Genomic DNA, 52541 nt, shown 5'->3' on the forward strand with positions numbered 1-52541 from the left:
CCGCCGCCGCAGCAGAAATTGTTGGAGCGGTTGGGGCTCATGTCGACGAAATTATCCGCGCCGATGCAGGCCTTGACGACCTCCCGCAGGTCCTCGGCCAGCGGATCGCCGAAGCTCTTGCGCACCTGCTGGCAGGGGTCCTGAACGGTGAACTTGATTTTCAGGTCCTGGTTCCAGTCGGCGCTCACCTTGAGCTTCCCTTCCCGCAGCCAGCGCGCGTAGTAGCGGACCATGGGCGCGATCTCGAGATCGGTTTGAATCCCGTGGTGCTTGGCCCCGTGCCAGACCGAGTAGGTGGAGTGGCCGCATTCGGTGTTGAGATAGACCTTGCAGCCCAACTGCTCGGCGCGCCGGATGGTGGTGGTGGTGATCTGCTTCCAGCTTTCGTCGTCGGCCAGGAACATGCAGTAGTTCTCCCCGCCCCAGCCGGTGCAGCTGTAGGTCCAGTCGGCGCCGACGATGTGCAGGATCTTCCACAGCGGCACCATTTCATCGGGTTCAGTGACCGGCTCGCGCGAGTTCTGGGAAAGAAAAAAATGGGCGCCCTGCTTGTCGATGGGCGCCTGGAGATTCTCCCAGCCGGGCTGGTTTTCGCGCACTTCCTCCAAGACGTCCTCCACCACGAAGCGAAAATCCTCTTCGGGTGTTCCCATGGCGCTGCAGCTGTTGTTGCGCAGGGCCATGTCACAGGAGCCGAGTATGCCCTTGGGCCGCGTTTCGCGCGGCCACAGCTTGCGGGCTTCGTAGACCAGGCCCGGAATGTTGATCTCCATGGGGCAGACATAGGTGCAGCGGGTGCACAGGCTGCACATCCAGACCCAGGGGTGCCCGGTGATAGCCTCGTCCAGGCCGAGGGCCGCCAGCCGCAGGAATTTGCGGGGGTCCATCCCCTCCAGGCCGGTGGCCGGGCAGCCTGCCGAGCAGGCCCCACAGGTGAGGCACAGGTTGAGGTTGCAGCCCGCGGGCAGCAGACCTCGCACCTGGTCCATAACCATCCCGTGCTTCTTTTTGCCCAGTTGTATCGCTTCCGTCATCGCTGCTCCTTTCGGTGGCCGCAGGGGCGGCCGTTGCCGTCAGCCTCGACTAGGCAAAGCCGCAGGAAAAGCCTCATGGTGGGGCACGAAAATGAACGGGCAAACCGATCGGGCGGGCTGAATTCGAATTGGGTCATTCAAGACGGGGGGGCATCCGCCGGCCAGCCGGTTTTACCCTGTGCCTGCCATCCCGGGCGGCACTCATGGTGCTTGCTCAGGTAAAACCGGAAAACCGTTTCATTCGAAAACCCCTGGAAGAGAGAGACAACGAGGCGATGATCATGACGCCAGTATTTAGAAGGATTGGAAATTCAAGTCAATTTGAAAATATCAATATAAAAAATCTAATCAATAGAAAATTTCTATCGTTTTGCCTTTGCAGCGGATGGCGGGACCCGGCGGGCCGGTTTTTCAAGCCGTCTGCCGCAAAATCCGATAGGGAAGTACTGGACCGGTTGCCCCTGGTCCCCGTGGCCTTCCGGCCCCCGCCTGAATGCCACCGGATTTTTGGCGGCCTGCGGCCCCTTTGCAGAGATGGCCTCAGGTCATCCCTCCGGCGGCCGTCTCCCTGTATCATGGAGGAGGGGTGCCATGCGCTTTCACCTACCGTCCATCCTGGCGCTGCTCTTACTGGCGGCCGCTCCCGTGCAGGGCGGTGACAGACTCATCCGGGTCGGCGTCTACGACAGCGTTCCCCTGGCCTACACCGATCAAAACGGGGTTGCCGGGGGGTTCTATGTCGATCTGCTGGCCCACATCGCCCGTCAGGAGGGCTGGCGGATCGTCTATGTTCCGGGAACATGGCCGGAGTGCCTCGACAACCTGCGCAACGGCCGCATCGATCTGCTGGGGGTGATCGCCCACTCCGCGGAGCGCGCCCGGGCTTTCGACTACAACTACGAGAGCGTGTTCACCGATTGGGGGCAGGTCTACGCCAACAAGCGGGTCAGGGTCGAATCCCTGCTGGATTTGAGCGGCAAGAAAATAGCGGTCCTGATGGATGACATCTATTTCCTCAACCTCAGGAAAATCCTCGACCAGTTCGAACTCAAAAGCCGCTTTATCGAAGCCTTCGAAAACGAAGACGTCCTGAAACTGGTGGAAATCGGCAAATGCGATGTCGGCCTGGTGAACCAGTCCTACGGTTTTCACCACGAGAGCCGCTACAGGATCGTCAAAACCCCCATTATCCTCAGCCCCCAGAAGCTCTTCTGGGCCGCCCCCAAAAACCAGGAAAAAGAGCTGCTTTTCCGCCTGGACCACCACCTCAAGCGGCTCAAGGCCAACGAAAAATCGGTCTATTTCCGGAGCCTCGGGAAATGGTTCGGCATCGGGACCAAGCCCGTCGTGCCCGCCTGGGCCCGCTGGGTGCTGCCGGCCCTGGCGGCTCTGGTGCTGCTGGCCGCTGCGATTCTTTGGATTTTCAGACGCCAGCTTCAGGCGCGCACCCGGGAGCTGGTGGAGAACAACCGGCGTCTGTCTTCGGAGATCCAGCAGCGCCGCCGGGTTGAGGAAGAGCGGGAGGCCCTGGCCCAGAAGCTTCAGCTGGCGCAGAAAATGGAGGCCATCGGGACCCTCGCCGGCGGGGTGGCCCACGACCTCAACAACATTCTCTCCGGGATCGTCAGCTACCCGGAGCTGCTGCTGCTGGACCTGCCCGAGAATGATCCGCTGCAGGCGCCGCTGCGGACCATCAAAACCTCCGGCGAGAAGGCCGTGCGCATCGTCCAGGACCTTTTGACGCTGGCCAGGCGGGGCGTTGTGGCCACCGAGGTGGTCGATTTGAACCAGGTAATCGAGGCCTACCTGATCAGCCCCGAGTTCCAGAAGCTGCTGGCCTATCACCCCCGGGTGCGGCTGGAAAAAAACCTGTCCCATGACCTGCCGAACATTCAGGGGTCCCCGGTTCACCTCTCACAGACGGTCATGAATCTCGTCTCCAACGCCGCCGAGGCCATGCCCCACGGCGGCGGGATCCGGGTGGCGACCGAAAACCGCCGTCTGGACCGGCCGGTCCAGGGCTACGATGAAATCGCCGCCGGCGATTACGTCGTTTTGACGGTCGCCGATGACGGCATCGGCATCTCCAGCGAGGACCAGGAGCGCATCTTCGAGCCCTTCTACTCCAAAAAGGTCATGGGGCGCAGCGGCACGGGGCTGGGGATGGCGGTGGTCTGGGGGACCGTCAAGGACCACCATGGCTATGTGGACATCCGCAGCAGCGAAGGGCGGGGCACCTCGATTTCGCTCTACTTCCCGACCACCCGCCGGGTCCTCTGCGCGGTGGCCGGGTCCGTCGCCCTGGAGGCGTTGCGGGGCGCGGGACAGAGGGTGCTGGTGGTGGACGACCTGGAGGACCAGCGCATCATCGCCACCCGGATGCTGACCAAACTGGGCTACCGTGCGGCCAGCGTCGGCGGCGGGGAGGAGGCCCTGGCTTACATTCGCGAGCGTCCTGTCGACCTACTGGTGCTGGACATGATCATGGGCCCCCGCATGGATGGGCTGGAAACCTACCGCCAGATTCAAAAAATCGCCCCCGGCCAGAAGGCCCTGATCGCCAGCGGTTTTTCGGAAACCGAGCGCGTCCGGGCGGCCCAAGCGCTGGGGGCCGGGCAGTACATTCGCAAACCCTACACCTTCGAAACCATCGGCCTGGCGGTCAAAAACGCCTTGGCCGGCTAGCGGCCACCCCTTCCCCGGCCGGCAAGCGCCCTCTACCAACAGCCTGAAAACAAATGTAAAAAATTGGTTTGAGACGGTTTGACAGCGCCGGCGGGGGTGCTTAATAAATTCTTGTTTGAAAACCATGGCAACCCCAAAATCAACCCCCAACCGGGAGGTCACCATGTCAAACCCACTGCAGGCCGGCGCCCGGGCGCCCCAGTTCACGCTCAACAATAAAGACGGCAAGGCCGTCAGCCTGTCGGATTATGACGGCAAATGGCGGGTGGTCTACTTCTACCCCAAGGACAACACCTCGGGTTGCACCCAGGAAGCCGTCGACTTCAGCGCGCTTCTGCCGGAATTCGAGAAGGAGGGCGCGGTGGTTTTCGGGGTGAGCCCGGATTCGGAGAAATCCCACGCCCGCTTCGCCGAAAAGCACGGCCTTAAGGTGGAGCTCTTGAGCGACCCGGAGCACACCGTCATGGAGCGCTACGGCGTCTGGCAGCTCAAGAAGATGTACGGCAAGGAGTACAAGGGAGTGGTGCGGTCGACCTTTCTGATCAACCCGCAGGGTGTGGTCGAGAAGAGCTGGGAGAAGGTCAAGGTCAAAAACCACGCCAGCGAGGTTCAGGCGGCCCTCTGCGAGCTCAAAAGGTGATTCTTCACGACCCCAATCGCCGACTGAGCCTGAGGGACTTCGGCATCACGATTCCCATCGCCGACGATCGCGCCGAAAAAACCCTGGCGCTCCTCAGGGCCCACCCCTGGTTGGGGCCGCGGGCCGTGCGCTGGTACCGCACCCCGGCGGCCGAGCGGATCACCCGCGCGGACCTGTGCCGGGCGCACAGCCCGGCGTATGTGGAGCGGCTCTTCGGCGACGGCCTGGAGGGGGAGATCGTGCGCACATACGAGCTGGTGGATGCCCGGGGGCGCCGCCACCGCTACCATCCCGAACTCGCTCGGCAGCCGCTGCGCGGGATCCTGGAGCGGACCCTCGGGATCGTGAGCGGCACCTGGCAGTGCTGCCGGCTGGCTCTGGCCGAAAGTTTTTGCTTTTACTTCGGCGGTGGCATGCACCACGCCCAATGGGATTTCGGAAACGGCTTCTGCCTGCTGAACGACATCGTCGTCGCCATCCGCAAACTGCAGGCCGAGGGCCTGGTGCGGACCGCCTGGGTGGTGGACGTGGACGCCCACAAGGGCGATGGCACCGCCGCCCTGACCAGCGGCGACCCGAGCATCGTGACCCTCAGCGTCCACATGGCCCGCGGCTGGCCCCTGGACGGGTCCCCCCAAAACCCCGATGGCACGCCCAACCCGTCGTTTATCCCCAGCGACATCGACATCCCCATCGAATCCGGCGAGGAGGACCACTACGTGGCGCGCCTGGCCGCGGGGTTGGAAGAGATGGCCGCACGGCTGCCGGCGCCGGAGATCGCCGTGGTGGTCGGCGGCGCCGACCCCTACGAGAAGGACGGGCTGCCCTCCACCGCCGGCCTGAACCTCACCCTGGCAGAGCTCGGCGCCCGCGACCGCCTGGTCTACGATTTTCTCAAGTCCCGCCGAATCCCCCAGGCGCACCTCATGGCCGGCGGCTACGGCCCCCACGCGTGGGAGGTTTACGCCCAGTTTTTGCCCTGGGCCCTGCTGGACCACCTTGGCGCCGGGGCCCCCTGACGGGCGGCCGCGATCGGCATTCACCGCCGCCCGACGGCGCTCATGCCCCGAAACAGCTCGGGCCCTCAACCGTGCTTGGGGTTGAAGGCCCGAGGAGTTTCAACCGGCCGCTTGTTTGTCCACCGGCCTGGTCTCAAAACGGGATGTCGTCATCGGTGGTGTCGGGGTAGGGCGGCCCGGGATAGTCGCCGCCGCCGCCCCCGCTGGCGCCGCCGCTTCCACTGCCGCCCCCGCCGGCCATCGGGCGGCCGGCCTCCTGCTGGTTGCGGTCGCCGAGGAACTGCACGTCGCCGGCGACGATCTCGGTGGTGTAGCGGGTCACGCCGTCCTTTTCCCAGCTGCGGGTCTGGAGGCGGCCCTCGATGTAGACCTGGCGCCCCTTGGCAAGGTATTTACCACATATTTCCCCCAGGCTGCCGAAGGCCACGATGCGATGCCATTCGGTGCGCTCTTTTTTCTCACCCGTGTTCTTGTCCTTCCACTCATCGGAGGTGGCGATGCTGAAGTTGGCGATGGCGCGTCCGTCGGTGGTGTAGCGAACCTCGGGGTCGCGGCCCAGCCGTCCGACCAGAATGACCTTGTTGATGCCTGCCATGTGCGGCCCTCCCTGTGCCCAAAGGGTTTCATTCCATGCGTGCACGCGGGCGCAGCGGCCCGCTCTCAGCTCTTGTTATCGAAAAGCCTGCGGGATGTCAAACCCGGCCGGGACCGCCTTCGGCCGCCGAATTCGATTTACAACCGCCGCCCAACCCTGTTAGAGGAACCTCATCTGCACGGCCTTTGGCCGCCGTCCGTTGCAAGGCCGTGCGGCCGGACAAAGCCACCCAGAATTGAACTCTTACCGGTGCCGAAAGCGCCCATGAAGGCCAAATCCTCTCTCCCCATCGTCAACCCGGGCTACCTGTATGTCATGCTGGCCGCAATTTTATGGGCCACCTCCGGCACGGCCGCCAAAATGCTCTTTTCCCATGGGGTTTCGCCCTTTCAGCTGGTCCAGCTGCGTCTGGGGATCGCCAGCGCCTTTCTCTTCGTCTGGCTGGCGCTGCGGCGGCCCGCCCTGCTGCGGATCGCCCGGCGCGATCTGCTCTATTTCGCCCTGCTGGGCGGCGGCGCTCTGGCCGCCGCCCAGTTCACCTACCTTTTCGCCATCAGCCGGATCAACGTCGCCACCGCCATCCTGCTGCAGTACCTCTCACCGACCTTCATTGCCCTCTACGCCGCCGTCTTCACCCGCGAGTACCCCGACCGCACCACCCTGACCGCCATTTTGGGCGCGGTGGCCGGCTGCTACCTGGTGGTCGGGGCCTACGATCTGGACGTGCTCTCCCTCAACACCGTGGGCATTTTAAGCGGTCTGATGTCGGCGGCGACGTTCGCCTGGTACGCGATCCAGGGGGAGTTTGGCATGCGCCGCTATCCGCCGCTGACCGTGCTTTTCTACGCTCTGCTGTTCGCCTTCCTGACCTGGAACCTGCTGCAGCCGCCCCTGGGCGCCTTTTTCGGCCCCTATGGGCCGGCGGACTGGGGCTGGATCCTCTACATCGGGGTGATGGGCACGCTGCTGCCCTTCGGCTTCTTTCTCCAGGGGGTCACCCGCATCCGCGCCACCCGCGCCAGCATCACGGCGACCCTGGAGCCCATTGCGGCAGCGGTCATTTCCTATTTCCTGCTCGGAGAGGCCCTCTCCCCGCTGCAGCTCCTGGGCGGTGCGCTGGTGATTGCCTCGGTGGTGCTGCTGCAGGTCCGGCATGAGCTGGGGCCGGCGGCCCCCGGCCATCCGGTGGGCGGGCCGGTGGGGGCGGATGAGGGATGAAACCCGCTGCTGGTCAGGCCCTGCAAAGACGGACCAAACGCCACGTCGCCGGTCCGGCCCACACCTTTTTCGTGGTGGCCGCACCGGGGCTTGAAGTCCTCTGCCGGCGGGAGCTTGGGGCCCTTTTTAACGACGGCCGCAGTCTCACGCCGGTTCACGGCGGGTTGGTCTTCCAGGGGCGCCTGATGGACCTCTACCGAGCCAACCTGCAGCTGCGCACCGCATCCCGCGTGCTGATGCGCCTGGCGGAGTTCAAGGCCGGCGGCTTCGGGGCATTGGAAAAGCGGCTGGCCGAGATCCCCTGGGAGCTTTACCTGCCGGCCGGGGAGCTGCCGGCCGTGCACGTGACCGCGCGGCATTCCCGCCTCTACCACAGCCAGGCGGTGGCCGGGCGTGTCCGCGGGGCTGTCGCCGAGCGGTTTGCGGCCTTGGCTGTCACTTCCGCCGCCTCGGGCGACCTCGCCGCCCCCCAGCAGCTGTTTGTCCGCCTGCTGGACGATCGCCTGACCCTCTCCCTGGACAGCAGCGGGGAGAACCTCTACAAGCGGGGGATCAAGACCCACGGCGGCCGGGCGCCGCTCAGAGAAACCCTGGCGGCCGCGATTTTGCTGATCGCCGGCTTCAGCGGCGCGGAGCCGCTGCTGGACCCGATGTGCGGTAGCGGGACTTTCTGCCTGGAGGCCGCCCTGATGGCGGCTGGTATTGCGCCCGGGCGCCGGCGGGAATTCGCCTTCATGCGCTGGCCGGCCTTTGCGCCCGCCCGCTGGCGCCACCTGCTGCGGGAGGTCGATGCCGCCACGGCCGTCCCCCAGGACCGCCGGATTTTCGCCCTGGACAAGTCCCCCCGGAGTGTCGCGCGCCTTGCATACACCCTGGAAACCGCGGGGCTGGCGGACTGGGTCAGGGTGGCACAGGGCGATTTTTTCGATCTGGACCCGCACTCCCTGGCCGCTGCCCCTGGGCTGGTGGTGATCAACCCGCCCTACGGCCGTCGCCTGGGAACGCCGGCGGCCAGCGCGGATCTCTTTCAGCGGATCCTGGATCGGCTGCAGGCGCTTTACCGGGGCTGGCGCTGTGCCGTGATCGCGCCGGAGCGGAAGCTGGTCGAGGCCCTGCCGTTTGCGGCGCGCCTGCATCCCCTGCCCCACGGGGGGCTGCATCTGACGCTGCTGGTCGGCCGGATCGGCCGAGGGCCATCGCGTTCCGCCGGCAAACGGCTTGATTTTTGATTCTGCCCGTATCATGATGAAAATTGATCGGGAACCGGTCGCCGCGGATCCGGCGCCTCTTCAGCGCCCCTGCCTGCCCGAACCGCAGCGGTCCACCCCCGCTAACCCCAACCGCCGCCAGGGAGGGCCCCCCGAAATGTTCCAACTCGTATTGCTGCGACACGGCGAGAGCCTCTGGAACCGCGAAAACCGCTTCACCGGATGGACCGACGTGGACCTGACCGCCGAAGGGATCGCCGAGGCCCGGAAAGCCGCCGAACTTCTCTCGGCCGAGGGCTTCACGTTTGATGTGGCCTACACCTCGGTGCTCAAACGGGCCATCCGGACCCTGTGGATCGTGATGGACGCCATGGACCTGATGTGGATTCCGGTGATCCGCAACTGGCGCCTGAACGAGCGCCACTACGGGGCGCTGCAAGGTCTCAACAAGGCCGAGACCGCCGCCCGCCACGGCGAGGAGCAGGTGCACGTCTGGCGCCGCAGCTACGACATCCCCCCGCCGCCGCTGGACCCCCGGGACGAGCGCCACCCCGGCCGGGACCCCCGCTACCGCGACCTGGCCGCCGGGGAGATCCCCTGCACGGAGTCCCTCAAGGACACCGTCGGGCGCTTCATGCCCTATTTCCACCAGGAGATCGCGCCGGCCGTCCGCCAGGGCCGCCGGGTGCTGATCGCCGCCCACGGCAACTCCCTGCGGGCACTGGTCAAACACCTGGACGCGCTTTCCGATCAGGCCGTCACCACCCTCAACATCCCCACCGGGGTGCCCCTGGTTTACCAACTGGACGATTCCCTCAAGACCATCGGCAGCCGTTATCTGGGCGACCAGGCGGCTGTTCAAGCCGCCATCCAGGCGGTGGCCGAGCAGGCCAAAAAACAAACCTGAGCGCGCTGTCTGCACGGCGCAAGGAGGTTGTCATGCTGGCCAAAGTACTCATCAAACGGCGGTTTAAAAAAGGGACCGACAAGGAAGTCCTGGCGTTATTAAACGAGTTCCGGGCGGGGGCCATGAACCAGCCGGGCTACATCACCGGCGAGACCCTGGTGAGCAGCCGCGACCCCCAGACCCTGCTGGTGATCGGCACCTGGCAGGATATGAACTCCTGGCACCGCTGGAAGGAGAACCGGGCCCGGCGGACCTTCGAGGCCATGATGGAAATCTACCAGGAGGGGCCGACCCAGTACGAGGAATACTTTCTGGGGGTTCCCGGCGATCAGGGGGACGATGCGTGAAGAGACCCCGCCCGCCGCTGATCGGGGCGCCGCGGCCGTGATCGTCGATACCCACGCCCATCTCTGCGACCCGGTTTTCGACGGTGACCGCGAGTCCGTTCTGGCCCGCGCCCGCGCGGCCGGGGTCGTCGCGGTGGTGGCCGTATCCGAAACCCTGACCGACGCCCGGCGGACCCTGGAGCTGGCCGCGCGCTTCCCGGAGATCAAGCCGGCTGTGGGGCTTTACCCGGCCCATCTGGACCTGGAAGCGGCGGCGGCCATAATGGCCCTGATCCGCCGGGAGCACCACCGTCTGGCGGGAATCGGGGAGGTCGGGCTGGACTACCGGCTGGTGGCGGACGCGGACGACCGGGCGCGCCAGCGTGAGATCTTCGCCATGTTCATCGCCCTCGGCCGCGAGCTGGACCTGCCGCTCAACGTGCACTCCCGCTCCGCCGGGCGCCAGACGGTGGACCTGCTGCTGGCCAGCGGGGCTGCCAGAGTCCAGCTGCACGCATTTGACGGCAAGGCCGGCGCGGCCCTGCCGGCGATTGCGGCCGGCTATTTTTTCTCGATCCCGCCCTCGGTAGTGCGCTCGCGCCAGAAGCAGAAGCTGGTCCGACGTCTGCCCCTGGACTGCCTGCTGGTGGAAACCGACAGCCCGGTCCTGGGGCCTGACCCGAGCCTGCGCAACGAACCGGCCAATGCCGCAGCCGTGATCGCCGCTCTGGCGGAGCTCAAGCAGGTGCCCGCGGCCGAGCTGCGCGCCGCCCTTTACGCCAATACCCGCCGGCTCTACGGGCCGCGGGTCGCCCCGTGAGCCGGCCGGTCGCTTGGAGCGAGACCCCATGACCCTTGCCCAGATCACCCAGGAGTTGATAAGAGACCTCCAAGGCCTGCGCTTCGGGCCGCCGGTGAGCCATGTCTATAACCCGCTGATCTACGCCGGCGAGGCCTACGCCCACTACCTGACCCTCTACGGGCAAGCCCCCAAGGAGGTCCTGCTCTTGGGCATGAATCCCGGCCCCTGGGGGATGGCCCAGACCGGCGTGCCCTTCGGTGAGGTTCGCCTGGTGCGGGACTGGCTGAAGATCGCGGCCCCCGTCGGGGCACCGGCCGCAACCCATCCCAAGAGGCCGGTGACGGGCTTTGCCTGCACCCGCAGCGAAGTCAGCGGCGCCCGTCTCTGGGGCTGGGTGCGGGAGACCTTCCAGACGCCGGAGCGGTTCTTTGCGCGCTTTTTCGTGGCCAACTACTGCCCCCTGATCTTCATCGAGGCCGGCGGCCGCAACCGCACGCCCGACGCGCTGCCCGCGGCCGAGCGCCTCCCGCTGCTGGCCGCCTGCGACCGCGCCCTGCGCCGCACTGTGGCCGTGTTAAAGCCGCGCTATGTGGTGGGGGTCGGAAAATTCGCCGCAACCCGCGCCCTCCAGGTGCTGGCGGGTCTTCCGGTGGTCATCGGGCGCCTGACCCACCCCAGCCCGGCCAACCCGGCCGCCAACCGCGGTTGGGGTGCGCTGGCCGCCCGCGAGCTGGCCGACCTGGGGATTTCCCTGGAAACCCCGTGAGACCCCTGAAGGAGGGCTGCTGCCGCGCGCCGTGGTGCCGGTGGCGGTCTCCATCAGGTCTTCGGGCCGGCAGATCGGACGTGATCCACATGACAGCTCAAGCCACCCAAGAACCCGCGCCTGTCACCGGCCGGCATCTGAAACTGCGCATCCTAGCGATCAGCCTGTCCTTCGGCATCGGGGCGCTGCTGCTGGTCATCAAGTTCTACGCCTACCGTCTGACCCACTCCTCGGCGGTGCTCTCCGATGCCCTGGAATCGATCATCAACGTCGTCGCCAGCGCCTTTGCCCTGGTAAGCGTGATCCTGGCCGCCAAGCCCGCCGATGAGAGCCACCCATACGGCCACGGCAAGATCGCGTTTTTCTCGGCCGGTTTCGAGGGGGCCCTGATCATCGTCGCCGCCCTGGGGATTTTCAAGGTGGGCATCACGGGGCTGCTGGCGCCGCGGCCCCTGCCCGCGCTCCAGGCGGGGCTGCTTTTGCTGCTAGCGGCCAGCGGCGTCAACCTGTTGCTGGGGCTGGGGCTTGTCAAGGTCGGGCGCCAAACCGATTCCCTGGTGCTGGTGGCCGACGGCCAGCACCTGATCACCGATGTATACACCTCGGCCGGGGTGTTGGCGGGGCTCTGGCTGGTCCACCTGACCGGCTGGTACTGGCTGGACGGGGCCATCGCCTGCCTGCTTGGCCTGAACATCCTGGTGATCGGTGCGAAGCTGGTTCGGCAGGCCTTTTCCGGGCTTATGGACGCTGCCAACCCCCAGCTCCTGGAGCGCATCGCGGCCCTGATCGAGCGGCACCGCAAAGCGCTCTGGATCGACGTCCACCAGCTGCGCGCTTGGAAATCCGGGGATTACGTGCACATCGATTTCCACGTGATCCTGCCCCGAGACCTCTCCCTGGAAAAGGCCCACCGCGAGGCCGAGGCCCTGGAAGCCCTGCTGATGGCCGAGTTCGGCCCCCAGGCCAGCGTGCTGGTCCACATGGACCCCTGCCGGGAGCCCGAATGCCCGGTCTGCCGGAAGACCCGCTGCGAGCTGCGCACGGCCGCGGCCGGACCGCCGGTGCCGTGGGACCCGGGCGATATGACCGCCAGCGGGCGGCCGGCCGAACGGCGCGCCGGCTCACCGGGTCGCGGCCGCGGGGATTGACTTTTGCCGTTGGCGCCGTTAGAGGTGGGGGCTCAGCAGGCGGCACTGGGAAGCGCCGCCCGGAATTACCCCACCACCACAGGAGCCATCCCCGTGAAGCGTTCCATGTCGATCTACATCGCGGCCGTATTGATCGCGAACTACACCGCCACCTGGTTTATCCCCCTGCCGCTCTTTGGTCTGGTTTCGGTGGGGACCCTGGTATTTGGCATCACCTTCACCCAGCGCGACCGGGTCCACCGACATGGGCGCAAAGCGGTCTACACCATGATCCTTGCGGCCGCAGCCGGCATGGTGCTCGAGTCCCTTCTCCTGGGCGTCCCGTGGCGGATCATCAGCGCCAGTTTCATCGCCATCGTGCTCAGTGAAACCGCCGACACCGAGGTGTATCAGAAGCTCCTGGCGCGCCCCTGGCTGCAGCGGGTGACCGGCTCCAACCTGGTCAGCATCCCCCTGGACAGCGTGCTGTTCAATCTCATCGCCTTTGCCGGGGTGTTTGCCCCGGGCATGCTGACGGCCATTGTCTTCGGCGAGATCGTCGCCAAGTTCGCCACCGGCGGCCTGGTGGCCCTCTACAAGGTCCCTGTCGAGGGGCGGTGGCAGGCGGCGGCCGGCCCGCTGGCGAAATAAACCGACCCCGCGCGCAAGCCGACGGCGGCCTGCGCACAGCCATTTGAGGGCCGGCCCTGCCATGGGGTCAGAAGGGCAGGATGCCGGTGTAGTTGCCGGGGGTGATGCGCCGCAGCTCGGCTTTGACGGCCTCCGGCACCGCCAGGGTGGCGATGAAATCGGCGATGGCGCGGCGGTCGATGGTCGCGTGGGTCCGGGTGAGGGCCTTCAAGGCCTCGTAGGGCTCGGGGTAGCCTTCGCGGCGCAGGATGGTCTGGATGGCCTCCGCCACCACCGCCCAGTTGCGCTCCAGGTCGGCCGCGATGGCCGCCGGGTTGAGGATCAGCTTGCCGAGCCCCTTGGAAAGGGATTTGAGGCCGATCAGGGTGTGGGCGATGGGGACTCCGATGTTGCGGATCACCGTCGAGTCGGTCAGGTCGCGCTGCAGGCGTGAAATGGGCAGCTTGGCCGCCAGGTGGCTGAAGATGGCGTTGGCAACGCCCAGGTTGCCCTCGGAGTTTTCAAAATCGATGGGGTTGATCTTGTGGGGCATGGCCGAGGAGCCGATCTCGCCGCTGCGGATCTTCTGCTGGAAATAGTTCAGCGAGATGTAGGCCCAGATGTCGCGGTCGAGGTCGATCAGGATGGTGTTGATGCGCTTGAGGGCGTCGCACAGGGCCGCCAGGTTGTCGTAGGATTCGATCTGGGTGGTGACCGGGGTGCGCTGGAGGCCTAAAGCGTCCGCGACCAGGCGGTCGGCAAAGGCCATCCAGTCGATTTCGGGGTAGGCCACGTGATGGGCGTTGAAGTTCCCGGTGGCCCCGCCGAACTTGGCCGAAAAAGGGATGGTTTGCAGGAGCGCCTGCTGCCGGCGCAGCCGGTCGACGAAAACATAGAGCTCCTTGCCCAGGCTGGTGGGGGAGGCCGGTTGCCCGTGGGTGCGCGCCAGCATGGCGACCGGCTTCCATTCCTCGGCCTTGCGGGCCAGGGCGGTGATGACCTCGTTAAGGGCAGGCTCCAGAACGGCCTGCCAGGCGGCTTTGAGGGCATAGGGCAGGGCGGTGTTGTTGATGTCCTGGGAGGTCAGTCCGAAGTGGATGAACTCCTTGAAGGCCGAAAGCCCCAGGGCGTCGAACCTTTCCTTGAGGAAATACTCGACCGCCTTGACATCGTGGTTGGTGGTCGCCTCGATGGCCTTGACGCGCGCAGCGTCGGTGTGGCTGAAATTTCGGTAAACGGCCCGCAGCGCATCCCGGCGCGCCGCATCCAGGGCCCGCAGGGGGGGCAGCGGCAGTTCGCACAGGGCGATGAAATACTCCACCTCCACCAGCACGCGGTAGCGGATCAGGGCGCCTTCGGAAAAATAGTCGCCGAGGCTCGCGGTCACGCGCCAGTATCGGCCGTCCACCGGGGATATCGCCTTGAGTGCGAAATCGTCCATGCCGGTTCTTTCATTCTGGTTTGATGGGTTTAAAGGACTGTCGCGGCAGCCGGCGTCCATCCGCTTGGCGGCCGCGCGGCGACCTGCGCCCCTGCTGTGACGGTATATAGAACCCGCGCTGGGGTTGTCAACCGTCTGTGCCGCGGCGGGTTTTTTGCGGCAGGCTTCCGATCAACCCCCGCCTTGCCGGGGTCGATACGCTTAAAAGGGCCGTGCAGCGGTGCCGGGCCGGGGAGTCAAAAAAGGAGCATGGCAATGGTGGCCTATGGGCTGTGGGGGCCGCCCGCGGGGCGGGCCAGGGTTATGGCGGCAGGGCTGCGGGTGACGGCATCGGTGGGCGTCTGCCGGATGTTTTTGGTCGCCCGGGAGTGCTTTCGCGACCGCTTGCTAAAGCACGCGCCGGAGGCTCCCTGAGGGTCTGGCGCGGCATAGAGGGTCTGCGGCCCAGGCCCAGGTCGTTTGCAACCCCTCTTTGGCATCGCCGGGGTGCAATCCGGTCCCTGCTGCTGGCCGCCGTCTGCCTACTGGGGTTTGCCGGGGTCTGCCACGGGTGGCGCTTCCAGCACGAACTCGAGGTGATCCGCCAGCGGGGCACCCTGCGGGTGCTGACCCGCAACGCGGCCACCTGCTATTTCCGCGGGGCGCACGGCTACGAGGGCTTCGAGCACGATCTTGCCAAAGCCTTTGCCCGCCAGCTGGGGGTCCGTCTGCAGCCGGTGGTGGTGGACACCCTGGGGGAGATGGTGGAGCGCCTGATCCGGGGCGAGGCCGATCTGATCGCATCCGACCTGGTGGTCACCCCGGCGCTCAAAAAACGCGTCGTTTTCGGTCCGGCCTACCGCAAGGTCCGCCAGCAGGTCATCGGCCGCCGGGGCGCGCCCGCGATCACAGCGGTTGACGACCTCGACGGGCTCCCGATCTGGGTCAAGGCCGGCTCCGCCCAGCAGGGCCTGCTGGAGGAGCTGCGGCGGGAGCGGGGCGGGATTCGCTTGATGACGGTTTCCGGTTATGAAACCGAAGAGCTGCTGGAGATGGTCTGGCAGAAGATCATCCCGCTGACCGTCGCCGAGTCCAATGTCGTGGCCCTGAACCGGCGCTATTACCCGGAGCTTTTGGTGCACCTGGACCTCCAGGCCAACTGTGAGGTCGCCTGGGCCCTGGCGCCGGGAAGCCTCCAGCTGCAGAAGGCGGTTTATCGCTGGTTTGCGCGACCGGAAACCCGGGCGCTGCTCAAAAGGCTCGACCAGCATTACTACGGCCACCTGGAAGCCTTCGATTACGTCGACCTGGTCAAATTCCGCAGCCGCATCCAGACGCGGCTGCCGCAGTTCATCCCCTTTTTCCAGGCTGCGGCCGAGGAAAACGGTTTCAGCTGGCTGCTGCTGGCGGCCCAGGCCTACCAGGAGTCCCACTGGGACCCCAAGGCCAAGAGCTTCACCGGCGTGCGCGGGATGATGATGCTGACCCTTGAAACCGCCAGCGAGCTGGGGGTCTCCAATCGCCTGGATGCCCGGCAGTCGATCTCCGCCGGTGGCCGCTACCTGGCCGATTTGCATCGCCGCATCGACCCCGCGGTACCGGAACCGGACCGGACCTATATGGCGCTGGCGGCCTACAACGTCGGCTTCGGCCACCTCCAGGACGCCCGCCTGCTGGCCGGCCGACTGGACAAGGCGGCCGACACCTGGCCTGCGGTTCGCGACACCCTGCCGCTTTTGCGCCACCGCAAGTACTACCGCGACCTGGCCTATGGCTTCGCCCGCGGCGACGAACCGGTGCGCTACGTGGATGCGATCCGGACTTACAACAAAATTCTGGCGCAGCAGCTGGCGCGACTCGCCGCCCGTCAGCCCATCGAAAGAAGTGAGGTGATGTCAACCGGCCATGGCGACACGCAGTGAGCGCCCAGACGCGGCCCCCACGGCCGCAGCGGTGCACCTCGCCGGAACGCTCGGCCGGCTGGGGGCACTTTACGGCCTCTGGTGGCTGGCCGCCCTGCTGATCCAGACCGCTGGCGCGCCCCTGCGGGCCCTCGGGCCGTCTTTCGGAGCGGCCGCGGCGGTTTTGGCCACGGTCTGGGTCGCGGCCCAGTTCACCGCGGGCTTTGTTGTCCAGCTGGCCCCACGGTTGCACCGGCGCCCCCGGCGGCGGATCGTCCTGATCGTCGGCAGCATCGGCGTGGGCCTGATTTTCTGGCTGGTCGAGCGGCTTGGCGGCGGCATCCACCCGCTGCTGGCGCCGCTGGGCAGCGCCAATCTGGTGGTCTTCGCCTGCCTGGTGGGCACCTGGCTGCCGGATGGGCTGCGGCGGCCGGCGGAGCTGGTGCCGGTGGGGGTCCTGATGGCCCTGGTGGACGGCGCCAGCGTGCTGGCCGGACCCACCCGGCGGATTGCGGAAAGCATTGAAACATACTATAAGGGGGGCATGACCGGCCCCCTGCCGGCCGGGGACGCGCTGCTGGTCAAGTCCGCCTTTTGGGGAAGCGGGGGCCTGCTGCCGATTTTCGGCGTCTCCGATTGGATCATGGTGGTCTTCCTGACAGGTGCGGCACTGAAGTTCGATCTGACCGACAACCTGGCCCCGACACCGCTTGGCGCCATGGTCCGGCGGGGCCGGACGGCGCTTTTTTTTCCGGTTGCGGCGGCGGGTTTGACCCTGGCCGTGTGGGTGGCCCAGTTCAGCGGGCGCCCCGTGCCGGCCCTGCCGCTGGTGGCCCTGGCGCATCTGGGCTGGTTCCTGCTGCGCTATCCCCACACCCGCCGCCTGAGCGCCGGCGACCGCCGTCTTTTGCTGGGGCTGCTGGGCATCGCGGCCCTGGCCTGGGCGGCCTGGTGAATTTAACCCCCACGGGCCGCCCACGGGCGCCGCTGCGGCGGATTCCCATCGAAATTCAGGAGAAGCGGATGAACCAGACCGTTTTGATCACCGGCGCCTCTTCCGGTTTTGGCGCGAGCAGCGCCCGTCTTTTCGCCCGCCAGGGCTGGCGCCTGGTGCTGGCCGCCCGGCGCACGGAGCGCCTGGAATCCCTGCGGGCCGAGCTGGGCCACAGCGTCCCGGTGCACCTGCTGGTCCTGGACGTCACCGATCGCCGGGCGGTCGCGGCGGCCCTCGGCGGGCTGCCCGATGACTTCGCCGCGGTGGATCTGCTCGTCAACAACGCCGGGCTGGCGTTGGGCCTCGACATGGCCCCGGAGGCCGATCTGGACGATTGGGAGACCATGGTGGACACCAACATCAAGGGGCTGCTCTACTGCACCCGGGCCCTGCTGCCGGGCATGCTGCGCCGCGGCCGGGGGCACATCATCAACATCGGGTCCATCGCCGGGGATTGGCCCTATCCCGGCGGCAACGTCTACGGCGCCACCAAGGCCTTCGTCAAACAGTTCTCCCGCAATCTGCGGGCCGACCTGCACGGCAGCGGCGTGCGGGTGACCAGCATCGAACCGGGCCTGGCGCAAACCGAATTTTCCCAGGTGCGCTTCAAGGGTGACGCCGGCAAGGCGGCCGGGGTCTACCGCGACACCCAGGCGCTGACGGCCGAGGACATCGCCGAGATCGTTTTTTGGGCGGCCACCCGGCCGGCCCACGTCAACATCAACCGCGTGGAGGTCATGCCCACCGGCCAGAGCTGGGGGCCGCTGCCGGTCCACAAGAACCCGCAGCCGACTGCCGGCGGAACGGTTCGAGGAGAAGTGCGTTGAAAATCAAAATTGCGCTGCTGCTGTCGTTCTGGCTGTCGGCGGCCGGCTTCGTCCAGGCCGCCGAAGACCCGCCCCGGGTGCGGCTGGAAACCAGCATGGGGGCCATCGTCTTGGAGTTGGACCCCCGGGCCGCGCCCCAAACCGTGGCCAATTTTCTGGACTACGTGCGTGAAGGGTTTTACGACGGGTTGATCTTCCACCGGGTGATCAAGGGCTTCATGATCCAGGGCGGCGGGATGACCCCCGACATGGCGCCCCGGCCGACCCGCGCGCCGATTCCCAACGAGGCGGCCAACGGGCTGCCCAACCGCCGCGGCAGCGTCGCCATGGCCCGCACGGCCGACCCGCACTCGGCCACGGCCCAGTTTTTCATCAACACCGTCGACAACCCCTTTCTCGACCACCGCGCCCCCACCGGGCAGGGTTGGGGCTACTGCGTCTTCGGCCGGGTGGCGGTGGGGATGGATGTCGTCGCGGCCATCGAGAGCGTGGCCACCGGCCGGCGCGGGGGCCACGGCGATGTCCCCCAGACGCCGGTGGTGATCCAAAAAGCCGTGCTGGAGCCCTGATCCGAATGTCGTTTGAGCGCTTCATCGGTCGGCGCTACCTGCGGATCCGGCAGCGGGAAGCGTTCATCTCCATCATCACGGTGCTCTCCGCGGCCGGGATCGCCCTGGGGGTCATGACCCTGATCGTCGTGCTGGCGGTCATGGCGGGGTTTGAGGCTGATCTCAAGTCGCGGATTTTGACGGTCGAACCCCATGTGCTGGTGATGCACCACGGTGGCCCGCTGACCGGCTACCGCGCCCTGGGAGAGAGGCTGGCAGGCATCGACGGGGTCGTCTCGGTGACCCCTTTCATCTATGCCCAGACCATGATGCGCTCGGCGGGTGGCATGTCCGGCGCGGTTGTGCGCGGGATGGCGCCGGATGCGCCGGTTCACGGGCTTCTTAGCGCGGACGGCCTTGCGCTGCCGCTTGAGTTGGCGCGCTACCAGCGCCAGGCCGGCGCGGGCGCCGCGCCCGGGATCATCCTGGGCCGGCTACTGGCCGAAAATCTCAAGGTGGCGCCGGGAGAGGCGGTCTTTCTGATTTCCCCCCGGATTTCGGGCGCCGCGGCCGGCCAGGTGCCGGCCATGAACCGCTATGTGGTGGCCGGGCTCTTCGAGTCCGGGATGCACGAATACGACTCCCACCTGGCCTACGTGGCGCTTGCCGAGGCCCAGCGGCTGCTGGCCATCGGGGATGCGGTCACCGGTCTTGAGGTGCGCGTGGATGACATCTACCGCGCCGCTGAGATTGCCGCACGCGTCAACAGCATCCTGGGCTTTCCCAACTGGGCGCGCGATTGGATGCAGACCAACCACAACCTCTTCGCCATGCTCAAACTGCAGAAGGCCGTGATGTTCATCATTTTGATTCTGATCGTGCTGGTGGCGGCCTTCAACATCTCCAGCACGCTGATCATGATGGTGATGGAAAAGACCCGCGATGTGGCCATCCTGAAGGCCATGGGGGCCACCAACCGCAGCATCCGCAAGATCTTCGTCTTCAAGGGGATGGTGATCGGCGCCGCCGGCACCCTGATCGGCGGCCTGCTGGGGTTTCTGCTCTGTCTGCTGCTCAAGCGCTACCGCTTCATCGAGCTGCCCGGCGACGTCTATTTCTTCACCACCACCCTGCCGGTGCGGGTGGAGGCCCTGGATGTGCTGGCGGTGACGGCCGCCAGCCTGCTGATCTGCTTTCTTTCCACCCTCTATCCGGCGCGCCAGGCCGCCCGGCTGCAGCCGGTCGAGGCGCTGCGCTACGGTTAAGCCCACGCGAAATCCCGTTTGGGCGCCGGCGCTCTGAGCCGTCGAAAGGAGGGGCCGTGTCCGCTGATCTTAGAAAAATCGACGACTTTCGCTGGGAGCTGCCGCAAACCGGTTTGATGCGGGTTCCCGGGATTATTTACGCCAGCGCCGCGATGCTGACCGGCAGCGGCCAGGCCGAAAGCCTGCAGCAGGTGGCCAACGTCGCCACCCTGCCCGGCATCGTCAAGGCCTCCCTGGCAATGCCCGACATCCACTGGGGCTACGGTTTCCCCATCGGCGGGGTGGCCGCTTTCGACTGGGAAACGGGGGTCGTTTCCCCCGGCGGGGTGGGCTACGACATCAACTGTGGCGTGCGCCTGGCGGGCTCCGCGCTTCTCGCCGAAGACCTGCGGCCGCGGCTGGAGGACCTGGTCAACGCCCTTTACCAGCAGATCCCCTCGGGGGTGGGGTCCACCGGACCCGTCAAGCTGAACAGCCGCGAGGAAAAAAAGGTGCTCTCCGAGGGCCTCCATTGGGCGCTGCGCAACGGGTTCGCCAGCCAGCGCGATTTGGACCACACCGAGGAGGGCGGCTGCCTGGCCCAGGCCGACCCGGAGCTGCTCAGCGAGCGGGCGCTGGAACGGGGCAAAAACCAGCTGGGCACCCTGGGCTCCGGCAATCATTTTCTGGAGGTCGGGGTCGTGGAGACCATTTTCGATGAGGCGGCCGCCCGGGCTTTCGGTCTTTTCGAGGGGCAGCTGACCCTGATGCTGCACACCGGCTCGCGCGGGCTGGGCTACCAGGTCTGCGACGATTTCCTGGCCGACATGACCCGGCACCTCAAGGAGTTGGACTTTCCGCTGCCGGACCGCCAGCTGGCCTGCGCCAAAATCCAGTCGCCCACCGGCCGGCGCTATCTGCGGGCCATGGCCTGCGCGGCCAACTACGCCTGGGTCAACCGCCAGATTCTGATGCACCGCGCCCGTGAGGTGATCATGCGGGTTCTCGGCATCGGTCCCCGGGAACTGGGGATGGAACTGATCTACGACGTTTGCCACAACATCGCCAAGCGTGAAGAGCACGTCGTGGACGGCCGCCGGCAGGTGGTCTGCGTGCACCGCAAGGGGGCGACGCGCGCCTTTGCCCCCGGCCACCCCTCGCTGGCCCCGGAATATCGCGCGGTGGGCCAACCCATCATCATCCCCGGCGATATGGGCACCGCCTCCTACGTCCTGGCCGGCACCCAGCGGGCCATGGCGGAAACCTTCGGCTCCACCTGCCACGGGGCCGGGCGGGTGCTCAGCCGCAACGCCGCCATCAAGGCCAGCAAGGGCCGGGCCGTGTATCGGGAGCTGGAAGACCGGGGCATCCTGGTGCGCTGGACCGGAAAGTCCACCCTGCGTGAGGAAATGCCCGATGCCTACAAGGACATCGACCAGGTGGTGGCGGTGGTCCACGGCTCGGGAATTTCGCGCAAGGTGGCCCGCCTGCGGCCCATGGCGGTGGTTAAAGGTTGACGCCCCGCCCTTTCGTATGCCCGGCCAGGGCGCGGGCGCCTTTTTTTGAGCATTGCGCGGCATTCGGACTGAAGGTTTCGAGGCCGGCACGCGATAGATACGGTAGCATAGAAAGGTAAAGTGCGCATTCGATGGAGCCGATATACGCCGTTAGCCTGGGGGTGGTCCAGGGGCTGACCGAATTTCTGCCGGTGAGCAGTTCAGGCCATCTCGTCTTGTTTCAGAACCTCTTTGGCTTCAGGGAGCCGGAGTTGCTCTTCGATATCAGCTTGCACGTCGGCACCCTGCTGGCCATTTGCCTGGTTTTTTTCCGTGAGCTGCGCTCGCTTCTGACGACCCTGCTGCGCCTGCCGCGGCTGCTGACGGCGGCCGGCGGGATCCGGCCGCTTTTTGCCGAAAACCAGGACGTGCGCCTGGCGGCCCTGATCATCTTGGGCAGCATTCCCACCGCTTTTCTGGGGCTGCTCTTTCACCGGGTCGCCGACCGGATTTTCGGCTCGGTGGGGATCGTGGGCGCCATGCTGCTGATAACCGGTACCTTGCTGTGGTTGACGCGCCGTCTGGCGGGGCGCAGCCGGTCGCTGGAGCAGGTCCACAGCGGTGATGCACTGACCATCGGGCTGGTCCAGGGGATGGCCATTTTGCCGGGCATCTCGCGCTCCGGCTCCACCATCTGCGCCGCCCTTTTTCTGGGAATCGACCGCGAGCTGGCCGGCCGCTATTCGTTTCTGCTTTCAATTCCCGCCATTATCGGGGCGTTGGCCCTGGGGCTGGACGGGTCCTGGGCGGCCTCCTCGGTTTCGGCCGCGATGATGCTGCTTGGCGGGGCGACCGCCGCCGTCACCGGCTACGTGGCGTTGCGGGTCCTGCTGCGGGTGGTGCGCCAGGGGCGCCTTCACCGCTTCGCCCCATACTGTTGGGCGGTAGGGCTGGCCGCCTTGGCGGCGGCGTGGCGCTAAAGATTTCAACCGTCGCTGGGGCGGGCATCCAACACGGAAGGAGGTCGCGGTGAACCCGGAGATGTTCAGGGAATACGATATCAGGGGAATCGCCGGCAAGGATATGGACGATGCCGATGTCGAGCTGATCGGCAAGGGCATCGGGACCTACCTGCTGGCGCGCGGCAATCGCCGCATCACTGTCGGCCGCGACTGCCGCGAGAGCTCCGAGCGCTACGCCGAGAGGCTGATGCGCGGACTGGTCGCCACCGGCTGCCAGGTGGTGGATATCGGCCTGTGCCCGACCCCGGTGGGCTATTTTTCCATCCGGCACCTGTCCGCCGACGGCGGTGTGATGGTCACCGCCAGCCACAACCCGCCGGAGTATAACGGCTTCAAGGTCTGCAGCGGGACCGATTCGGTTTTTGGCGGCCAGCTGCAGGAGATCCTGCAGCTGATTCGTGACGGCCGCTTCCGGCAGGGCCGGGGAGAGCGCGAAGGGTTCGACATCCTGCCACCTTACCGCGACTACCTGCGGGACACCATTCGCCTGGAGCACCCGTTGCGGGTGGGTGTTGATGCCGGCAACGGCACCGCCGGCCTGACCGCCGTGCCGCTACTCAAGGACCTGGGCTGCGAGGTCTTCGATCTCTACTGCGAGCCCGACGGCCGCTTCCCCAATCACGAGGCCGACCCCACGGTGGCCGCCAACATGCGGGACCTGCAGGCCCTGGTGCGCGAGAACCACCTGGACGTCGGCTTCGGCTTCGACGGCGACGGGGACCGCATCGGTGTCGTGGACCACACCGGCGCCCTGATCTACGGCGACCAGCTGATGATCATCCTGGCGCGTGAAGTGCTCTCCCGCAAGCCCGGGGCGACCTTCATCGCCGAGGTCAAGTGCTCCCAGACCCTCTACGACGACATCAGCGCCCGCGGCGGACGCGCCATCATGTGGAAAACCGGCCACTCGCTGATCAAACAGAAGATGAAGGAAACCGGGGCGGCGCTGGCCGGGGAGATGAGCGGGCACATCTTCTTCGCCGACCGCTACCTGGGCTACGACGACGCGCTCTACGCGGCCTGTCGCCTGCTGGAGATCCTGGCCGCCACCGACCGGCGCATCCCCGAGCTGCTGGCCGACGTGCCGCGCACCTTCACCACCCCCGAGATCCGGGTTGACTGCCCGGACGATCGCAAGTTCAGCCTGGTCGCCCGCATCACCGAGCATTTCCGCCGGCGCCACGACGTCATCGACATCGACGGCGTGCGGGTGCGCTTCGATGACGGCTGGGGGTTGGTGCGCGCCTCCAATACCCAGCCGGCGCTGGTCCTGCGCTTCGAGGCGCTCTCGGCGGAGCGTCTGGACGAGATTCGCCGGGAGGTGGAGGACGTCCTGCACCGCCTGCAAGCGGACTGATGTTGCGGGTCCCAACCCTTTTCAAGCACCCTTCAGGATTGCCCCATGTACCTGGACTTTTACGAACTCAAGGTCAAGCCGTTTCAGATATCCACCGACTCGCGCTTCCTCTGGCTGGGGGAAAAACACAAGGAGGCCCTGGCCACCCTCAAGTACGGGATTCTTGACAACAAGGGGTTTCTGCTGCTCACCGGCGATGTGGGCACCGGTAAAACCACCCTGATCAACGCCCTGGCCAGCCAGCTGGGGGACAATGTTCTGGTGGCCACGCTGCCCGACCCGAATCTGGAGCCGCTGGATTTTTACAATTTTGTCGCCGACGCCTTTCAGCTCGACACGGTCTTCGCCACCAAGGGCGCTTTTCTGATCCGCTTCACCCAGTTCCTTCACCAGACCTACAGCCGCAACCAGAAAGTGCTGCTGATCGTCGACGAGGCCCAGCGTCTGCAGTACGACATTCTGGAGGAGATCCGTCTGCTCTCCAACATCGAGAAGCAGGAAACCAAGCTGCTCAACATTTTTTTCGTGGGCCAAAGCGAGTTCAACGACACCCTGCTCAAGCGGGAAAACCGCGCCCTGCGGCAGCGCATCACCTTGAACTACAACATCGGGCCGCTAGACGAGAAGGAAACCGGCCAGTACATCCGCCACCGCCTCCAGGTCGCCGGGCGGGAGGGCAAAATTTTCGATGCCGGCGCCGTGCGCGGCATCTATGAATTCTCCGGCGGCTATCCCCGGCTGATCAATATCATCTGCGACCTGGCGCTGTTGACGGGCTATGTCGAGGAGGCCAAGACCATCGGCCCGCAGATTATCAGGGAATGCGCCCGGGAGCTGGAAATCAAGTCCCATGCCCCCGCGCCGGATCCCGCCCAGGCGCCGCCGGCCGCACGGCCGGTGGCGGAAAGCGTCGATCCGGCCAGGGTCGCCGCTCCTGCGGCCGCGCCGCCCGCGCCGCTGCCCCGGGCCGGCTGGAGCCCGCTGGACCGTTTCATCGGGCTGCTGGTGCTGGCGCTGCTGATTTTCATCACCTTTCTTTTCCTGCAGGACCGCCGGGCGTCATACGACGGCCGGCGCGATGTCCTCGCACCGCCGGTCGCCGGGGTGGGCCGGGAGGCCGTCGTCGGAGAGAATACCCCGTCGGCTGCTCCCCATCGGCCGGCCCCGCCGGCCGGCGCTGTTGCCGCAACCAGCCCCGCGCCGGCCCAGGCGCCGGTGGCTTCCGACCAGCAACCCGCCCTGCGGGGCGACGCGGGCGGGGCCGACAGTTCGGTTGGCGCACCGCCCGGGGAACCCCCCGCCCCCGTTGCGGCCACCCCCGCGCCGCCGCTGCCCGTGCCGCCTGAAAAAATGCGGGTCTTCTTCATGTACAATTCCAATGAAATGTCCGCGGAGGCCTACGCGACCCTGGAGCAGGCGGCCATGCTGCTCGCCCGCGACCCGGGGCTGCGGGTGACCATCAGGGGCTATACCGACAATGCCGGGGCCGCCAGCTACAACACCTGGCTGTCCCGTTTCAGGGCGCAGATCGTGAAGAGCTACCTGGTCGGCAAGGGGGTCGACGCCGAGCGCATCGAGGCCATCGGCATGGGGCCGGCCGACCCCGTTGCAACCAACGCTACGCCTGAGGGCCGCGGCGCCAACCGCCGGGTCGAACTGGAGTTTGTGGGCAGTCCGGCGGGGTAGGGCGCAGCCAAAAAACCGTCGCCGATGGCCGCGCAGTTTGGGCCGGCCTGCGGCACCAGGGGTTCACTCGTCCCAAAGGCCGGCCGTTTGTCCGCCGGCTGAAATTGCTGGCCAAGCGCGCAACTCTCTGTTAAAAGAGCGGACCTGCGGCTGAAGGCGCCGACCCTGGCGGCCTGGGCGATGGCGGCAGGCGCAAGCAAACAGATGGGTCCCGGCGCCGGATGCTCCCCGTGGTCCCACGGCGGATCAGAGGTGATGGGCAACCCAGGTCAGCAGCCCGCCTATCGTCAACGGCACCGCAAAAGTCCAACTGCCGTCCAGGGCCTCCCGCTAAAGATGCCGGGGCGCACCCGAAACCAGGTTCCGCTCACCCCCGGAGAGGCGCGCACCGCAAGAGGCGTTTTTTGTGAAAGCGCCCGGCGTGCCGGAGTGTTTGCGGGGCTAATCGTCGATTGAAACCATGCGAAAATGCCGAGCTTGCGGATCAACCTGATGCCCCAACGATATGGATAGACGCAGCCGCAGGGTGTTCGGGGTCCTTTTCCTCTCGATCTTCGCCGCCATCATGGGCGTCGGCATCGTGGTACCGCTGCTGCCGGTCTATGCTCGCAGCATGGGGGCCAGCGGTTTTTACATCGGGATGATCTTTGGCGCCTTTTCGCTGTCCCGCACCTTTCTGCTGCCTTTTTTCGGCCGGCTTTCGGACCGCCGGGGGCGCAAGCCGTTCATCGTCTGCGGGCTTCTCTGCTATGCCCTCATCTCGCTGGCCTTCATGCGCGCCGGCAGCGTGGAGACCTTGATCCTGGTGCGCTTCTTCCAGGGCATCGCCTCCGCCATGATCATGCCGGTCAGCCAGGCTTACGTTGGGGACATCACGCCGGCGGGCAGCGAGGGGCTGTCCATGGGGCTTTTCAACATGTCGGTTTTCTGGGGGCTGAGCGTCGGGCCGCTGGCCGGTGGACTGATCAGCGACCGTTTCAGCCTGGACGCCGCTTTCGGCTGCATGGGTCTCCTGGCGCTGGTCGGCTGTCTTGCCAGTCTTCTCTTTCTGCCGTCCACGCGCAGCGAGCTGGTTGTCAGCCGCGGCCAGGCGGCAATCTCCTGGAAGCTCCTGCTGCGCGACCGCGAGATCGCCGCGCTTTTCTGCCTGCGCTTCGCCTACACGGCCTGCATCGGGATCATCTGGGGGTTTCTGCCGGTTTTCGCCGACAGCGCCTTCGCCCTGACCAGCTCGGCCATCGGGGTCCTGGTGATGCTCGGGGTCTTTATCAGCGGCCTGATCCACGTCCCAATGGGCTACCTGGCCGACCGCCTCAACCGGCCGGCCATGATTATAGTGGGCAGCCTGACGGTCAGCGCGGCGATTTTGGGCTTCACGTGGACGCGCGGCTTCTGGAGCCTGTTCGCCGTCAATGTGCTTTTCGGCATCGGCGGTGGTGTCGCCATGCCGGCGCTGATGGCGCTGGCCGTGATCAAGGGCAACCGCACCGCCGCCATGGGCTCGGTGATGGGGCTGCTCACCATGGCCCACAGCCTGGGGATGCTCGCCGGGGCCCTCCTGGCCGGGATGATGATGGATCTCTTCGAGCTGCGCCACGCCTTCATCCTCGGCTGCGGGGTGATGCTGTGCGGCAGCCTCCTTTTCGGGATCCTCCAGCGCGGCGCCGGTCCGGGCGTTTCAAAAGCCTGAACCATCGATAGCGGCGCACGCCCCAACGGCTGTCTTGGGCCGCATCTCGCCGGGGCCGTCTCCGGCAGCGGCCCCCAAAAGTGAGGAATCCCCCAGATTGATGGAATATCACTGTCATGTCTCATAACCCGTCATATGAGGAGCTGGCGCACCAGCTGCGGCACTTCGAGCGGGAGCACGCGGAGCGGCTGCGGGTCGAGGCCGGGCTGGAGAACGAGCTCAGAAAATTCCGGACCTTGTATGACCTGGCGACGGCCATGACCGGTGACCGCCGTTTGGAGCAGAACCTGCAGCTGGCCGTGGACCGCTGCCGCGAGCTGCTGTGCACCGATACCGCCAACATCATGCGCCTGGAGCAGGAAAGCGGGGATTTGGTGATGCAGACCTGCGCCGGCATTCGCGACCCGCGCTTCGGCCAGCTGCGGGTGCCCGCCGGCAAGGGTCTGGGGGGCCTGGTGACCCGCAGCGGACGGGGCTTCATCGTCAAAAACTACGCCAACGAAGACCAGTTCGAGCCCCTCGGGGATGAGCTTATCCAGGCCGAAGGTCTGGTCTCCGGGATGGCCGCCCCCATCCAGATGGGGCGCAGGGTCCTGGGGGTCTTTTACGCCTTCAACCGCAGCATGAGCTATTTCGCCCAGCCCGACCTGGACACCCTGTCGCTAATCGGCAATCTCGTGGCCCTGGAAATCTCCCGCAAGGAGGCCCGCGGCCAGCTGCGTCGGGCCGGTGAGGAGCTGGAGGGGCGGGTGGCGGCGCGCACCGCCGCCCTGATGGCGGTCAACCAGCGCCTGGAGGCCGAAATCAGCGAGCGGCGGCGGGTCGAGACGGCCCTGCGGGAAAGCGAGGAGCGCTACCGCCAGATCTTCAAAACCTCGGCGGTCTCTATCTGGGAAGAGGATTTCGCGGCGGTGCGGGCCGCCATTGATGCGGTCGTGGACCGAATCGGCAGAGAGGCTTTCGCGGACTTCCTGGCCGTGCACCCCGAATTTGTCCGCAAGGCCGCCAGCCTGGTCCGGGTGCTGGAGGTCAACGACGCCACTCTGGCGCTTTACCATGCCGAGGGCAAGGATCAGCTCCTGGGCAGCTTGGACAAGGTCTTGGCGCCGGCCTCTTTTGACGCCCTGCGCGATCTGCTGCTGGCGATTGCCCAGAGGCGCCCGAGCTTCGAGGGGGAAGCGGTCAACCGCACCCTGGCGGGGGAAGAGATCCAGATTCTGATGCAGGTCAGCATCCCCCGGGAGAAGTCCAGGTTTTCCCATCTGATCGTCTGCATCAGCGACATTACCGAGCGCAAGCGGGCGCTGGCGGCCCTCTGGGACAGCGAGGAGCGGTTCCGCACGGCTTTTGAAACTAGCCCAGATGCCATCACCATCAACCGCGGCGTCGACGGCCGCTACATCGATGTCAACGACGGTTTCACCGCCCTGACCGGCTACGGCCGCGAGGAAGTTTTAGGGCACACCGCCGGCGACATCCAGATCTGGGCCGATCCCGGGGATCGGCGGCGCCTGGCCGCGGGCCTGCGCCGCCAGGGCTACGTCAAGAACCTCAAGGCCCGCTTCCGCTACAAGGACGGCAGCTGCAGGACCGGGCTGATTTCGGCCAACCGCATCAGCCTCGGGGGCCAGCCGCACACCCTGACCGTCGGCCGCGAGATCGAAGACCTGCTCAGCGCCGAGCAGGCCCTGGCCGAATCGGAGAAAAAGTACCGGCTGCTGGTGGAAAACGCCAACGACGCGATTTTCGTGGTGCAGGACAACGTCATCCGCTATGCCAACCCCACCACCCAGCGCCTGAGCGGCTACAGCGCCGCGGAGCTGGCGCAGTTGCCGCTCTCCGCGGTGCTGCGCACCGAGGAGACCGCGCCCGAAGAAGCGGCCCTGCAGGAAGGGAGCGGGGCCCAGCGGTTCTTCAGCGCCCAGATGACCACCCGCTCGGGTGGGGCGCTCTGGCTGCACCTCAACACGGTGCCCATCACCTGGGAGGGCAAGCCCGCCAACCTGCAGCTGGGCCGCGACGTCACCCGCCAGCGGCATCTCGAGGACCACATCCGCCAGGTGCAGAAGATGGAGGCGATGGCCACCCTGGCCGGTGGCATCGCCCATGATTTCAACAACCTGCTGATGGGGATCCAGGGAAACATCTCGCTGATCCTGCTCACCACCGATCCCCAGCAGAGCGCCTACCCGAAGCTGAAGAAAATCGAGACCTACATCGAGAACGCCGCCGAGCTGACCCGCCAGCTGCTGGGCATGACCCGCGGGGGCAAGTACGAGGTGCGGCCTGGTGATGTGAACGCCGTTCTGGCCAAAACCGTCCGGCTTTTCGGCCGGACCTGCAAGGAGATCCAGATCGCGGTCGACTGCCAGGAAAACCTCTGGGCCAGCGAGGTGGACCAGGGGCAGATTCAGCAGGCGCTGTTGAACATTTTCGTCAATGCCGCCCAGGCGATGCCCCAGGGCGGGGACATGCGCATCGAGACCCGAAACGTCGAGCTGGACGAGGACTTCATCCGCCCCCACCATCTGCCCGCCGGCCGTTACGTGCGGGTCAGCATCAGCGACACCGGCACCGGCATGGAGGAGGCCATCCGGCAGCGGATTTTCGATCCCTTTTTCACCACCAAGGAGATCGGCCGCGGCACCGGCTTGGGGCTTGCCTCGGTTTACGGCATCATCAGCAACCACGGGGGATTTATTCAGGTTCAGAGCCAAAAAGGGCAGGGCAGCACCTTCACCCTCTACCTGCCGGCCCACCAGCCCGGCGCAGGCGCTGCCCCCGCCGCCCGCTCCGAGCGCGCCCCCGGCGGCGCGGAAACCGTTTTGTTGGTGGATGACGAGGCCATGATCACCGAGGTCGGACGCGCCATGCTGGAAAAAATGGGCTATTCGGTGCTCACCGCCGGCAGCGGCGTCGAGGCCCTGGAGGTCTTCGGGCGCCAGCGGGACCGGATTCGTCTGGTGGTCCTGGACATGATCATGCCGGAGATGAGCGGGGGAGAGACATTCGACCGCCTAAGGGAGATCAGCCCCCGGGTCAAGGTGCTCCTGTCAAGCGGCTACAGCCTGGACGAGCGGGCATTGGGCATCCTGCAGCGGGGATGCAGCGGGTTCATCCAGAAGCCCTTCGACATGAAGCGTCTGGGGGCCAAGGTGCGCGAAATCCTGGACACGGCCTGCGCTTGAAGCCGGATCGGCCGGCGCCGGGCGTCCTCAAGGGACGCGCAGGGTGAGCCGCAGGACTTCGCCCCGGGTGCCGAAACGCACCGGGATGCCGGAGACCCCGACCCCGAAGCTGGTATAGCCGAGCATGCCGCCGTGGGTCCACGCCCCGGTGCTGATGCGCCGTGGCGCCCGGCTGTGGGTGAAGACTGGGCCGACGGCGGGCAGCTGGATCTGACCCCCGTGGGTGTGGCCGCAGAGGTAGAGGTCGGCCCCCCTCTCGGCGGCCTGGCTGTAAAGTTCCGGCGAATGGGCCAGAAAGACGATAAACTCCTCCGGGGGCACCCCTTCGAATGCCCGGGTGAGGTCGTGGGCCTGGTAGTAATGCGGATCGTCCACCCCCACCAGCCACAGGCTGGCGCCGTTGCGCTGGATGGCCAAGGATTCGTTCAGCAGAAAACGGATCCCGATGGCGTGCAAGGGCTCCAGCATCTCCAGGCAGTCGTGGTTGCCGATGACCGCATAGATGCCGTCGCTGGCGTGGATCGCCGGGACCAGTCGCTCCAGGTGGGAAACGGCGCGGGTGTAGGGCCCGGAGAGTTCTGTCCGAAAATCCCCCCCCAGCAGACAGAGGTCCACCGGTTGGTCCGCGACGAGATCGCGGATTTTTTCCGTCAGCCCCTCCAGGCCGTCCAGGTGAAGGTCCGAAAGGTAGAGGATGGTGTAGCCGTCAAATGCCGGCGGCAGCCCCGGGGGGCGCAAGGCAAGGCTGCGGGGTGCGATTTGGAGGGCATTTTGGATGCCCTTGCGGTAGAGGCCCATCAGCTGGAAAGCCGTTTTCAGCAGAAAATGGTAATAGAAGGCGTGCTCGAAGTTCAAAAAGGGGTGCAGCGGGTTGTTGGAGATATGGCAGGCGCGCCATTCGCGGAAGCGGGTGCGAATCCGCAGGGTGCGGTGGTAGTTTTCAAACGGCTGGGTCAGGAGCACACACTGCAGAAACCACGAGGCGCCGTAGGCCGCGACGCTGAAACACAGCACCAGTGAGAGCACCGCGGCGGCGCCCAGATCAAAAAAGGGTCCCAACACGCCAAACGGTAGGGCGCCCTCGAAGATCTGGTCAAGCCCCGGGACCACGGCGCCGCTGATTTTTCCCAGGCGCCGCTTCAGGAAACTGGAGATCAGGTCGCCGGCCATGCTCAACAGGGCGGCAGACATTCCCAGCCAGGCGGGCAGCCCCAGGTAAACCCCTGCGAGGGTGCCTATTGCCACGGCGCCCACCACCCCGCGGATGGTTTTGTGGCTGCCCAGCAGCGGCCGCCCGTCGCGCCAGCGCCGGCCGCCGTCCAGCGGTCGGCCCCACCGCTGGTCCAGGTAATAGGTGAGCAGGGCGGGCGTCAGGTTGATCGCCCACAACAAAATGAGGATTTTTGCGCCTGTCAGCATCTCGCGGCCCTTCCGGGGTGCCGCCCGGGGCCGCTTCAATCGGCCCGGCGGCGGGGGGTGGGGTTTGGGATTGCCGTGGGCAGGTCTTCAAAAGGCGGCCGCAGCCGGTTGGCCTGCTGCAGCCGTCTGAGGGCGGCGCACACCAGCCGGTCGGTGGGAAAGGCCATCGCCGGTGGCAAAGCGTCCAGCCCAAAAAAAGCGGCGTCCCGCGCGTCGGACCCGGCGGCCAGCCGGCCGCCCGTCGGCCGGCCCCAGAACCAGATGCCGACGGTGTGCTGGTGCGGGTCGTGGAAATTGGAGTGCACCGCGAAGACCGGCCCGATCGCCACCGTGAGGCCGGTTTCCTCGCGGATCTCCCGGCGTGCGGCATCGTGCACCGTCTCCTCCCACTCCACGTGCCCGCAGGGAATGCACCACTGCCCGGCGCGGGAGCCCCGGCGCTGGACCATCAGCAGGCGCTCCTCTTGCAGCACCAAAACGGCCACCCCGACGGTGGGGTTGCGGTAGTAGGTCCGGCTGCAGGCCGTGCAGAAGGGAAGCTGGCGACCATCCGCCTCGCGGGGTTGCAGGCGACGGCCGCAGTGCGGGCAGAACCTGAAAAGCATGCCGTATCTCCTGGTGGCTGGGCGTTCCGGCCGGACTGAAAGCGGCACTATAGAGAGCCATAAAGGCGCTGTCAACCCATGGCATGCGGGTGGTGCCCGGCCGAACGAAGCCGGAGTCGGGGGATCCCGCCAAAACCGAAAGGAGGGCTGCAGGTGACCTATCCCATTGCGCTGGTGCTCGGGATTTTGTTGGTGGCCGTGGTGTTCCTGGTGACCGAGTGGATTCCGATGGAGGTGACCGCCCTGCTGGTCCTGGGGGCCGTCGCGGTCGGTGGTCTGGTCCAGCCCAGCGAGGCCCTGGCAGGGTTCAGCAATCCGGCGGTGGTGACGGTCTGGGCGGTCTTCATCCTGAGCGGGGGGCTCACCCGCACCGGGGTGGGTAACGTCGTCGGCCGTCTGGTGGTGAGGCTCTCGGGCAGCAGCGAGGCCTGGCTGGTGACGGTGATCATGCTCAGCACCGGCGGGATGTCGGCCGTGATGAACAACGTGGCCGTGGCCGCCCTGATGCTGCCGGTGGTGATGGATATCGCCCGCCAAACCCGGCGGCCGGCGTCGCGGCTGCTCCTGCCGCTGGCTTACGGGTCGCTGTTGGGCGGGCTGACCACCCAGATCGGCACGCCCCCCAACATCCTGGTCAGCGAAGCCCTGCGCGACAGCGGCCTGACCCCCTTTTCCCTGTTCGACTTCACCCCTGTGGGTTTGACCGTCATGGCCGTCGGGACCCTCTTCATGGCCTTGGTCGGCCGGCACCTGCTGCCGGCCCACCGGGCGCCCGAAGCGGGGCGTGAAATCGATTTGCGGGAGCAATACGGTCTGGCGGATCGCATGTTCCGTCTGCGCGTGCCGGCCGGGGTCGCCCTGGTGGGCAAGAGTCTCGCCGAAAGCCGGTTGGGGACGGCCTTGGGCCTGAACGTGGTGGGCATTACGCGCCGGGACCGGACTCTGCTGGCCCCGGCGCCCTCCGAGATTCTGCAGGCCGGCGACACCCTGATCGTCGAGGGTCGCCTGGGGCGGCTGCAGCGGCTCCAGCACGAGCTGCAGCACTGGAGCGAGCTGAACATCGAAAAAGACCCGGTCGACCCGCGGCGCTTTTTTTCCAATGGCATGCAGGTGGCCGAGGTCACCCTGGCCGCGGACGGGCCGCTGGCCGGCAAAACCCTCAACGAGACGGCCTTTCGCAGCCGCTTCGGGGTCAACGTGCTGGCCCTGCGGCGGGGGGCCAGGCGCTACCGCACCCACCTTCAGGACCGGATTTTATTCGAAGGCGACCTGCTGCTGCTCCATGGCCCCGCCGATCACCTGGAGCGCCTGGGGGAGGAGCCGGGGCTGACCGCGCTAAATCCCATTTCAGCCGACGAGTTGCAGACCGTCTACCAGATCGGGGAGCGGCTGCTGGGCATGCGTGTCCCTGCAGAATCGGTGCTGGTGGGGCAGAGCCTGGGGGAAAGCCGGCTGGGGGAGACTTTGGGGGTGGGTGTTTTGGCCATCACACGTGCTGACAAAACCAGCTGGCTGCCCGACTCGGCGGAAGTGCTGCAGGCCGGCGACCGGCTGCTGGTGGAAGGGCGGCTGGACGATCTTTTCTTTCTGCGCAGTCTGTGCCAGCTGGAGGTTGAGACCGCGGCCGGTCTCGGGCCGAAGGCGCTTGAAAGCGGGGAAGTGGGGATGGTCGAGGCCATGCTGGCGCCTCACTCCGCTCTTTTCGGAAAGACCCTGCGGCAGTTGAATTTTCGCGAAAAATACAACCTCAACGTGCTGGCCATCTGGCGCGAGGGTAAGGCCTACCGCTCCGATCTCGGCAAAATGGCCCTGCGCTTGGGCGACGCCTTGCTGCTCTACGGCTCACGGCGTAAGCTGGGCATTTTGGGGCGTGAACCCGATTTTCTGGTTTTGACCGAAGCCGCCCAGGAGGTGCCCCGCATCGAAAAGGCCCCCGTCGCCCTGGCCGTGATGGGCGGGGTGTTGCTGCCGGTGGTGATGGGCTGGCTGCCCATCTACATCGCGGCGGTGATCGGGGCCGCCTTTATGGTGCTGACCCGCTGTCTCACCATGGAGGAGGCCTACCGGGCCATCGAGTGGAAGGGCATCTTTCTGATCGCCGGCATGATGCCCCTGGGGGTCGCCCTGGATGCCAGCGGGGCGGCCCGCTACCTGGCCGAGGGGGTCGTGGCCGTGGCCGGCCCCCTGGGGCCTCTGGCCGTGGCCGGGGGCCTGATGGGGCTGACCTTTCTGGCCACCTGTTTTATTCCAACCGCCGCGCTGGTGGTCCTGATGGTGCCCATCGTGCTGAACACCGCCGCCGACCTGCAGGTCTCGCCCTATGCCCTGATGATGGCCATGGCATTGGCGGCCTCGGCCAGCTTCATGACCCCCATCTCGCACCCGGCCAACGTAATGGTGATGGGCCCGGGCGGGTACCGGTTTGTGGACTACCTCAAGGTGGGGTTGGGACTCACGCTGGTGGTGGCCGTAACCGTGCTGCTGGTGCTGCCGGTCTTCTGGCCGCTTACGCCCTGACGGGGCTGTCGGCGGTCCCGGGCGGTTAGGGCTGAAAGCCGAGTCCGCTGAGGACGCCGGCCACCTTTTCTTCCAGCTCCGGTTTGTCGATGGGTTTGACGCAGTATTCGTTGGCCCCCAGTTTGACCGATTCCCGGGCGGTTTCCAGGGTGGGGTAGCCGGTCAGCATGATCACCTTGATGCCGGGATCGATTTTCTTGATTTCCGCCAGCACTTCGACCCCGCTCATCTTCTTGAGCTTGATGTCGAGGATCGCGAGGTCCACGCCGCCCTTGCGGATCCGCGCCAGGGCGTCCTCCTCCTCGGTGAAGGTATCGATCACGTGGCCTTTCTTTTCAAGGATGCGCCGGATGAGCGCGCCGGCATCGGGTACATCGTCCAAGACCAGGATTGTCGCCATGTTCATCTCCTTCCCGTGGGGGAGGTAAAAGGCCTCGGCAAAAAATAATTCCACATCTTGCTTGTCTTTTGTTCCGTCCTCGGCGTTACACCCGCCGGCGCATATCTCGATATACGCCGGCGGGTGTGCCTTGATGACGAACCAAAATCCTTCGCCATATTGTGGAATTATTTCTTACCCCGACCCTGTTGGGGGGTGAGTTCGCCGGGGGCGCCAGTTTAGGCGCCTTCTCAGCCGGGGTGGACCGCCTGCGCGGCGGGCTGTTTGCCTCCCCCATCGGGCTCCGGGACAGCGGGTTCGCCCGGGGCCGCCGGCAGGCGGATGGCAAATGTCGCGCCGCCGGCCGTAACGCCATCTTCGGCCGCCGGCTCGCCGCCGGGGCTCTCCACGGTCAGCCGCCCGCCGTGTTCTTCAACGATGCTGAAGCTCAGTGAAAGCCCCAGACCGGTCCCTTTGCCCACCGGCTTGGTGGTGTAAAACGGTTCGAAAATGCGGTCCTTTTTCTCGGGTGGAATCCCCGGGCCGGTGTCCGTCACCGTCACGATGACCTCTCGGGAGGCGGGGTCGAAGCGGCTGGCGATGGTGATGGTGCCGTCGCTGCCGATGGCGTCAAAGGCGTTGTTGATCAGGTTGATGAAGGCTTGTTTGAGCTTTTCGCGGTCGCCGATGACGACCGGCAGGTTTTCGGCCAAACGGCGCACCAGTATCACGCGGTTGATCTCCAGGGTGTGGGCCACCACCGCGAGGATCTCTTCGATGGCCTCGTTGATGTCCAGCGGTAAATGCCGGGTGTCGCTCTGACGGGAAAATTTGAGCAGGTCAGCGACGATTTTCTTGCAGACCTGGGTCTGTTTTTCAACCGTTTCCAGGTCCCGCCCGATCTGGCTGTCGCTTGGCACCTCCTCGCGCAGCACCTGCACGAAGCCCAGCGCGATGCCCAGCGGGGTGTTGATTTCGTGGGCGATGCCGGCGATCAACTGGCCGATGGCCTCCATTTTCTGGGCTTGGTAAAGCTGCTCCTGGATCCGCTTGAGATCGGTGATGTCATGGCCGGTGCACAGAAAGCCCGCGTGGCGGCCATCGGCGTCGTAGATGGGCAGTTTGACGACGTGAAACCAGCGCTCGCCCGACGGGGTCCTGGTGCGGGTTTCCTTGACCAGGGATTTCCCGGTGGCGTAGATGGCCTGGTCTTCGGCCTGGAACGCTTCGGCCATGCGGCGCGGCAGGAGGTCGAAGTTGGTCTTGCCGACGATGTCGGCCACATTCCGGTCCAGGATCTGGCCGAAGGCCTTGTTGACGGCGCGATAGGTGGCGTGCCGGTCCTGCAGGGTGATGAAGTCGGGGATGCCGTCAAGAACGGTTCGCAGCAGCTGACGCTGATCCTTGAGGGTTTTTTCGGCGTTGCGCAAGTCGCTCAGGTGGGTGCGCAGCGACAGCACCATGGAATCGAAGCTTTCGGCCAGGGTCTGGATCTCGTCGCCGGCGCAGCGTCGATAGACCGGGCACTTGGCGCAATCACCGATTTTCTGGGCATAATCGCCGGCCGCACAATACGGGCAGCGGGTGCCCGCCAGATACCAGCAGCGGTGGTAAACGTCCTGATAGGCGGGGCAGTCCTGGTTGGTGCAGCCCATGATCTCCCAGCAGTTCCGCTTGAGCGGCGGCGCGGCGTGGACCTCCAAATTGCCCCTGAGGGCCTCTTCGGTGGAGCGGTGCAGGCGCTCGATGCGCCAGGTCACGTGCCGCAGCAGGCCCGCGCCCACGAAGCCGGCCACCAGCAGGACGAATCCCGTGGACATCACCAGCACCCAGACCAGGTGCCCCACCGCCTGGCGCACCCGGTTGTGGGTAAGGCCCAGGCGCAGCGTGCCCAGCCGTTCCTCGCCGGCCAGAATCGGGAGCGCGAAGTCGTGGACCAGCTCCGCGCCGGTATTCAGGAACCGGATCTGAAAAGGCTGGTCGGCTGCGACGGCGTTGGCCGTCTTGAGGGAGGAGGGGAAGCCGCCCTCGAAGCTGTGGGCCAGGGGGGAGCCGTCTGCATCCTGGATAAAGGCGTAGCGGATCTCCTTCTCCAGCTGCAGGGTTTCGATCATCAGGGATCTTAACAGCAGAAAATCCATGGCCAGGGTCGGCTCGACGGCCTGGGCCGCGAGACTCGTCCCGATGGCGACCCCCAGTTTGCGGTTTTCCTGCAGCAGCGCGGTTTGCATGACCCGCATGACCACAATGCAGGTGATGACCCCCAGCAGCAATAGCATGGAAAAAAGACCGATATAAAATTTGGTGCGAAATCCGATTCGCATGATGGCCTTTCGTTGCGCCGCAGCCTGCGGGAGACCTCCCCGACGTCGCCCGTTTACGGTGTCTGGTCGAGGCCCAGGCGCCTGGCCAGCTCCCGCACGCTGTCAAAATCACCATCCCGGGCCGCCACGATGCCGGTCAGATCCGCCGCTTCAAGAATTTTACGGTCCTCGAAATTCAGCAGGTCGAGCTTCAACAGGGCGGTCGAGATGGTCTCCAGCAGGTGCGGGTCAAGGCCGGAGCGGGCTGAAAAAACCCATCCCGGGTACCAGGGCGTGGCGGCCACCACCCGCAGGTCGGAAAGATCGATGCGGTCGGCCAGCACCTCCAGGGCACCCTCGCGCACCGTGCCGATATCGTATTTTCCGGCCAACACCGCCATGACCACCCGTTCTTGTTTGCCCGCGACCCCCGGGGCGAAGGCGATTTCGGCGAAATCCGCGGGCTCGATGCCGCTGTCCCTGAAAAGCCCCAGGGGATAGAGGTAGCCCCCGGAGGAGCTTGGGGCGACCGCAATCCAGCGTTTGCCGCGGCAGTCGGCAACCGTTCGGATTGCGGGGTTGTCCGCCCGGCAGATGATCTGCCCCCGGAAGAGACGCCCGCCGTAGGACTCCAGCGCCGCGGCAAAGGCACGGTTGCCATAGCGCCGGGCAGCGGTGATATAGAAAAAGGGGTTGCTGTAGGTGATGTCGATACGGCCCTGGCCGATCATTTCCAGGTGGCGGTCGAAGGAATCGGGGAACACCTGGCGGAATTTCAGGCCGGTCTGGCGCTCGAGATAGGCGACCAGAAGATGGTGCCGCTGATGGGAGGCCCGATGGGTGTATTGGGGCAGGTAGGCATAAGTCACCGCCTCCGGGTCCTCGGCGAGCCGCAGGGCCTCCCGCTGGGACAGGTCCACCGTCAGGGGCTTTTCCTGGGGGTCGCACGCGGTTGTCAGCAGGCAGGCGAGGGTTAAGAGGCTCAGAAAAAAAGGTTGCATGCCGCCACTCCCATTTTTAAAAAAATTATGGCATCGGCGGCGGTCTTTGGCAAGCGTCTTTTCACGCCGGGCTGCGGGAGAATGCGCGCTTCCGCGGCGGGGCCGGAAACCGGGGCGGCATCCGGCGCCCGTCGCGGGCCGGCTGAACTCAGAACGCCTTGGGCGGTTTCAGGGGGTGCTCCCGGGTGGTCTGCACACGATCCGAAAAGAGCTTGGCGCAGGTGGGGCAGTAGCGGTGGTGGATCTTGACGTCCGGGTGCGGCAGGGTGCGCTTGTGGATGTGGTCCAGGAAGCGGGGGGTCGCGAAGCGCTTGCCGCAGCCCTCGCAGATGCTCAAGGGGTGCTGGCCGATTATCTCGTCGCGGATGCTGATGGTGCGCACATCCTCCGTGTCCACGACCCGGATGACCCCGGTCGGGCAGATGTTGGCGCAGGTGCCGCAGCCGATGCAGAGCCCCTCCACCGGAACCACGAAGTCGCGCCCGTCGCGCTTCACCATCTTGAGGGCCCCGGGGCCGACGATTTCCTTGCAGACCCGGATGCACAGGCGGCAGCGGATGCAGCCGTCGGGCCGCGGCCCCAGGTCAATATCGAAGGCATCGGCCAGCTGCCGGATTTTTTCCGATTGGGGTGCCATCTGCAGCAGGTTGCGGAAGGCTTTGCTGCGCGCCCGGACAACGCTTGGCGATCGGGTTTTGACCACCAGGCCGTCCTTGACCTTGAGGATGCAGGAGAGCAGGGTCCCGGTTTTGCCGCTGTGCACCGGCACCTCCACCGCGCAGAGCTTGCAGGCGCCGGAAGGCTTGAGGGCCGGGTGAAAACAGAGGGTGGGGATCGGGATGGCGTTGGCGCGCGCCACCTCAAGAACGGTCATGCCCTCCCGGGCTTCGTACTCCTGGTCGTCGATAACGATTTTCAGCATGTTACTTCTCGGTCTTTCCGGGGTTTGCAACCCGTCGCGCATGGATGCTTCATCAATCTTGATGAGGCGGTAAAGAATCAAAAACCAGACGGTTTCGAAAAAAGTTCAAGCTCAAGGCGCGCAAATCTCGAGGAGTGAGGCGTACTATTGTACGCCGCAGCGACTTCGAGATGCAGCGCAACGCAGAGATTGGGCTTTTTGCGGAACCGTCAGTCTTGGTCGGCCTCGTGCAGGTCGGAGATGTAGTCCTGCAGGTAGTGCAGCTCCGCCGTCAGGCCGTCGATTCGCTGACGCACCAGAGCCGCCAAGGGCAGGACGCCCGCCAGCCGTCCGGCGTCCACCACCACCAGATGGGTGGCATCCGCCTGGAGCACGGCGTCCACCACACTGGCCAGCTCTGCCTCCGCTTCGGCCACCACCGGCTGGCGGGTCATGACCTCCTGCACCAGAATGTCGCTCAAAGTCCGCCCCCGATGCGCCAGCAGGCAGTGCAGCACCTCACGCTCGCCAAAGACCCCCACCGGGGTTTCCCCCGCGGTGGCGATCAGGACGCGGGTCTGCGACGTCTGCAACTGCTCGATGGCCGCCGCCACCGTCCCGGTTTGCGGCACGCTGTGGTCGATATGATCCACTTGGCCCAGCAGGTCCTTGATTTTCATAGGCTTTTCTCGGGCGCCGGCGCCCGGTCTACTCCTCCAGCGGCCGCAGACAGTCCTGGGGCAGGCGGTGGGTACCCTTGCCGTCCAGGCTGACCTCCACCAGTTGATCCGGATCGTTGATCGAGGTGTCCGGGTCGGTGATGATCCCGTGAGCCCCGACATATTCGTCCATGTAGGACGCCCAGCCCTCGTCACCGGATTTGCGAAAAACCTCGACCCGCTGACCTCTGCGAAATGCCATGGCGCTTCTCCTTTCTTGCCGGTTGGGTGCCGCTTTCAGCTATAGCCTGAAGCCCGGCCGGATGCAAGGCCGGCCCTGGTCAGACCGGCATGATGTCCACGTTGGCCTTCGCCGATTCCTTGCGGGCGCAAGCATCGCAGATGCGCCGGTCGTTGCTGACGGAGACGACCGTGCCGGTTTTCTTGCGGATGAAGTCCAGATAGCGCGCCGGTCCCAGGGTCGCGCCGCACTTTTCGCAGAACAGCAGCTTCTGCCGGTTGAGAATCGTGCCGCACAGGGAGAGGATCCGCTCGCCTTCCCGGTCTTCCATCTGCATGGCGCCGGTGGGGCAGTTGGCGGCGCAGGCCCCGCAGGTGATGCAGCGCTCGGCGGTGATCCGAAAGTCGGTTTTCACCGGGTGGTCAAAGTCAAAATAGCCCAGCTGCAGGGCGTTGACCCCCATCTTGTCGCGGCAGACCTCCACGCACTTGCCGCAGCGCAGGCAGATATCGCAGCGCAGGCAGCGACGGCTTTCCTCGCGCACGTCGTTTTCGGAGTAGCCCAGCTCCACCTGTTGATAGGTAGTGCGCCGGCGGTCGATGTTGAGCAGTGGCATTTCGGGCCGTTTGAGGACCATCTTGGTGCTCGCGGGGATATCGAAATAGGCCACCCGTCCACGCCTAACCGGCACCGGCGGCATCTTGGGCTGGGGAATGCCGCACAGAAAGCGGTCGATGGAATCGGCCGCGCGTTTGCCGCCGCCGATGGCCTCGATCACGGTGGCAGGACCGGTGACGGCATCGCCGGCGGCGAAAAACCCGGGGATAGAGGTCTCCATGGTGACCATGTTGACCTGGATGGTGCTGCGCCGGGTCCACTCCAGGCCCTTCAGGCCGGTCATGCAGCTGTTGTCCACGCGCTGGCCGATGGCGCCGATGACGACGTCGGCCGGCATCACGAAGTCGCTGCCGGCAATCGGCACCGGGGACATGCGCGTGCTGCCCTCCTTGCGCACCAGCTCGGCCCGCAGGCACTGGAGGCCGGTCAAGCGGCCGTCCTCCCCGGTCAGACCGGTGGGGATGGTGAGAAAGGCCAGGCGCACGCCCTCCTCCTCGGCCTGCTCGACCTCCTCCTCGTCGGCCGGCATCTCGGAGCGGGTGCGGCGGTAGGCGATCGTGACCTCCTCGCTGCCCAGTCGCAGGCAGGTGCGGGCCACATCGATGGCCACATTGCCGCCGCCGATGATGACCGCCTTTTTGCCGGGCACCGTGCGGTCCCCCAGGGCCACGCGCTTGAGGATGTCGATGGCGTCCAGCACCTGGGGGAAGTCCTCCTCGCCCGGCATACCCATCTTGTAAGCGCTGTGACAGCCGATGGCGAAGAAGAAGGCGGCAAAGCCCTCGGCCTTGAGATCCTCCAGGGTCACGTCGCTGCCGAAGCGGGTGTTGAAACGGAATTCGACCCCCAACTCCTGGAGCATGGCGACTTCGCGGTCGATTACCTCGCGCGGCAAACGGTAGCGCGGGATGCCCACCATGATCATGCCGCCGGAGACCGGCAGGGCTTCGATCACCCGCACCCCGTAGCCCTTCAGTGCCAGGTAGTAGGCGGCGCTGAGGCCCCCGGGGCCGGCGCCGACGACGCAGACTTTTTGCTCCTTGGCCGGCCCCTGGGGCGGGTTCTTGTAGTGGCGTTCGGAAAGGGCGCGCTCGGCTGCGAAGGCCTTAAGGAATTTGATCGAAACCGGGGTGTCGATCCGTCCCCGGACGCACATGAACTCGCAGGGGCGGGTGCAGACCAGGCCGCAGACCCACGGAAAGGGGTTGTCGCGGCGGATCACCTCGATGGCCTCGGCATCCCGCCCCAGTCCGATCAGGCTGACATAGGTGGGGACGTCGATGCCCGCCGGGCAGGCCATCTGGCAGGGGGCGGGGGCCAGCTTGACGCAGTCGCGGGTGGCGCAGTTGTGGGTTTCGACATGGCTGCGGAACACCTCTTCGTGCGCGCTCAGGGCCGTCAGCACCTGACGGCCGGTTTCGACCCCGGCCGAGGACGGGGGGTCGTCCCGCAGGGAACCTGCCAACTCCCGGATGGCCGGTAGGTGGTCAGCCCCGGCGCGGCCCCAGGCGACGTCCTTGAGCAGATCGAGGATTTCTTCGGTTATGCGCCGGTTCCAGGGGGTGGCCATACGGCCTGAGCCAAGCGTCTCCTCCAACTGGCGGATGAGAGCGGTTACCGGGCAGATTGCATCGGACATGGTTTTTCCCTATATCGAATGGCGGCCGGGTTTCCCGGGCCTTGTGGCGCGGGTTCCCGGCAGAGGCCCGTTACAGATCGCTGTGCTCCAGGGCAGCGACCGCCTTGGCGTGGCGCTCACGGCGGATCTGGGTCATTTCCTCGACCTTGCCGAAATGCAGGCAATGAGAGGTGCAGATGGTGACGCAGGCCGGTTTGAGGCCCTGATCGACGCGGTCCATGCAATAGTCGCACTTGACGACTTTGCCGGTTTCCGGGTTCCACTGGGGAGCGCCCCAGGGGCAGGCCGAGATGCAGGTCTTGCAGCCGACGCAGAGGTTCTGGTCGACGAAGACGATCCCGTCGCTGGCGCGCTGCTGCATCGCGCCAGTGGGGCAGGCGGCCACGCACCACGGGTTTTCACAGTGAAAACAGGGCATGAAGATGTAAGCTGCGCGGGGCAGGCCGCCGACCAGCTTGGGGCCGACGGCGATGATCTGGCACAGCTTCGGCCCCGGCGGCAGGCCCTTGTTGGCCTTGCACTGAATTTCGCAGGAGTGGCAGCCGATGCAGTTTTTGGTGTCCTGAAACAGATAGTATTTGCTCATGCGTGATTTTCCTCCAGATGCCCGCCGACCGACCCGGCTGAGCGTCGTTTCAAATCCGGTCTAGGCGGCCTTCACCGTCACAAAGGTTTCGTGGTAGGCCGGGCTACCGCCGACCTTGTCGTAGATATTTTCCTGCAGCAGGCTGTCCGATATCCCGCGGTTGTATGCGCGCGCGGCCCGCTTGGCCTCGTGCCCAAAACCGTGCAGGATGAAGAGCGCCTCGGGGTGGATCAGGTCGGTCACGAAGGCCTTGACCCGGCCGCTGCCGCATTTGGAGGCGATTTCGATCTCGTCGTTGTTTTTGATGCCCAGTGCCGTGGCCCGTTGGGTGTTGATCCAGGCCACGTTTTCCGGGCAGAGTTCGTTCAGATAGGGGTTGTTCTGGGTGGAGACGTGGGTGTGCAGCGCCAGCCGCCCGGTTATCAGCCGGAATTGGTTTTCAGGGGGGCTGGGCATGGGGCTGTAGGCCGGAAAAGATTCGAAGCCGGCGTCCTCCAGGAGCGACGAGCGGAACTCGATTTTGCCCGACGGGGTTTTCAGTTTCAGCCCGTCCGCGCGGTCCCAGAAAATCGGGCCTTTGCCGTAGGCCACGAAGCCCTTGGCGGCGAAGTCGGCCTGGCTGAAGCCGGTGTCGGCCAACTGCCAGTCCACCAACTCCTCCATGCTGTTGTACGGGAAGAAGTGGCCGATGCCGATGCGCTCGCCGATCTGCTTGAGGATCATGGCGCCCTCACGGGTGTCGTAGCGCGGCGGCACCACCTGTTTGCGCAGAAACATCTGGGGGTTGAGGCCGTTGGCCTGCTGGATGCAGTCGGTGCGCTCCAGGTAGGTGGACTCCGGCAGGATCACGTCGGCGTACCAGGCGATGTCGCTGTAATTGATATCGATGGCCACGATCAGGTCCAGCTTTTCCAGCGCCTGCTTGGTCAACGCCGATTGGGCGATGGACATCAGCGGGTCCAGACGGTAGGCGATCAGGGCCTTGACGGGGTAGGGGTCCTCGTTGAGGATGGCAAACGGCAGCACCTGGATGGTGCCATGGTTGGGGTCCGGCAGTGGGAAGTCGGGAGTGCCGACCTTGTCGCAGCGGGGCACCGTGATTTTCGGGAACTGCTGGGAGGCCAGTTTGGCGGCGGGCTTGCCGCCGACCTCACCGGGACCTTTCTTGAAAAAGATCCCGCCCTTGGTCTCCACGCTGCCCATCAGGCTGTTGAGCATCAGGATCGAGCGGCGCATGTGGATCTCGTTGACATGGTGCGCGCCACGGTAGCCGTAGTGGAAAATCACCGACGGCTTGTCCTGGCTGATCTCCCGGGCCAAGGCGACGATTTCCCCTGCGGGAATGCCGGTTTCGGTTTCGGCCCACTCCGGGGTGTAGGGTTCCACAAACTCCTGGAGGTCGCTGAAGCCCAGCACCCAGCGGTTCACGAAGGCGACATCGTAGAGGCGCTCCTTGATGATGACGTGGATCAAGGCGTAATTGAGCGCCAGGTCGGTGCCCGGGCGGACCATCCAGTAGCGCTGGGCCTTGGTGGCGGTGACGGTCACGCGGGGGTCGATGTAGGTCATTTTGGCCCCGCCCTCCATGGCCTTCAGCAGGTTGTTGACCTCCTTGACCGAGATGGCCTCGAAGAGGTTGCGGCCGTAGAGCACGATGTGTTTGGTGTTCTTGTAATCGATGCCCATCTGGCCGTCGGTGTAGCCGAACAGGCTGCGGCAGGCGGTGTTGACCGAGCCCTTGCAGAGGGCGTCGTGGGTGAAGTGATTGGGTGAGCCGATGGCTTTCATAAACGTCTTGCTGACGTGGGTGGCCAGCTGGGTGCGTTCGCCGAGCGCCACGCTGTGGCCGCCGTAGGTTTCAATGACCTTTTGGAGCTTTTCGGCAACATAGTCCAGGGCCTCGTCCCAGGTGGCTTTGCGCCACTGGCCTTCGCCCCGATTACCAACGCGGATCAGCGGCGTCTGAACCCGCTGCTGGTCATAGAGCAGGGAGATGCCGGCCGCACCCCGCGGACAGAGGCTGCCCTCCATGCCGGCGACGTGTGGGTTGCCCTCGATCCAGCGGACCTGGCCGTCTTTGGCCTGGACCTTGATCGGGCAGCGGACTGAACACATAAAACACAGACTGTAGACCTCCTGTTCCATAAAACCCCCTGGTGCTGTTGCGCGTAATTAGGTTGTCGGTTTGCCTATTTTCCCGGGAGCGGGCCCCCCGGGTTTCGGGCTGCCCACGTCACGGCGAAAAAAAATTTACGTTTCGGGATCCCTCTGATATCCTCATTACCTCAAATTGATTCGATATTAAATACCAAAAATAACAACCGCCCGTTCTTCAGACGCCAGGTCGCCCTGGGAGCCGGGTTGCGGGGGTCAAAGGCCGCAGCACCGATATGATTCAGCGCATCGCCATCACCGGGCCCGAGTGCAGCGGCAAAACCTCCCTGGCAGAAGCGCTTGCCGGCCATTACGGGACTCTCTGGGTGCCGGAATACGCCCGGGAATACCTGGCCGCCCTGGGCCGGCCCTACCGTTTCGAGGACATCGGCGCCATCGCCCGCGGCCAGCTGCAACGCGAAGCCCGCGCTGCACACCGAGCCAAGCGCTTTCTCTTCTGCGACACCGAGCCGATCGTCGCTAAAATCTGGAGCGAGGTCACGTTTCAGCGCTGTGACCCCTGGATTTTAGCCGCCCTGGAGAGCCGGCCGTATGCGCTCTACCTACTGACCGATATCGATCTGCCCTGGGAGGATGACCCGCTGCGGGAGCACCCCACCCGCCGCAAAACCCTTTTCCGGCGCTATCACCGTGAATTGATCGCCCGCAAGCTGCCCTTTGAAGTGATTTCCGGCAGCCGGGGCGCGCGTCTGAGAAGGGCGGTCAGGGCCCTCGAGACGCGCTTTGCCTCATCGTGAGGCCGGCGCCGGCGGTTTTACCCCGACGCCGCTTTCTGCTACATGTATCCGAAAGCGGGGCTGCAGCCGCTTTTGCCGGCGCATACGCCGATCCTCCCGAATCCCGTTCTTTTTTGCCCCCAGCGCCGCTGGAGAGCGCCATGCACGCGATCCTGTCCGTTCTTCTGCTGTTGGCCCTCCTCTCGGGGTCCCCGGCGGCCGCCCTGGACGTCGATGCCATCGTTCGGGCGGGTTTCGATTACTGGCGCGGCCAGTCGTCGGCCAGCCTGGTGGAGATGACGATCCACCGGCCGCGCTGGCAGCGCACCATGACCATCCGGGCCTGGACCCGCGGCCAGGACCAGAGCATCTTCTGGATCATCGCCCCGCCCCGCGAAAATGGCACCGGGACCCTCAAAAAACAGCGGCAGATGTGGATCTACAACCCCAAGATCAACCGCACGATCAAGATTCCGCCGTCCATGATGTCCCAATCCTGGATGGGGTCCGACTTTTCCAACAACGACCTGGTCAAAAGCGACAGCCTGCTGCACGACTACACCCACGTCCTGATCGGCACCGGCACCCACCAGGGGCGCCGTGTCTACCATATCCGCTCGCTTCCCAAGGCCGGCGCACCGGTGGTGTGGGGCTGCCAGGAGCTGAAAATCCGGGAGGACTACATCCTGCTGGAGCAGACCTTTTTCGACGAGGATTTCAAGCCGGTCAAGGTTCTTTCCGCCGACCAGCTCCAGATGCTGGGCGGGCGCCTGTTTCCCAGGGTGTGGAAGATGCAGAAGGTTGAAACGCCGGCGGAATACACCCGTCTGGAATACCGGGAGCTGGCCTTCGACGTCGACTTGCCGGAGCGGCTGTTCACCCTCTCCGCCCTGAAGACGCCCCCGCGGTAGGCCGTCCATGATGATCGACCTTAAAATCGCCTGGCGCAACCTCTGGCGCAACCCCCGCCGGTCGTTGCTGACCCTCGCCGCGATAGCCTTCGCCAGCGTGCTGCTGGTCTTTATGCTCTCCTGGCAGCTGGGCTCCTACGATACCATGATCAACGCCAGCGTCCGGATCCAGACAGGGCACCTGCAGGTCCAGGCGGCCGGCTACGAGGAAAAAAAAGAGATCTGGCGGGTGGTCGAGGACCCCTCGCAGGTGGCGGCGGTGCTGGAGGATACGGCCGGGGTGGCGGCCTATACATTCCGGGCAAGCGCCTTTTCGCTGGTGTCCTCCCGCGAGAGGACCTACGGTGTCCTGGTGCGCGGACTTGATCCCGGGCGCGAAACGGCGGTCTCCAGCGTGGCACAGACCGTCCGCACGGGAAGGTTTCTTTCCGCGGGGGATGCCACAGGTGCCGTGGTGGGGGCCCTGCTGGCCCGCAACCTCAAGGTGGGGCTGGGCGACGAACTGGTGGTGATGGGGCAGGCCCGCGACGGCTCTATTGCCGCGGCGGTGCTGAACGTCGTGGGTATTTTCAGTTCCGGCCAGGATGATCTCGACCGCGGTGTTCTCCAGATGCCTCTCCAAACCTTCCAGGAGGCGTTCGCAATGGACGGGGCGGTGCACGCCGTGGTGGTGCGCTGCGATGAACTGGGGGCGGTTGCCTCGGTCCAGACGGCGGTCGCCGGGGCTCTCGGCGCGGCGGGGGCCGACCGTGAGCTGGTCGTGCTGGACTGGATGGCCCTGCTGCCGGGCCTGGTCCAGAGCATCCAACTGGACCTGGTCAGCGGCGTGATCTTCTATCTGATCCTGGTGGTGGTGGTGGCCTTCAGCATTCTCAACACCTTTCTGATGGCGGTCTTCGAGCGCACCCGTGAATTCGGCGTCTTCATGGCCCTGGGCACCTCGCCGGCGCGGCTGGTGCGGATGCTGATGCTGGAGTCGGCGGTCATGACCCTGACGGGGATCCTGGTGGGGATTTTTCTCGGCGTCCTGCTGACCGCCTATTTCCAGCATCATGGAATCGTGATCCCCGGGGCTGCGGAACTGCTGGCGCAGTATGGCCTGCCCGCGCGGATGCATCCGAAACTCTCCTGGCTCTCGGTTGGTCTGGGGCCGCTGGTGGTGATGATCCTGACGCTGCTGACGGCCCTTTACCCGGCGCTGCGCGTGCGGCGCCTGAAACCGGTGGCGGCCATGCGGGCGGTGTGAGGCGTTGGGGATCTACCTGCAGATGGCCTGGCGCAACGTCTGGCGCAACCGACGGCGGACCCTGGTGATCCTCACCGCGGTGGTGATCGGGGTGTGGAGCATGATCTGCGTCGGGGCGCTCTCGCGCGGGATTGCGGACCAGATGGTGCAAAACGGTATCGCCACCCTCACCGGCCACCTGCAGATCCACCGCCGGGGCTTTCGCAGCGATCCGGTGGTGGAAAACAGCATGACCGATCCCGCTGCCGTGCTGGCGCGGCTGCCGGCGCTTCTGCCGCCGGGCAGTCGGTGGAGCGTGCGCGTGCGGGTGAATGCGGTGGCCGCCAATGCGCGCCACTCCGGCGGAGTCACCCTGGTGGGGGTCGACCCGGCTCGGGAGGCGCAGGTTTCCTTTATCGGCGGCGGGGTCACCACGGGCGTGTTTCTTCCGCCCGATGTGCCCTGGGCGATCGTGGTGGGACGTGCCCTGGCCGAGCAGTTCGACACCCGGCCGGGACGTAAGTTGGTCTTGATGAGCCAGGACACGGAGCGGGAGATTGCCTCCCGGGCCTTTCGCATCACGGGCGTTTTCGACGCCGAGATGGCCGCCACGGAAAAGCAGTTCGTTTTCGTGAATCTGGCGCAAGCCCGCGAGATGTTGAAGCTCGGCGGGGGGGCTTCGGAGGTGGCGATCGTGCTGCCCGACCCTCGGCTGGTGGATACCGTCGCCCACCGCCTGCGGACCGCCCTGGCGTCGGAGCGCTGCGAGGTCCACACCTGGCAAGAACTCCTGCCGCTGGTGACCGCCATCCTGAAGATGTACGACGTTTTCATCTTCCTGTGGTTTCTGGTGGTCTTCGTCGCCATGAGCTTCGGGATCGTCAACACCACCCTGATGGCCGTTTTTGAGCGCATCCGTGAATTCGGGCTGCTGCGGGCTCTCGGCATGAAACCCTCGGGGATCGTGGCCTCGGTGCTGACCGAATCCCTGATGCTGCTGGCCCTGGGCAGCGGTCTCGGCAATGCCCTGGGCCTGGCCTCGGTCCTGGCGCTTTCCGAGCGCGGCATCGACCTTTCGGCCATGGCGGCGGGTTTGGAGTTTGCCGGGATGGGGCGGGTGATCATACCCCGGATCGTCACCCTGGATCTCGCCCTGGCCAACGGGGTGGTGCTCGTGCTGGGGGCGGTCGTCAGCGTCTATCCGGCCCTCAAGGCGGCCCGCGTCACCCCTGTCGAAGCCCTGAGCCACACCTGAGGCGGCGTTTTAAAAGCCGCCGGCTGGGCTGCGGCGCCATCGTGGAGTAAGGCGGATGGACCTCGTCGTGTGCAATGATATCGTCAAACGCTATCACCAGGGGCGGGTGCAGGTCACGGCCCTCAACGGGGTCAGCCTTGCCATCGAAAGGGGCGCCTTCATCGCCCTGGCCGGGCCCTCGGGGTCGGGCAAGACCACGCTGCTCAACATCATCGGCGGTCTGGACAGTGCCGACGAGGGCAGTGTCCGGGTGGAGGGCCGCGAGCTGGCGCACCTGACCCCGGCGCAGCTGGCCGAAATGCGGCTGCGCAAGGTGGGGTTCGTTTTTCAGGCTTACAACCTCATTCCGGTGCTTTCGGCGCTTGAAAACGTGGAGTTTGTCATGCTGCTGCAGGGCATGCCCGCGGCTGAGAGGCGCGCGCGGGCCCGGGCGATCCTGGCGGAGGTGGGGTTGGGGGAGATGTGCGACCGCCGACCGGCGGAACTCTCCGGCGGCCAGCAGCAGCGGGTGGCCGTGGCCCGCGCGATCGTCGCGGCCCCCACGATCGTGCTGGCGGACGAACCCACCGCCAACCTGGACTCCAAGGCCGGCAAGGGCCTCCTGAGTCTGATGGCGGAGATGAACGCCAGGAAAAACGTGACCTTCGTTTTCTCCACCCACGACCGGATGGTCATGGACTTCGCCCGGCGTCTGGTTTTGCTCCACGACGGGCGGGTGGCCGAGGACCGGGTGAAGTAGGAGGCATTTGGCAGGCGATGGGGGCAAAGCCGGTCAGAGCGGACGGGTGCTTTCCCATGGGCCGCGGCGGCCTTCCGGCCGCGCTGGTGACTCTGGTGCTGGTGCTTCACGCGGCAGCCGGCTGGACGATGAACACTGAATCCGGGGACGCGGCCGCACCTGCGACGGTCGAAGCGCAGTGGGGCGGGCACCTGAAGCTGCGGGGCAGCGTGGCGTGGCCCCGGTCGGACACCCTCTACGGCGAGCTGGACACCAACCCCTGGCTGGACGGCAACGGGGAATTCCGTTTGAAAAACAAGCTCTTCTTTGGAAAACAGGCGGTTTTCGAAACCCACTACGAGGCCCTGTTCGCAGGGGGGGACACCCGCCGGCGGACCAATGCGCTGGCCCTGTCCAGCGCCGGCAGCACCGTCCGCTCTTTCGTCGTTCCCCGCCAGCTCCAGGACGATCGCCGTCTGCTGGACCTCACCAGTACCATCGCGGAGAATGACAGCACCCTGGTGTTTCAACGCCTGGACCGCCTGTCGCTGACCCTCACCCCGTCCTGGGGGCTGGTGCGCGTGGGCCGCCAGGCCGTGACCTGGGGCAACGGCCTGGTGTTCAACCCCATGGACCTCTTCAACCCCTTCGCTCCGGTGCAAATCGATCGCGACTACAAGGTCGGCGACGACATGGCCCTTGTCCAGGCGGCGTTGGGTGCCGGCGCCAGCGGCCAGATCCTCTATGTTCCGCGGCGCAATCCGGACAGCGGCGACGTGGGCTGGAACCAGAGTTCGCTTGCCGGAAAGACCCATTTCGCCGGGGGGCCGGTGGAATGGGACCTGATGGCCGCGCACCACTACGGCGACCAGGTGGGCGGCATCGGCAGCAGCGGCTACCTCGGCGATGCCGCCTGGCGCGCGGACGGCACCTGGACGTTTCTGGAAGACGGCGGCGGTTTTGCGGCCTTCGTCGCCAACCTGGACTATTCATGGACCCTCTTGGGGAAAAACTGGTACGCTCTGGCCGAATTTTATTACAATGGCCTCGGGGTTTCGGACCCCCGCGAGGCCCTGGAGGACCAAGACCTGCGGCTGCGCCTGGAGCGGGGTGAACTCTTCACCCTGGGACGCTTCTACCTGGCCGGGTCCCAGCGGGTGGAGCTGCACCCGCTGGTCAACGTGTTTTTGACGGCCATCGTCAACCTGGGGGACCCCTCGGGGATCCTCCAGCCGCGGATCGTGTGGGATGCCGCCCAGAATCTGCAACTGACCGGCGGCCTGAATCTCTTCTGGGGCGGGCCGGGCACCGAGTATGGCGGGGTGGTGCCCCCCGACTCCGGCCTGCGCCTGCGATCGCCGGAGAGCGCCTACCTGTGGGTCAGCTACTTTTTCTGACACCCCGGTTCGATCGCCCGGCGGCCAAGGGTCGCGGTCATTGTCACCGTCCTCCTGACTGGCAAGCCCACCGTTTTAAAAAAGAATTGACCCGACCCCCGGCAGGGCGCTATGGGTTGCCTAAAAATGAGTTATATCTCATTTTGAATCTAATCTTTCCCAGGAGGCGCTCCCTATGGCGACCGAAATCTGCATTGCTGAACTGGACAAGTTATTGCGAAACTGGAAGGACACTCCCCAAAGAACCAAAAAGGTTTTTATCGATCTCCAGGACCATCTATCCCAAAAAAGCGATCTGACCTTCGACTTTGTCGCTCGGCCCGGCGTATCGTATTCACTGCGGGCCAAACATCACCGCCAGAGCCAGCGCCCGCTGTTCGCCATGGTGGATATCATCGACGACGATCCCGACCAGCGCTGGCTCTCCGTTTGCTTTTTCGGCGAGATGATTACCGACCCGGATGAACTCGGTGACTTTGTACCGGAGGGCCTGCTGGGCGAAGATGCCCATTGCTTCGATATCGAGGAATGGGATGAGGGCCTGTTGCAATACGTGCGCGATCGCCTCGACGAGGCTTACGACCATGCGGCAAAGGCAAGCTCCGGATAGCTGTCTGCGGACCTTTGGCCTCGCTTTAGAGTGCAGATTGAAGGTTGGCGGTTGGAGGCTTGGCCTGACGGCCAAGTTCGGTTGGAGGCGAATGCCTGGCGGCAGGGCATCAAGCTCAAAGGCGCGAGTGCCGCTATCCGTCGGTCCAACCGGGGCATTTTTCTGGGGCGGAAGGAAAACGACATGGATGCGATGATGATCGATACAATCGGGCCGGTGACGGCGGGCAGCCGGCCGCTGGCGGCGGTGGAAATGCCGGTGCCCGTGCCCGGGGTCGGCGAGATTCTGATCCGGGTGGCGGCCTGCGGGGTCTGCCACACCGAGCTGGATGAAATC

At 65.7% G+C, this 52541-nt stretch carries 45 protein-coding genes; 31 read left to right on the top strand and 14 right to left on the bottom strand.

The window, feature by feature from the left end; genetic code table 11:
• Positions 1 to 1034, bottom strand: a 1034-nt coding sequence (locus LJE63_02965) for a (Fe-S)-binding protein (protein MCG6905561.1), incomplete at its 3' end; no start/stop codon positions are given.
• A gap of 591 nt (positions 1035 to 1625) precedes the next feature.
• On the opposite strand from LJE63_02965, the gene LJE63_02970 reads away from it, so the two are divergent.
• The 3 genes from LJE63_02970 (at position 1626) to LJE63_02980 (ending at position 5378) form a co-directional block, all read left to right on the top strand.
• Positions 1626 to 3719 (top strand): transporter substrate-binding domain-containing protein, encoded by a 2094-nt coding sequence (locus tag LJE63_02970; GenBank protein MCG6905562.1) that lies wholly within the window; start codon positions 1626 to 1628, stop codon positions 3717 to 3719.
• A 163-nt stretch (positions 3720 to 3882) separates the two neighbouring features.
• Positions 3883 to 4359, top strand: a complete 477-nt coding sequence (gene bcp, locus LJE63_02975) for a thioredoxin-dependent thiol peroxidase (GenBank protein ID MCG6905563.1) — start codon at positions 3883 to 3885, stop codon at positions 4357 to 4359.
• Positions 4356 to 5378, top strand: coding sequence for a histone deacetylase (locus LJE63_02980; GenBank protein ID MCG6905564.1), 1023 nt, complete (start codon positions 4356 to 4358; stop codon positions 5376 to 5378). The genes bcp and LJE63_02980 overlap by 4 nt, the downstream gene beginning before the upstream one ends.
• Before the next feature lie 133 nt (positions 5379 to 5511).
• Here LJE63_02980 and ssb read toward each other — a convergent pair whose 3' ends face one another.
• The gene (gene ssb / locus LJE63_02985; protein MCG6905565.1) at positions 5512 to 5973 is read right to left on the bottom strand and encodes a single-stranded DNA-binding protein; all 462 of its coding nucleotides are present in this window, start codon (positions 5971 to 5973) and stop codon (positions 5512 to 5514) included.
• Positions 5974 to 6237: 264 nt separating this feature from the next.
• On the opposite strand from ssb, the gene LJE63_02990 reads away from it, so the two are divergent.
• From LJE63_02990 to LJE63_03025, 8 genes are all read left to right on the top strand, one after another.
• A complete protein-coding gene (locus tag LJE63_02990) occupies positions 6238 to 7191 on the top strand; it encodes a DMT family transporter (GenBank protein MCG6905566.1) in 954 nt (317 codons plus the stop codon).
• Complete coding sequence (locus LJE63_02995; protein ID MCG6905567.1) at positions 7188 to 8420, top strand: RNA methyltransferase; 1233 nt, start codon at positions 7188 to 7190, stop codon at positions 8418 to 8420. Before LJE63_02990 ends, LJE63_02995 begins: the two co-directional genes overlap by 4 nt.
• A 136-nt stretch (positions 8421 to 8556) precedes the next feature.
• On the top strand, positions 8557 to 9306 hold the full coding sequence (gpmA, locus tag LJE63_03000) for a 2,3-diphosphoglycerate-dependent phosphoglycerate mutase (protein ID MCG6905568.1): 750 nt from the start codon (positions 8557 to 8559) through the stop codon (positions 9304 to 9306).
• A gap of 32 nt (positions 9307 to 9338) precedes the next feature.
• Positions 9339 to 9653 (top strand): antibiotic biosynthesis monooxygenase, encoded by a 315-nt coding sequence (locus LJE63_03005; GenBank protein ID MCG6905569.1) that lies wholly within the window; start codon positions 9339 to 9341, stop codon positions 9651 to 9653.
• Positions 9646 to 10452, top strand: a complete 807-nt coding sequence (locus LJE63_03010) for a TatD family hydrolase (protein ID MCG6905570.1) — start codon at positions 9646 to 9648, stop codon at positions 10450 to 10452. Before LJE63_03005 ends, LJE63_03010 begins: the two co-directional genes overlap by 8 nt.
• A 28-nt stretch (positions 10453 to 10480) precedes the next feature.
• Positions 10481 to 11200 carry a single-stranded DNA-binding protein gene (locus tag LJE63_03015; protein MCG6905571.1) on the top strand — a complete coding sequence of 240 codons (720 nt, stop codon included), beginning with the start codon at positions 10481 to 10483 and terminating at the stop codon, positions 11198 to 11200.
• 89 nt (positions 11201 to 11289) lie between these two features.
• Entirely contained in the window at positions 11290 to 12348 is a 1059-nt protein-coding gene (locus tag LJE63_03020) for a cation diffusion facilitator family transporter (protein MCG6905572.1), read from the top strand.
• Between the two features lie 93 nt (positions 12349 to 12441).
• Positions 12442 to 12978: a VUT family protein gene (locus LJE63_03025; protein ID MCG6905573.1), complete on the top strand. Its 537-nt coding sequence runs from the start codon at positions 12442 to 12444 to the stop codon at positions 12976 to 12978.
• A gap of 67 nt (positions 12979 to 13045) precedes the next feature.
• On the opposite strand, the gene purB is transcribed toward LJE63_03025, so the two are convergent.
• Positions 13046 to 14398, bottom strand: coding sequence for an adenylosuccinate lyase (gene purB / locus LJE63_03030; protein MCG6905574.1), 1353 nt, complete (start codon positions 14396 to 14398; stop codon positions 13046 to 13048).
• A gap of 255 nt (positions 14399 to 14653) precedes the next feature.
• Between purB and LJE63_03035 the strand changes: the two genes are divergently transcribed.
• The 12 genes from LJE63_03035 to LJE63_03090 all read left to right on the top strand — a co-directional run bounded on the left by LJE63_03035 (position 14654) and on the right by LJE63_03090 (position 30330).
• A complete protein-coding gene (locus LJE63_03035; protein MCG6905575.1) occupies positions 14654 to 14812 on the top strand; it encodes a hypothetical protein in 159 nt (52 codons plus the stop codon).
• Positions 14767 to 16299 carry a membrane-bound lytic murein transglycosylase MltF gene (mltF, locus tag LJE63_03040; protein MCG6905576.1) on the top strand — a complete coding sequence of 511 codons (1533 nt, stop codon included), beginning with the start codon at positions 14767 to 14769 and terminating at the stop codon, positions 16297 to 16299. Before LJE63_03035 ends, mltF begins: the two co-directional genes overlap by 46 nt.
• Positions 16283 to 17233, top strand: coding sequence for a hypothetical protein (locus LJE63_03045; GenBank protein ID MCG6905577.1), 951 nt, complete (start codon positions 16283 to 16285; stop codon positions 17231 to 17233). The genes mltF and LJE63_03045 overlap by 17 nt, the downstream gene beginning before the upstream one ends.
• A 68-nt stretch (positions 17234 to 17301) precedes the next feature.
• Positions 17302 to 18099: an SDR family oxidoreductase gene (locus tag LJE63_03050; protein MCG6905578.1), complete on the top strand. Its 798-nt coding sequence runs from the start codon at positions 17302 to 17304 to the stop codon at positions 18097 to 18099.
• On the top strand, positions 18096 to 18668 hold the full coding sequence (locus LJE63_03055) for a peptidyl-prolyl cis-trans isomerase (protein ID MCG6905579.1): 573 nt from the start codon (positions 18096 to 18098) through the stop codon (positions 18666 to 18668). The genes LJE63_03050 and LJE63_03055 overlap by 4 nt, the downstream gene beginning before the upstream one ends.
• A 5-nt stretch (positions 18669 to 18673) precedes the next feature.
• Positions 18674 to 19912 carry a lipoprotein-releasing ABC transporter permease subunit gene (locus LJE63_03060; GenBank protein ID MCG6905580.1) on the top strand — a complete coding sequence of 413 codons (1239 nt, stop codon included), beginning with the start codon at positions 18674 to 18676 and terminating at the stop codon, positions 19910 to 19912.
• Positions 19913 to 20028: 116 nt separating this feature from the next.
• Positions 20029 to 21408, top strand: a complete 1380-nt coding sequence (locus LJE63_03065) for an RtcB family protein (GenBank protein MCG6905581.1) — start codon at positions 20029 to 20031, stop codon at positions 21406 to 21408.
• A 131-nt stretch (positions 21409 to 21539) separates the two neighbouring features.
• Entirely contained in the window at positions 21540 to 22367 is an 828-nt protein-coding gene (locus tag LJE63_03070; protein MCG6905582.1) for an undecaprenyl-diphosphate phosphatase, read from the top strand.
• A gap of 49 nt (positions 22368 to 22416) precedes the next feature.
• Positions 22417 to 23766 (top strand): phosphomannomutase/phosphoglucomutase, encoded by a 1350-nt coding sequence (locus tag LJE63_03075; GenBank protein MCG6905583.1) that lies wholly within the window; start codon positions 22417 to 22419, stop codon positions 23764 to 23766.
• A gap of 45 nt (positions 23767 to 23811) precedes the next feature.
• On the top strand, positions 23812 to 25452 hold the full coding sequence (locus LJE63_03080; GenBank protein ID MCG6905584.1) for an AAA family ATPase: 1641 nt from the start codon (positions 23812 to 23814) through the stop codon (positions 25450 to 25452).
• A 505-nt stretch (positions 25453 to 25957) separates the two neighbouring features.
• The gene (locus LJE63_03085) at positions 25958 to 27142 is read left to right on the top strand and encodes an MFS transporter (GenBank protein MCG6905585.1); all 1185 of its coding nucleotides are present in this window, start codon (positions 25958 to 25960) and stop codon (positions 27140 to 27142) included.
• A 116-nt stretch (positions 27143 to 27258) separates the two neighbouring features.
• Positions 27259 to 30330, top strand: coding sequence for a PAS domain S-box protein (locus tag LJE63_03090; GenBank protein MCG6905586.1), 3072 nt, complete (start codon positions 27259 to 27261; stop codon positions 30328 to 30330).
• Between the two features lie 27 nt (positions 30331 to 30357).
• Here LJE63_03090 and LJE63_03095 read toward each other — a convergent pair whose 3' ends face one another.
• Both LJE63_03095 and LJE63_03100 read right to left on the bottom strand, forming a co-directional pair.
• A complete protein-coding gene (locus LJE63_03095) occupies positions 30358 to 31749 on the bottom strand; it encodes a CDP-archaeol synthase (protein MCG6905587.1) in 1392 nt (463 codons plus the stop codon).
• A gap of 35 nt (positions 31750 to 31784) precedes the next feature.
• Positions 31785 to 32354: an NUDIX domain-containing protein gene (locus tag LJE63_03100; GenBank protein ID MCG6905588.1), complete on the bottom strand. Its 570-nt coding sequence runs from the start codon at positions 32352 to 32354 to the stop codon at positions 31785 to 31787.
• 153 nt (positions 32355 to 32507) lie between these two features.
• On the opposite strand from LJE63_03100, the gene LJE63_03105 reads away from it, so the two are divergent.
• On the top strand, positions 32508 to 34871 hold the full coding sequence (locus LJE63_03105) for an anion permease (protein ID MCG6905589.1): 2364 nt from the start codon (positions 32508 to 32510) through the stop codon (positions 34869 to 34871).
• Positions 34872 to 34896: 25 nt separating this feature from the next.
• Here the strand turns inward: LJE63_03105 and LJE63_03110 are convergent, their stop codons facing one another.
• The 9 genes from LJE63_03110 to LJE63_03150 form a co-directional block, all read right to left on the bottom strand.
• A complete protein-coding gene (locus LJE63_03110) occupies positions 34897 to 35271 on the bottom strand; it encodes a response regulator (protein ID MCG6905590.1) in 375 nt (124 codons plus the stop codon).
• A 230-nt stretch (positions 35272 to 35501) separates the two neighbouring features.
• Positions 35502 to 37574 (bottom strand): PAS domain-containing protein, encoded by a 2073-nt coding sequence (locus tag LJE63_03115; protein MCG6905591.1) that lies wholly within the window; start codon positions 37572 to 37574, stop codon positions 35502 to 35504.
• A 53-nt stretch (positions 37575 to 37627) separates the two neighbouring features.
• Positions 37628 to 38554, bottom strand: a complete 927-nt coding sequence (locus LJE63_03120) for a phosphate/phosphite/phosphonate ABC transporter substrate-binding protein (GenBank protein ID MCG6905592.1) — start codon at positions 38552 to 38554, stop codon at positions 37628 to 37630.
• Between the two features lie 148 nt (positions 38555 to 38702).
• The gene (locus LJE63_03125) at positions 38703 to 39518 is read right to left on the bottom strand and encodes a (2Fe-2S)-binding protein (protein MCG6905593.1); all 816 of its coding nucleotides are present in this window, start codon (positions 39516 to 39518) and stop codon (positions 38703 to 38705) included.
• Between the two features lie 167 nt (positions 39519 to 39685).
• Positions 39686 to 40135, bottom strand: a complete 450-nt coding sequence (locus LJE63_03130; GenBank protein MCG6905594.1) for a CBS domain-containing protein — start codon at positions 40133 to 40135, stop codon at positions 39686 to 39688.
• 28 nt (positions 40136 to 40163) lie between these two features.
• Positions 40164 to 40376 (bottom strand): hypothetical protein, encoded by a 213-nt coding sequence (locus LJE63_03135; protein ID MCG6905595.1) that lies wholly within the window; start codon positions 40374 to 40376, stop codon positions 40164 to 40166.
• Positions 40377 to 40455: 79 nt separating this feature from the next.
• Positions 40456 to 42612, bottom strand: a complete 2157-nt coding sequence (locus tag LJE63_03140; protein MCG6905596.1) for an FAD-dependent oxidoreductase — start codon at positions 42610 to 42612, stop codon at positions 40456 to 40458.
• Between the two features lie 70 nt (positions 42613 to 42682).
• On the bottom strand, positions 42683 to 43198 hold the full coding sequence (locus tag LJE63_03145; GenBank protein ID MCG6905597.1) for a 4Fe-4S binding protein: 516 nt from the start codon (positions 43196 to 43198) through the stop codon (positions 42683 to 42685).
• Between the two features lie 60 nt (positions 43199 to 43258).
• Entirely contained in the window at positions 43259 to 45343 is a 2085-nt protein-coding gene (locus LJE63_03150) for a molybdopterin-dependent oxidoreductase (GenBank protein ID MCG6905598.1), read from the bottom strand.
• A gap of 245 nt (positions 45344 to 45588) precedes the next feature.
• On the opposite strand from LJE63_03150, the gene LJE63_03155 reads away from it, so the two are divergent.
• The 7 genes from LJE63_03155 (at position 45589) to LJE63_03185 (ending at position 52205) form a co-directional block, all read left to right on the top strand.
• A complete protein-coding gene (locus LJE63_03155) occupies positions 45589 to 46110 on the top strand; it encodes an ATP-binding protein (protein ID MCG6905599.1) in 522 nt (173 codons plus the stop codon).
• Positions 46111 to 46250: 140 nt separating this feature from the next.
• Positions 46251 to 47000 carry an outer membrane lipoprotein-sorting protein gene (locus LJE63_03160; GenBank protein ID MCG6905600.1) on the top strand — a complete coding sequence of 250 codons (750 nt, stop codon included), beginning with the start codon at positions 46251 to 46253 and terminating at the stop codon, positions 46998 to 47000.
• Positions 47001 to 47007: 7 nt separating this feature from the next.
• Positions 47008 to 48246, top strand: coding sequence for an FtsX-like permease family protein (locus tag LJE63_03165; GenBank protein ID MCG6905601.1), 1239 nt, complete (start codon positions 47008 to 47010; stop codon positions 48244 to 48246).
• A 4-nt stretch (positions 48247 to 48250) separates the two neighbouring features.
• Entirely contained in the window at positions 48251 to 49480 is a 1230-nt protein-coding gene (locus LJE63_03170; GenBank protein ID MCG6905602.1) for an ABC transporter permease, read from the top strand.
• A 55-nt stretch (positions 49481 to 49535) separates the two neighbouring features.
• Positions 49536 to 50219: an ABC transporter ATP-binding protein gene (locus tag LJE63_03175; GenBank protein MCG6905603.1), complete on the top strand. Its 684-nt coding sequence runs from the start codon at positions 49536 to 49538 to the stop codon at positions 50217 to 50219.
• 56 nt (positions 50220 to 50275) lie between these two features.
• Positions 50276 to 51595, top strand: coding sequence for a hypothetical protein (locus LJE63_03180; GenBank protein MCG6905604.1), 1320 nt, complete (start codon positions 50276 to 50278; stop codon positions 51593 to 51595).
• Between the two features lie 175 nt (positions 51596 to 51770).
• Positions 51771 to 52205 carry a hypothetical protein gene (locus LJE63_03185; protein MCG6905605.1) on the top strand — a complete coding sequence of 145 codons (435 nt, stop codon included), beginning with the start codon at positions 51771 to 51773 and terminating at the stop codon, positions 52203 to 52205.
• Positions 52206 to 52541: the final 336 nt, after the last annotated feature.

Source organism: Desulfobacteraceae bacterium (assembly GCA_022340425.1).
Classification (GTDB): Bacteria; Desulfobacterota; Desulfobacteria; order Desulfobacterales; family JAABRJ01; genus JAABRJ01.

Excerpts from the sequence above, each read along its gene's own strand:
- LJE63_02970 (MCG6905562.1), top strand. The coding sequence starts at position 1,626 with ATGCGCTTTCACCTACCGTCCATCCTGGCGCTGCTCTTACTGGCGGCC.
- bcp (MCG6905563.1), top strand. The coding sequence starts at position 3,883 with ATGTCAAACCCACTGCAGGCCGGCGCCCGGGCGCCCCAGTTCACGCTC.
- ssb (MCG6905565.1), bottom strand. The coding sequence starts at position 5,973 with ATGGCAGGCATCAACAAGGTCATTCTGGTCGGACGGCTGGGCCGCGAC.
- LJE63_02990 (MCG6905566.1), top strand. The coding sequence starts at position 6,238 with ATGAAGGCCAAATCCTCTCTCCCCATCGTCAACCCGGGCTACCTGTAT.
- LJE63_02995 (MCG6905567.1), top strand. The coding sequence starts at position 7,188 with ATGAAACCCGCTGCTGGTCAGGCCCTGCAAAGACGGACCAAACGCCAC.
- gpmA (MCG6905568.1), top strand. The coding sequence starts at position 8,557 with ATGTTCCAACTCGTATTGCTGCGACACGGCGAGAGCCTCTGGAACCGC.
- LJE63_03005 (MCG6905569.1), top strand. The coding sequence starts at position 9,339 with ATGCTGGCCAAAGTACTCATCAAACGGCGGTTTAAAAAAGGGACCGAC.
- LJE63_03010 (MCG6905570.1), top strand. The coding sequence starts at position 9,646 with ATGCGTGAAGAGACCCCGCCCGCCGCTGATCGGGGCGCCGCGGCCGTG.
- LJE63_03015 (MCG6905571.1), top strand. The coding sequence starts at position 10,481 with ATGACCCTTGCCCAGATCACCCAGGAGTTGATAAGAGACCTCCAAGGC.
- LJE63_03020 (MCG6905572.1), top strand. The coding sequence starts at position 11,290 with ATGACAGCTCAAGCCACCCAAGAACCCGCGCCTGTCACCGGCCGGCAT.
- purB (MCG6905574.1), bottom strand. The coding sequence starts at position 14,398 with ATGGACGATTTCGCACTCAAGGCGATATCCCCGGTGGACGGCCGATAC.
- LJE63_03035 (MCG6905575.1), top strand. The coding sequence starts at position 14,654 with ATGGTGGCCTATGGGCTGTGGGGGCCGCCCGCGGGGCGGGCCAGGGTT.
- LJE63_03045 (MCG6905577.1), top strand. The coding sequence starts at position 16,283 with ATGGCGACACGCAGTGAGCGCCCAGACGCGGCCCCCACGGCCGCAGCG.
- LJE63_03050 (MCG6905578.1), top strand. The coding sequence starts at position 17,302 with ATGAACCAGACCGTTTTGATCACCGGCGCCTCTTCCGGTTTTGGCGCG.
- LJE63_03060 (MCG6905580.1), top strand. The coding sequence starts at position 18,674 with ATGTCGTTTGAGCGCTTCATCGGTCGGCGCTACCTGCGGATCCGGCAG.
- LJE63_03065 (MCG6905581.1), top strand. The coding sequence starts at position 20,029 with ATGCGGGTTCCCGGGATTATTTACGCCAGCGCCGCGATGCTGACCGGC.
- LJE63_03070 (MCG6905582.1), top strand. The coding sequence starts at position 21,540 with ATGGAGCCGATATACGCCGTTAGCCTGGGGGTGGTCCAGGGGCTGACC.
- LJE63_03080 (MCG6905584.1), top strand. The coding sequence starts at position 23,812 with ATGTACCTGGACTTTTACGAACTCAAGGTCAAGCCGTTTCAGATATCC.
- LJE63_03085 (MCG6905585.1), top strand. The coding sequence starts at position 25,958 with ATGGATAGACGCAGCCGCAGGGTGTTCGGGGTCCTTTTCCTCTCGATC.
- LJE63_03090 (MCG6905586.1), top strand. The coding sequence starts at position 27,259 with ATGTCTCATAACCCGTCATATGAGGAGCTGGCGCACCAGCTGCGGCAC.
- LJE63_03095 (MCG6905587.1), bottom strand. The coding sequence starts at position 31,749 with ATGCTGACAGGCGCAAAAATCCTCATTTTGTTGTGGGCGATCAACCTG.
- LJE63_03100 (MCG6905588.1), bottom strand. The coding sequence starts at position 32,354 with ATGCTTTTCAGGTTCTGCCCGCACTGCGGCCGTCGCCTGCAACCCCGC.
- LJE63_03110 (MCG6905590.1), bottom strand. The coding sequence starts at position 35,271 with ATGGCGACAATCCTGGTCTTGGACGATGTACCCGATGCCGGCGCGCTC.
- LJE63_03115 (MCG6905591.1), bottom strand. The coding sequence starts at position 37,574 with ATGCGAATCGGATTTCGCACCAAATTTTATATCGGTCTTTTTTCCATG.
- LJE63_03120 (MCG6905592.1), bottom strand. The coding sequence starts at position 38,554 with ATGCAACCTTTTTTTCTGAGCCTCTTAACCCTCGCCTGCCTGCTGACA.
- LJE63_03125 (MCG6905593.1), bottom strand. The coding sequence starts at position 39,518 with ATGCGCGACGGGTTGCAAACCCCGGAAAGACCGAGAAGTAACATGCTG.
- LJE63_03130 (MCG6905594.1), bottom strand. The coding sequence starts at position 40,135 with ATGAAAATCAAGGACCTGCTGGGCCAAGTGGATCATATCGACCACAGC.
- LJE63_03135 (MCG6905595.1), bottom strand. The coding sequence starts at position 40,376 with ATGGCATTTCGCAGAGGTCAGCGGGTCGAGGTTTTTCGCAAATCCGGT.
- LJE63_03140 (MCG6905596.1), bottom strand. The coding sequence starts at position 42,612 with ATGTCCGATGCAATCTGCCCGGTAACCGCTCTCATCCGCCAGTTGGAG.
- LJE63_03145 (MCG6905597.1), bottom strand. The coding sequence starts at position 43,198 with ATGAGCAAATACTATCTGTTTCAGGACACCAAAAACTGCATCGGCTGC.
- LJE63_03150 (MCG6905598.1), bottom strand. The coding sequence starts at position 45,343 with ATGGAACAGGAGGTCTACAGTCTGTGTTTTATGTGTTCAGTCCGCTGC.
- LJE63_03155 (MCG6905599.1), top strand. The coding sequence starts at position 45,589 with ATGATTCAGCGCATCGCCATCACCGGGCCCGAGTGCAGCGGCAAAACC.
- LJE63_03160 (MCG6905600.1), top strand. The coding sequence starts at position 46,251 with ATGCACGCGATCCTGTCCGTTCTTCTGCTGTTGGCCCTCCTCTCGGGG.
- LJE63_03165 (MCG6905601.1), top strand. The coding sequence starts at position 47,008 with ATGATGATCGACCTTAAAATCGCCTGGCGCAACCTCTGGCGCAACCCC.
- LJE63_03175 (MCG6905603.1), top strand. The coding sequence starts at position 49,536 with ATGGACCTCGTCGTGTGCAATGATATCGTCAAACGCTATCACCAGGGG.
- LJE63_03180 (MCG6905604.1), top strand. The coding sequence starts at position 50,276 with ATGGGCCGCGGCGGCCTTCCGGCCGCGCTGGTGACTCTGGTGCTGGTG.
- LJE63_03185 (MCG6905605.1), top strand. The coding sequence starts at position 51,771 with ATGGCGACCGAAATCTGCATTGCTGAACTGGACAAGTTATTGCGAAAC.